The sequence below is a fragment of the Acidovorax sp. NCPPB 3576 genome (assembly GCF_028473605.1).
Taxonomy (GTDB): Bacteria; Pseudomonadota; Gammaproteobacteria; order Burkholderiales; family Burkholderiaceae_C; genus Paracidovorax.
Map to the genome: position 1 here is coordinate 847,460 of NZ_CP097267.1, position 57,671 is coordinate 905,130.

At 64.8% G+C, this 57,671-nt stretch carries 36 protein-coding genes and 2 pseudogenes (1 of these 38 cut by a window edge); 18 read left to right on the top strand and 20 right to left on the bottom strand.

The window, feature by feature from the left end:
* Positions 1-33 precede the first annotated feature (33 nt).
* Positions 34-1,182, top strand: coding sequence for a sensor histidine kinase (locus M5C98_RS04115; protein ID WP_272551149.1), 1,149 nt, complete (start codon positions 34-36; stop codon positions 1,180-1,182).
* 72 nt (positions 1,183-1,254) lie between these two features.
* On the opposite strand, the gene M5C98_RS04120 is transcribed toward M5C98_RS04115, so the two are convergent.
* Complete coding sequence (locus tag M5C98_RS04120; protein WP_272551150.1) at positions 1,255-2,211, bottom strand: LysR substrate-binding domain-containing protein; 957 nt, start codon at positions 2,209-2,211, stop codon at positions 1,255-1,257.
* Between the two features lie 130 nt (positions 2,212-2,341).
* Here M5C98_RS04120 and M5C98_RS04125 point away from each other — a divergent pair, with 130 nt between their 5' ends.
* The 4 genes from M5C98_RS04125 to M5C98_RS04140 all read left to right on the top strand — a co-directional run bounded on the left by M5C98_RS04125 (position 2,342) and on the right by M5C98_RS04140 (position 7,660).
* Entirely contained in the window at positions 2,342-3,724 is a 1,383-nt protein-coding gene (locus M5C98_RS04125) for a D-serine ammonia-lyase (protein ID WP_272551151.1), read from the top strand.
* A 56-nt stretch (positions 3,725-3,780) separates the two neighbouring features.
* Positions 3,781-4,764 (top strand): Bug family tripartite tricarboxylate transporter substrate binding protein, encoded by a 984-nt coding sequence (locus M5C98_RS04130; RefSeq protein ID WP_272551152.1) that lies wholly within the window; start codon positions 3,781-3,783, stop codon positions 4,762-4,764.
* Between the two features lie 147 nt (positions 4,765-4,911).
* On the top strand, positions 4,912-6,468 hold the full coding sequence (locus M5C98_RS04135; RefSeq protein ID WP_272551153.1) for an amidase: 1,557 nt from the start codon (positions 4,912-4,914) through the stop codon (positions 6,466-6,468).
* Positions 6,469-6,484: 16 nt separating this feature from the next.
* A complete protein-coding gene (locus M5C98_RS04140) occupies positions 6,485-7,660 on the top strand; it encodes an NAD(P)/FAD-dependent oxidoreductase (RefSeq protein WP_272551154.1) in 1,176 nt (391 codons plus the stop codon).
* Between the two features lie 34 nt (positions 7,661-7,694).
* Here the strand turns inward: M5C98_RS04140 and M5C98_RS04145 are convergent, their stop codons facing one another.
* The 3 genes from M5C98_RS04145 to M5C98_RS04155 all read right to left on the bottom strand — a co-directional run bounded on the left by M5C98_RS04145 (position 7,695) and on the right by M5C98_RS04155 (position 14,036).
* On the bottom strand, positions 7,695-8,159 hold the full coding sequence (locus M5C98_RS04145; protein WP_272551155.1) for a hypothetical protein: 465 nt from the start codon (positions 8,157-8,159) through the stop codon (positions 7,695-7,697).
* Positions 8,160-8,233: 74 nt separating this feature from the next.
* Positions 8,234-12,685, bottom strand: a complete 4,452-nt coding sequence (locus tag M5C98_RS04150; RefSeq protein WP_272551156.1) for a LysM peptidoglycan-binding domain-containing protein — start codon at positions 12,683-12,685, stop codon at positions 8,234-8,236.
* A 160-nt stretch (positions 12,686-12,845) separates the two neighbouring features.
* Positions 12,846-14,036, bottom strand: a complete 1,191-nt coding sequence (locus M5C98_RS04155; protein ID WP_272551157.1) for an amylo-alpha-1,6-glucosidase — start codon at positions 14,034-14,036, stop codon at positions 12,846-12,848.
* Positions 14,037-14,157: 121 nt separating this feature from the next.
* Between M5C98_RS04155 and M5C98_RS04160 the strand changes: the two genes are divergently transcribed.
* The 4 genes from M5C98_RS04160 (at position 14,158) to M5C98_RS04175 (ending at position 27,143) form a co-directional block, all read left to right on the top strand.
* Positions 14,158-16,854: an excinuclease ABC subunit UvrA gene (locus tag M5C98_RS04160; RefSeq protein WP_272551158.1), complete on the top strand. Its 2,697-nt coding sequence runs from the start codon at positions 14,158-14,160 to the stop codon at positions 16,852-16,854.
* Positions 16,855-18,064: 1,210 nt separating this feature from the next.
* A complete protein-coding gene (locus M5C98_RS04165; protein ID WP_272551159.1) occupies positions 18,065-25,576 on the top strand; it encodes a non-ribosomal peptide synthetase in 7,512 nt (2,503 codons plus the stop codon).
* A gap of 15 nt (positions 25,577-25,591) precedes the next feature.
* Positions 25,592-26,914, top strand: a complete 1,323-nt coding sequence (locus tag M5C98_RS04170) for a glycosyltransferase (RefSeq protein ID WP_272551160.1) — start codon at positions 25,592-25,594, stop codon at positions 26,912-26,914.
* A gap of 19 nt (positions 26,915-26,933) precedes the next feature.
* Positions 26,934-27,143, top strand: a complete 210-nt coding sequence (locus tag M5C98_RS04175; RefSeq protein WP_272551162.1) for an MbtH family protein — start codon at positions 26,934-26,936, stop codon at positions 27,141-27,143.
* A 150-nt stretch (positions 27,144-27,293) separates the two neighbouring features.
* Here the strand turns inward: M5C98_RS04175 and M5C98_RS04180 are convergent, their stop codons facing one another.
* Together M5C98_RS04180 and M5C98_RS24750 are read right to left on the bottom strand one after the other, a co-directional pair.
* On the bottom strand, positions 27,294-27,959 hold the full coding sequence (locus M5C98_RS04180) for an MOSC domain-containing protein (RefSeq protein WP_272551163.1): 666 nt from the start codon (positions 27,957-27,959) through the stop codon (positions 27,294-27,296).
* A gap of 190 nt (positions 27,960-28,149) precedes the next feature.
* Positions 28,150-29,040, bottom strand: a complete 891-nt coding sequence (locus M5C98_RS24750) for a GAF domain-containing protein (RefSeq protein WP_442867227.1) — start codon at positions 29,038-29,040, stop codon at positions 28,150-28,152.
* Positions 29,041-29,423: 383 nt separating this feature from the next.
* Between M5C98_RS24750 and M5C98_RS04190 the strand changes: the two genes are divergently transcribed.
* A complete protein-coding gene (locus M5C98_RS04190; protein ID WP_272551164.1) occupies positions 29,424-30,299 on the top strand; it encodes a restriction endonuclease in 876 nt (291 codons plus the stop codon).
* 35 nt (positions 30,300-30,334) lie between these two features.
* Here M5C98_RS04190 and M5C98_RS24685 read toward each other — a convergent pair whose 3' ends face one another.
* The 6 genes and pseudogenes from M5C98_RS24685 to M5C98_RS04210 all read right to left on the bottom strand — a co-directional run bounded on the left by M5C98_RS24685 (position 30,335) and on the right by M5C98_RS04210 (position 36,691).
* Positions 30,335-31,072, bottom strand: coding sequence for a RecQ family zinc-binding domain-containing protein (locus M5C98_RS24685; RefSeq protein WP_336298502.1), 738 nt, complete (start codon positions 31,070-31,072; stop codon positions 30,335-30,337).
* A 105-nt stretch (positions 31,073-31,177) separates the two neighbouring features.
* A pseudogene (locus tag M5C98_RS24690) lies at positions 31,178-31,363 on the bottom strand (helicase-related protein); the annotation flags it as partial.
* Positions 31,341-32,180 (bottom strand): annotated as a pseudogene (locus M5C98_RS24695) (RecQ family ATP-dependent DNA helicase); the annotation flags it as partial. The pseudogenes M5C98_RS24690 and M5C98_RS24695, both read right to left, overlap by 23 nt.
* Positions 32,181-32,283: 103 nt before the next feature.
* Positions 32,284-34,428 (bottom strand): TonB-dependent siderophore receptor, encoded by a 2,145-nt coding sequence (locus M5C98_RS04200; protein WP_442867228.1) that lies wholly within the window; start codon positions 34,426-34,428, stop codon positions 32,284-32,286.
* Positions 34,429-34,568: 140 nt separating this feature from the next.
* A complete protein-coding gene (locus tag M5C98_RS04205) occupies positions 34,569-34,934 on the bottom strand; it encodes a hypothetical protein (RefSeq protein ID WP_272551165.1) in 366 nt (121 codons plus the stop codon).
* A gap of 56 nt (positions 34,935-34,990) precedes the next feature.
* Positions 34,991-36,691, bottom strand: a complete 1,701-nt coding sequence (locus tag M5C98_RS04210) for a sensor domain-containing diguanylate cyclase (protein ID WP_272551167.1) — start codon at positions 36,689-36,691, stop codon at positions 34,991-34,993.
* Between the two features lie 72 nt (positions 36,692-36,763).
* Between M5C98_RS04210 and M5C98_RS04215 the strand changes: the two genes are divergently transcribed.
* From M5C98_RS04215 to M5C98_RS04235, 5 genes are all read left to right on the top strand, one after another.
* Positions 36,764-37,603 (top strand): plasmid replication/partition related protein, encoded by an 840-nt coding sequence (locus tag M5C98_RS04215; protein WP_272551168.1) that lies wholly within the window; start codon positions 36,764-36,766, stop codon positions 37,601-37,603.
* Between the two features lie 119 nt (positions 37,604-37,722).
* On the top strand, positions 37,723-41,214 hold the full coding sequence (locus M5C98_RS04220) for a response regulator (RefSeq protein WP_272551169.1): 3,492 nt from the start codon (positions 37,723-37,725) through the stop codon (positions 41,212-41,214).
* Complete coding sequence (locus tag M5C98_RS04225; protein ID WP_272551170.1) at positions 41,211-42,062, top strand: CheR family methyltransferase; 852 nt, start codon at positions 41,211-41,213, stop codon at positions 42,060-42,062. The genes M5C98_RS04220 and M5C98_RS04225 overlap by 4 nt, the downstream gene beginning before the upstream one ends.
* Positions 42,059-42,646 (top strand): chemotaxis protein CheB, encoded by a 588-nt coding sequence (locus M5C98_RS04230; RefSeq protein ID WP_272551171.1) that lies wholly within the window; start codon positions 42,059-42,061, stop codon positions 42,644-42,646. Before M5C98_RS04225 ends, M5C98_RS04230 begins: the two co-directional genes overlap by 4 nt.
* Before the next feature lie 26 nt (positions 42,647-42,672).
* Positions 42,673-43,797 carry a hybrid sensor histidine kinase/response regulator gene (locus tag M5C98_RS04235; protein ID WP_272551172.1) on the top strand — a complete coding sequence of 375 codons (1,125 nt, stop codon included), beginning with the start codon at positions 42,673-42,675 and terminating at the stop codon, positions 43,795-43,797.
* Between the two features lie 53 nt (positions 43,798-43,850).
* On the opposite strand, the gene M5C98_RS04240 is transcribed toward M5C98_RS04235, so the two are convergent.
* A complete protein-coding gene (locus M5C98_RS04240) occupies positions 43,851-44,225 on the bottom strand; it encodes a response regulator transcription factor (RefSeq protein ID WP_272553148.1) in 375 nt (124 codons plus the stop codon).
* Between the two features lie 98 nt (positions 44,226-44,323).
* The gene (locus tag M5C98_RS04245; protein WP_272551173.1) at positions 44,324-46,444 is read right to left on the bottom strand and encodes a catalase; all 2,121 of its coding nucleotides are present in this window, start codon (positions 46,442-46,444) and stop codon (positions 44,324-44,326) included.
* A 259-nt stretch (positions 46,445-46,703) separates the two neighbouring features.
* Between M5C98_RS04245 and M5C98_RS04250 the strand changes: the two genes are divergently transcribed.
* Both M5C98_RS04250 and M5C98_RS04255 read left to right on the top strand, forming a co-directional pair.
* Entirely contained in the window at positions 46,704-47,648 is a 945-nt protein-coding gene (locus M5C98_RS04250) for a transglutaminase-like domain-containing protein (RefSeq protein ID WP_272551174.1), read from the top strand.
* 647 nt (positions 47,649-48,295) lie between these two features.
* Entirely contained in the window at positions 48,296-48,967 is a 672-nt protein-coding gene (locus tag M5C98_RS04255; protein ID WP_272551175.1) for a hypothetical protein, read from the top strand.
* A gap of 16 nt (positions 48,968-48,983) precedes the next feature.
* Here the strand turns inward: M5C98_RS04255 and alkB are convergent, their stop codons facing one another.
* The 3 genes from alkB to ada are packed head-to-tail and all read right to left on the bottom strand — an operon-like array spanning position 48,984 to position 51,508.
* Complete coding sequence (gene alkB, locus M5C98_RS04260; RefSeq protein WP_272551176.1) at positions 48,984-49,637, bottom strand: DNA oxidative demethylase AlkB; 654 nt, start codon at positions 49,635-49,637, stop codon at positions 48,984-48,986.
* Positions 49,638-49,697: 60 nt separating this feature from the next.
* On the bottom strand, positions 49,698-50,402 hold the full coding sequence (locus M5C98_RS04265; protein WP_272551177.1) for a 2OG-Fe(II) oxygenase: 705 nt from the start codon (positions 50,400-50,402) through the stop codon (positions 49,698-49,700).
* A complete protein-coding gene (gene ada, locus M5C98_RS04270) occupies positions 50,399-51,508 on the bottom strand; it encodes a bifunctional DNA-binding transcriptional regulator/O6-methylguanine-DNA methyltransferase Ada (protein WP_272551178.1) in 1,110 nt (369 codons plus the stop codon). The genes M5C98_RS04265 and ada overlap by 4 nt, the downstream gene beginning before the upstream one ends.
* 176 nt (positions 51,509-51,684) lie before the next feature.
* Between ada and M5C98_RS04275 the strand changes: the two genes are divergently transcribed.
* Complete coding sequence (locus M5C98_RS04275; RefSeq protein WP_272551180.1) at positions 51,685-52,365, top strand: DsbA family oxidoreductase; 681 nt, start codon at positions 51,685-51,687, stop codon at positions 52,363-52,365.
* Positions 52,366-52,466: 101 nt separating this feature from the next.
* On the opposite strand, the gene M5C98_RS04280 is transcribed toward M5C98_RS04275, so the two are convergent.
* The 3 genes from M5C98_RS04280 to M5C98_RS04290 form a co-directional block, all read right to left on the bottom strand.
* Positions 52,467-52,970, bottom strand: coding sequence for a CreA family protein (locus tag M5C98_RS04280; RefSeq protein WP_272551181.1), 504 nt, complete (start codon positions 52,968-52,970; stop codon positions 52,467-52,469).
* The gene (gene cphA, locus M5C98_RS04285) at positions 52,967-55,540 is read right to left on the bottom strand and encodes a cyanophycin synthetase (protein ID WP_272551182.1); all 2,574 of its coding nucleotides are present in this window, start codon (positions 55,538-55,540) and stop codon (positions 52,967-52,969) included. Before cphA ends, M5C98_RS04280 begins: the two co-directional genes overlap by 4 nt.
* A gap of 70 nt (positions 55,541-55,610) precedes the next feature.
* Positions 55,611-57,671, bottom strand: partial view of a cyanophycin synthetase gene (locus tag M5C98_RS04290; protein ID WP_272551183.1) — the 3' portion only. 144 nt of this gene lie beyond the right edge of the window; 2,061 of the gene's 2,205 nt are visible here — the last part of the coding sequence; its start codon lies beyond the right edge, outside the window; it ends in the stop codon at positions 55,611-55,613.

Genomic DNA, 57,671 nt, shown 5'->3' on the forward strand with positions numbered 1-57,671 from the left:
CTCCCCGACACCCGATGGCGCCACAATGGCCGCATGCACCTTGCCCACTTCATTGCGTCCTATCTGGATGAGATCCTTGTTGATTGGGTCGCTTTTGCCAGGACCCAACTGCCAGCGGCCAGGAACTTGGACGAGACCGCGCTATTGGATCACGGCAAGAAAATCTTGCAGGACGTGGTGGAAAACATGAGCACGTTTCAGACCGAGCGTGAGCGGAAAACCAAGTCGGAAGGAAAAAGCGAATCAGCCTCGACGGATTCTGGCGTCTCATCGCGCAGCCACGCGCGCCAGCGAGAGCACCAGGGCTTCAACGTGGACCAGATGGTGGCTGAGTACCGTGCTTTAAGGGCATCCGTGTTGCGCCTTTGGCGCGCTTCGGCCCATGAGGCGACCACGCGCGACATCGATGACATCATTCGTTTCAACGAGGCGCTGGACCAGGCGCTCTCCGAGTCATTGGCGGAATTCAATCTGGTGGTGGACCGGGCCCGCGACCTCTTTCTCGGAATACTAGGACACGACCTTCGCGGGCCGATGAGCACGATCGCCGGCGCGGCGCAGCTTGAAATGCGCCGATGGCCTGACGATGTCCGCCACGCGCCAGTCATCTTGCGGAGCGTTGCCCAAATGAATGCGCTGCTGGACGACCTCATGGAATTCACCAGCTACCGTCTTGGCAAGGGGCTCATCGTCAAACCGAAGATCCTGCGCCTTGATCAATTGGTCCGAGACACGATCAACGAGATCGAGGTGGTTTCCAGCGGTCGTGTGTTGCTTCTTCAAAGCCGAGGGGACATGGAAGGCCGGTGGGATGCTGCGCGGCTTCATCAAGCGCTTTCCAATCTCATCTTCAATGCCTTGAAGTACGGAGTGACAAGCTCACCCGTTTGGGTGGAGATCGATGGGACAGACCACGATCAGGTGCTATTGACCGTGCGCAATGCGGGAAAGGCGATTTCCCCTGAATTGCTACCCCGTCTTTTCGATCCTCTGGTGCGGGAGCAGCGCGAAGACGACAGCAATGGCTCGCAGGTATCAGGCGCCAACCTGGGGCTTGGGTTGTTTGTGGTGCGAGAAATAGCGACAGCGCATGGAGGGTCCGTCGTGGTCACGTCCCGCGAGGAAGCGACCGAATTCCGACTGTGTTTGCCGCGCATGTGCTCTGCACTTGAAAGCAGTTGAGTACGTACAGTCCCGATGTTTTGGCGACGGGTTGCCTGAACCGCCGCCATGGCTTTTTCTGACAACGGGGCCTCACGCGATTGGCGCAGGCAGCGCCTGCCGCCTCTCATCGCTGAACTTACGCCCCTCTTCTACCAGCCACTCTCGTACCTGCTCCATGGCCGGGCTGGGGTGGGCCGTGGTCACGAATGAGTAGGCCGCTCGAGACACGACGCTGCGCCCGAGAACCGGGACCAGACGGCCTGCCTTGACGTCCTGCAGCACCAGGGCGGCGCGGCCCATGGCGATGCCCTGACCGGCCAGCGCTGCGCCCAAGGCCAACTGCGACAGGTTGAACTGCTGGCCCCCCGCCCACGGCGGTGGCGCGGCACCCGACTGGGCAAACCAATGCTGCCATTCCTCGTACGTATCGGCGCCTTCCCATGCGCTGCCATCGTGCAGCAGCCATTCGCTATGCAGGTCCTCAGGGGATGCGATGGGCGGATGGCGGGATAGAAATTCGGGGCTCGCCACAGGCATGAGCCACTCGTCCAGAAACACCGTTGCGTTCAGGTCGCGGTAGCCGCCCAGATCGAAACGCACCGCCGCCTCGACGCCGTCCCGCACCATGCGGGTGCGGTCCAGCCTGTGAAACTCGCCGAACACCCGCAGGCCCATGCTGGGGTACTGGCGAAAAAAATCGCCCAGCCGCGGCGTGAGCCAACTCATGGCGAACGATGGCGAGCAACTGAGGGTGGCAGTAGGGGTCTCCTGTGGTTGGCGCATCTGGGACAGCGTGTTTTCGATAGCGGTGAAGCCCTCGCGCAGCACCACGGCCAGCCACTGGCCCTCGGGCGTGGGCACGAGGGCGCGCGGGGTACGCAGGAATAAAGGGCGATGCAGCCAGTCTTCGAGGTGCTTCACCTGCTGGCTGACGGCGCCTTGGGTGATGCACAGCTCGGCAGCTGCCTTGGTAAAGCTGCCGTGGCGGGCCGCTGCATCAAAACAGCGCAGCCAGGCGAGCAGGGAGGCGGAAAGGCGGATTTCCATTACTTTGGCTAATGTATGAGCCACTATAAATGCGTTGTGCCAATCCGGTGGCGAACGAAGAATGCGTTTCAGGTGTGGGTGGATTGTGGCTCGAAGAGCGCACTCGCCCCCGTTGCTTGCTGAACCCAATATGCCCCATCAAACCGACGATAGCGCCCCGGATGCAGATGCCGTGTTGGCAACCCGCCTGCGCCAAGCCCAACCCTGCCTGTGGACCAATCCCGCGCGCCTGGCCTGTCCCGCTGCCACGTTGGAGGCGCTGGGGCGGCGCATTAGTCTGGATGATACGAACGTTGCCGCCGCTCGACTGAAGCGGTTTGAGGCGCTGCTGGCGCAGGTATTTACCGAACTGGCGCAGACCAATGGCGTGGTGGAGTCACCCCTGCTGCCAGCCGAAGCGTTGCAGCCCGCGCTCGGCCTGCAGCCTGGGCAGGGCCGCCTCTTCATCAAAGCCGACCACAGCCTGCCCGTGGCAGGCTCCATCAAGGCCCGGGGCGGCATGCATGAGGTGTTGGAGCTTGCCGAGCAACTGGCGCTGCGGCATGGGTTGGTGCCGCAGGGTGGCGACGATGGCGCCTATCTGGCATTGGCCAGCTCTGCAGCACGCGAGGTGCTGGGACGCTACCAGGTGGCGGTGGGTTCCACCGGCAACCTGGGGCTGAGCATCGGCGTGGTGGCCTCGGCACTGGGGTTCAAGGCAGCGGTGCACATGTCGGCCGACGCCAAGGAATGGAAGAAGGAGCGCCTGCGCCAGCGCGGCGTGTTGGTGGTGGAGCATGCGGGCGATTACGAGCGCGCAGTCGCCGCGGGCCGCGATCAGGCCCGGGCCGATCCCGAGTGCCATTTCGTGGACGACGAACAGTCGTTCTCGCTGTTGTTGGGCTACAGCACAGCGGCCTTGCACCTGCAAAAACAATTGGACGAGCAGGGCATCGTGGTGGATGCCGAACACCCGCTCATCGTCTACCTGCCCTGCGGGGTGGGCGGCGCGCCTGCGGGCATCACCTTTGGACTGCGGCAGTTGCTGGGACCCCACGTGCATTGCTTTTTTGTGGAGCCGGTGCAGTCGCCGTGCTTCCTGGTGCAGATGCTGGCTGGGCGCGCTGACGCCACTGGCGGGCAGGCGCACCCCTCGGTATATGACTGGGGCCTGACCAACCAGACAGAGGCCGATGGCCTGGCCGTGCCGCGTGCGTCGCTGCTGGCGGCCGAACTCATGGTACCGCTGCTGTCCGGTGTCTTCACGGTGGCGGACGACACCTTGTTCGTCCATCTGGTTCAGGTACTGGACGTGTTGGGCGAACGCATCGAGCCCTCGGCCGCTGCAGGCTTCAGCGGTCCCGGCATGCTGACTGGCACTGATGCGGGCCTGGCTTGGCTATGCCGTACCGGCGTGGGTGATGTGCTACCCCAGGTCACCCACCTGGTGTGGACCACAGGCGGGCTCTTGGTGCCCGAGGCGCAGTACCAGGGCTTTGTGCGACGCGGGCGGGCTTTGCTCGCGGCGCAGTGACGCTCCTCCATTCATTGGATTTCCTCTTCCCATTTTTTGATTTTTGAGAGAACGTCATGAACCGCAAGAAGCTGCTTTTGTCTGCCGTGATCTGTGCCTTGAGCGCAGCTTCGTGGGGTCCTGCCATGGCACAGGACGGGCCGTTCCCGACCAAGCCCATCACGCTGGTGATCCCGTTTCCGCCCGGTGGTGCCACCGATGTGCTGGGCCGGTTGATTGGCAAGAAGATGGGTGACCTGCTCGGGCAGAGCGTGGTTATCGACAACCGCGCCGGGGCGGGCACCACCATCGGGGCTTCGTATGTGGCCAAGTCAACGCCCGATGGCTACACGCTTCTCATGAGTTCTGGCACCACCTTTACCGTGAACCCTGCGGTGCGCCCCAAGCTGCCCTACGACCCGGTCAAGAGTTTCGAGCCCATCGGCATTGCCGGGCGCACCAGCCTCATCCTGCTGGCCAACAAGGACGTGCCGGCAGCTGATGTGAAGCAGTTCGTGGCTTTGGTGAAGGCCGCGCCCGACAAATACTCCTACGGCTCCTTTGGCGCTGGCACCACGTCGCAGTTTGCGGGCGAGATGTTCTTTCACGCTGCGGGCTTGAAGATCCAGCATGTGCCCTACAAGGGCAGTGCACCCGCCATGACGGACCTGATGGGCGGTCAGATTCCGTTCACGGTGGACACCGTGTCGGCTGCGCTGCCGCAACTCAAGGACGGCAAGATCAAGGCCATCGCCGTCACGGCGGGCAGGCGCTCGGCACTGCTGCCCAAGGTGCCGACACTGGTGGAAAGTGGATACCCCGGGCTGGAGATGGACACCTGGCTGGCCATGGTGGCACCGCGGGGGCTGCCCGCCGCCGTCAAGTCGCGGTTGGAGTTGACCCTGGCACAGGTGGTGTCGGACCCGGAAACCCGCGACAAGATGATCGCTGTGGGATTCGAGCCTGCCTATGCTTCGTCCAAGACGGTGGCCGAGCTGATCGACAAGGAACTGCCACTGATGCGCGCGATTGCCCAGCGAGCGAGCATCACGGCTGATTGAGCTGTCCTCTGGGATGTCTTCTGCCTTGGCAGACTCTGCGCTGGCGACCGCATGGGGCCATGCCGGTGCATGGGCTGAGCCTGTTTCGCATTGCCCCGCATCGCTGATGGACACGCATTTTCAAATCGACCAGGAGACAAGCACCTTATGACCACCCGCAGCACCCTGGTCGAGCTGACCGCCAACGAACTGCGCCATTGCATCGGCACCCGCGAGGTGTCGCCGGTGGAACTGCTGGAAGCCTGCATAGAACGCATCGAGGCCGTGAATCCGTCCGTCAATGCCATCACCGCGACCTGCTACGACCGCGCCCGCGACGAGGCCAAGTCGGCCGAGCAGGCGGTATTGCGTGGGCAACCGCTGGGCCTGCTGCACGGGCTGCCGCTGGGCGTGAAGGATCTGGAGGCGACGGCCGGGCTGCTGACCACATATGGCTCTGAAATCTACCGCGATCACATTCCTGCGCAAGACAACGTGCTGGTGGCACGCCTGAGAGCCGCTGGCGCCATCGTGGCTGGAAAAACCAACATTCCCGAAATGGGCGCCGGCGCCAACTCGCGCAACACCGTGTGGGGGGCCACGGGCAACCCGTTCAACCCCACGCTGAATGCCGGGGGCTCATCGGGCGGCTCGGCCGCGGCACTGGCCTGCGACATGCTGCCCGTGTGTACGGGCTCCGACACGGGCGGTTCGCTGCGCATTCCCGCCTCCATTTGCGGGGTGGTGGGTTTTCGGCCATCCCCCGGCGTGGTGCCGAGCTCACGCAAGCTGCTGGGCTGGACGCCCATCTCCGTCGTGGGTCCGATGGGCCGCACGGTGCAAGAGGCCTGCCTGCAACTGGCCGCCACAGCTGGAATGTCGGCCGGCGACCCGCTGAGCTACCCGCTGGACCCTGCAAGCTTCCTGCTGCCGGAGTCGGTGGACCTGAGCCGCCTTCGCGTGGCCACCACGGAGGATTTCGGTGCCTGCGCGGTGGACAACGGCATCCGCGCCACGTTTCGCACCAAGGTGCAAGCCATGCAGCACCTGTTCGGCACCTGCGATGCCATCGACATCGACCTGGGCGACGTGCATCGCTGTTTCGACGTGTTGCGCGCCGAGGCCTTTGTAGCGGGCATGCGAGAAGCTTACGAGCGTGACCCGAGCAGCCTGGGGCCCAACACCCGCGCCAACTACGAAATGGGCGCCGCCATGACGCTGCTGGACAGCGCCTGGGCGCAGGCCGAGCAAACGCGCATCCTGGCGCGGTTCCAGGCGCTGTTCGAGCAATACGACGTGATCTTGTCGCCCACCACACCCGTGTCGCCCTTCGCGTGGACACAGCTGTTCGCCAGCCACATCAACGGCGAGCCGCAAGCGAACTATTACCGATGGCTGGCGCTGACCTATGTGACCACGCTCACCACCCATCCCGCGCTGAGCCTGCCTTGTGGACTGGACAACGCGGGCATGCCCTTCGGCCTGCAAATCGTGGGGCGCTTTCGCGCGGACCGCCACACGCTGGGCGTGGGCCATGCGATGGAGCAGGCCTTCAAGGACATCACCGGGCTGGCCCGCCCACGGCCAGACCTGGCCAAACTGGTGGCGACGCAGGCCGAGCCCGCGCTGACCTCCATCGTGACGGGCGCACCTGATCCACGTGATGCGCGCACCCTGCCGCGCGATGACCGTGCGGCCTCGGCAGCGCAAGTGTCGGCGGTGTAAGGCAAGAGACTGACCCGTGCAATCAGCGGACTACATCATCATTGGCGCGGGCATTGCAGGTGCTTCACTGGCCTGGCAATTGGTCGGTGGCACGGACGAAGCCCATCGCGCCACCGTGCTGCTGCTGGAGCGCGAATCGCAACCCGGCTACCACACCACCGGACGCTCGGCTGCGCTGTACATGGCCACCTACGGCACGCCCAACATCCAGGCGCTCACCCGGGCGAGCCGCGCCTTCTACGACGCACCTCCGCCCGAGTTTGGCGCTGACCCCATCCTCTCGCCCCGTGGCGTGATCTATGTGGCGGGGCCTGATCAGCTTGATCTACTGAAACAGACGTACGACAAAGTCCGCGCCGCATCGCCGAACGTGGAATGGGTGGACAAGGCCGCGCTGCTGGCCCAGTTGCCGTGCCTGAAACCCGAAGCTGTGGCCGCTGGCATGCGCGAGCCCGACGCTGCCGACATCGATGTGCACACGCTGCATCAGGGCTACCTGCGAGGAATGCGACAGCGCGGGGGGCAGGTTTTGACCCGTGCCGAGGTGACGGCCTTGCAGCGCCAGGGTGATGGTTGGTGCGTCACGCTGGCAGATGGCCGGCAACTGTGGGCCAGAACCATCGTGAACGCGGCAGGCGCCTGGGCCGATGTGGTGGCAGGGATGGCAGGCGTGCCTCCCATTGGGCTCGAGCCGCGCAGGCGCACGGCCTTCACGTTCGCCGCTCCCGAAGGCATGGACGCCACCCACTGGCCAGCCGTGATCGGCATCGACGAAAGTTTTTACTTCAAGCCCGACGCAGGCCAACTGCTGGGCTCTCCCGCCAATGCCGACCCCACCCATCCGCACGACGTGGTGCCCGAAGAGCTGGACGTGGCCACCGGCATCTATCGCATCGAGGAGATGACCACCTTCCAGATCCGCCGTCCCTCCCATACCTGGGCGGGGTTGCGCTCTTTCGTGCCGGATGGCGATATGGTCATTGGCTGGGACAACCATGTGCAGGGCTTCTTTTGGATGGCCGGACAGGGCGGATACGGTATCCAGAGCGCTGCAGGCGCATCGCTGATGGCGCGGCAACTGCTGCGTGGCGAGCCGCTTTCCGAGGAGCTGGTGCGCCAAGGCGTGGTGCTGGAAGGCCTATCGCCTGCGCGGCTGCGCTTGCGGCAATCAACTTCGGATCAAGCGACGTGAGCCCGCTCCGGACGACACAGGTCCGCGCGCAGCGTCAGATTTCGCACTGCTTGAACACGACAGGTTCGATGGGCGATCCCGGCCAGATCTGTACCAGATAGTGGTCTTCGCCCTCCAGTCCATCTGGCGATAGCGAACCCAAGCCGGAGACCGATAGCCTGACTCTGAAAGTGCCCGGACGCAGGTCGAATCGAGGGGCGTCGGGAAAATAGTCGGTACAGCCTGCCACTACAAGTGGCCCCGTCTTCATCACCAGGGAACCTTCGACGACGTGGTCGAAGCTGCTGGGATCGCACAGGGGCTCTGAATCAAGCATTTCAAGGGTCACCGGCACATTCATGTTGCGTGCAGTCCCGATGCCAACCACCCCTGCAGATACGGCCAACATGCGATGCGTTGCGACTTCATCCCAAGCGTTCGACAGGCTTCCTTCGGATGCCTCATCTTGGAGATAGAACTGGAAATAATCAGCGAAAACTTCGAGGCGATGTGCCTTCATGATGCGAGTGCTTTCAGATCAGGTTCCAGATCATCGCGGTCGCGACCCTGGACTCAAGAGTTCAGTTCGATCATTCACGCAAGCGGAGAAATGATCCGCTGCAGTTCCACCACCGGCTGCCGGGGTGGCCCGTCAACACTGGAGAACAGGTGGATCGCAAAGCTCAAGAAAGCGCCGGCGGTCGTGGGCTGCGTGCCATCTGTCCAGGCTTCGATTGCGCTGATGATGCTCTGCACTGTGCTGGCCTCATTGAACTCTAAGGGCGCAAGGAGCATCACCGGAACATGGATATCGATGGCTGAAGGCGATGGCCCCAACGAATGGCCATAGTCGATGCCAACCATGATTTCGCGACCCACCGCATCGTTGTCCAACAAGGTGCTGAACAGCGGTGCGAGCGGATTGGTCGCCACATCATGGGTCCAGATGCCGATGGGGAATGGAGTGTCGATGCTGATCAGAGGCACCAACGGGGCGGGGAATTTCAGTTGCGGGGTGCGGTAGATGAATGCCGGGCAGGTCTGTGGTCCATTGGGTCCCAGCAGCTGCGCGTTGCGCACCATGGTCACTGCTGCATTCGCATTCTGGTATCGCGCGATGTGCAGGTTGGAGATGGACCATCGATATGACAGCGGTGTGGCCGCCGCTACTTGGGGCGCATCTTCACCAAAAGGAAAGCTGTATTCCCGCGTCTGGCCCACCGCTTCGGCCCCGGTCAACGGGATGTGCATGCCGTCTTCGAGGATGATGGTGATCTCGGGCCATGCTGCGGTTCCATCGGCATTCAGCCGCTGGAGCGTCAGGCTGCTATAGAGCGGTGGTTCGATGTTGTTCCAACTGGATGCGGTGGTTCTCAGTGTCGCCAGGTACTGGTAACGCTCCCGCGGCACGCCCTGGACGACAGGGGCCGCGGCCGCAGCAGAACGCGTGTCGCTTTCGGGTTCGGCTGACTGGTGCAGCGCCCGGTTTTCAGCCGTGCCGTGACTCGGTGCAGAGGCTTGCATGTCGCGGCGGGCCCACCCCTCAGCCCAAAGCGCGGCCACACGCTCAGCCAGGTCGGCATAGGTGCTCAGTGCGGTAACCAGGGCGGCATCTTGCGCCGAAACGCTGGGCGCTTGCAGCCGGTCCAGGATCTGCCAGAGGGTCTCATGCACGGCTGAGTACTGCGCCAAGGCCTTGAACAACGCGTCACTGTCTTCCCCGCCGCTGCGGGTGGAAACGGACGGGGGGGCGTTGAATTCAATCTCGACGAGGGCCTGGTCCTGAACGGCGCTGTCGTGGGCATAGGTGAACACGTAGGACCAGTGCAGAGCATCCGTCAGCGTGGCTGGATCGGCAGGCCATTGAGCTTGTTGCGCGATCAAGGTGGGCGGGCTGGGGTAGGTGCGCAGCGGCACCGGTATGACCGGCGTGCCGAGCTGTGCGCTGAAAGCGGCGGGCGGGAAGGGGTCGAAGCTCCGCAAGAAGCTCAGCCGCTTTGACGTGCAGGGGTCAGTCCTGGCCGGGGTGATATCGATCTCGATTTCATTGATCGCATAGGCCGGTTGCAGCGCCACTGCGGCATGGCAGGAGGGTCGGGCGACGTCGAGCGGAAACGAGACAGTCCCCGCGGAGGTGTTGCGCAGGGCCGCCATGGCACTTCCCAACTGCAAAAGGTTCCCCTCGTCCGTATCGTCGTTGAAGGCTTGGCGGGCATTTCCAGCCTGCGGTGCGCCCAGGCGTCCGGCGCCCCACAGCCGTGCCTCGGCTGCCGTGGCGGGTGAATCGACGGTGGCATTGAACTGCAGGATGGCAGCGGTGCCGTAGCCGCTCAGCAATGTGTCCAGCAGACGCAGGTGCATTGCTTCTCGCGCGGCTTCCCATGCATCCGTCCCGATGGCGCCACCGCTTTGTTCGTGGAGCATCAAGATGGGTGACAGCCCGCTGGTCACGGCGCGGGCCAGCGCCTTCTTTGCAGCCAGCAACCGTGCGAGCGCGCTGGGTGCCACCAGTTCAGCGGGCACGGCACAGCGGTCGGTGCACAGTCGATCCAGCCCCGCCAGCCAGGTTCGTGCCCAGACTTCCAGGTCGATGCCGTGGTAATCATTGAAAGTGGTGGCGCCCCAGCCGCCAGTGGCAGGGTCGATGGACCGGAGCTCGACGCCGCTCGCGCGTTCCAATGTGTTGGACAACGGCCGCAACGCGAAGGTCAGTGGCTGAAGCCCGTCCACACGGGGAACGCTGGTGTGGGGCGATATCTTCACTTGGGTGATGCCACTGGGGGCGTCGAAGGAGATACCCCATACATCGGTGTCTTCGGGGTCCTGTCCGCTCGCCACCTTCAGCCCCGTGATGGTGTTCTCGATGGCTGCCGCGAAGTGGCCCAGCGCGACAGTGTCCTGTTCCTGTCCCCAGGAAATTCCGCTTTCTACCGCAGCGACGAGACTGATGTCCTGCACGGCGGCACCGGGCGCCTGTGCGTTGCCGCGCCGTTCTGGGGCCACCAGCTCTGCGTTGCGTTTCAGCGTGACCCAGGCGCGCAATGGAAAAATGGCTTCCGGTAGTTGCCAGCCGCCATTGCCGAAGGCGGCGCTGAGAACCGTGTCGGCTGGAGGCAACAACAGTGGCGCGCCGGCTGCCAGAAAAGCGATGCCGCGGTTGGCATGCACCAAGTCCTCGACGGTGACGTCGATCTTTGCCAGTGCGAAGCGGCGGAGGATGGCATTGATGCTGTCGGCTGGCGCGGTCACAACGGTGGGCTCGTCAGCCTGTTGCGAGGCCTTGAGCACGAGGCCCGGCACGATCAATTTCGGCGTGGCCGCGTTGGCGCTGAGCAGTGCGGCGGCGGCCAGGCCGTAGGTGGACGTCAGGCCCTCCGGCGTGGTGGCGCTTGCCAACAAGGCAGGGGGACACAGCAGCAGGGCGCCAGTGGCCAGCGCTTCGGTGTCGGTGGCGATGGCCGTTGCAAGATCGACCAGAGTGACAGAGGGGGCGGCGCGCGCCATCAGAGCGTCGAAGCTGTCGCCCGCCCGTGTGGTCAGCGGCTGGCCTGCGACGGTGATCACTTGGCCCGGCGCGAGGGTGGCCGGCATGGAGCGGTTGGCTTCGCACAGCGCCTGTTCGGCCGTTTGCTCCGTGCCGGGCGCCGCGGCTGAAACACACCGTGCAGCAATGGAGGACAGTGTTTGGCCGGCTCGGATACGGTAAGGAAGGCGCAGTGAAAAGAGCTGCTCGGGCAAGGCCGACAATCCCGGCACAGGCAAGTCGCGTATGGCCAGTTCCGGGTTATGGCGCAGCAGATCACCCGGCTCGATGGCCAGTGCGCGTGCCAGTGCGCCCAGCGGCTCGTTGTCCAGATCAGGGGTGAGCGTGGTTTTCAGCAAGACCGCCGAGCCCGCAGGGAGTAGGTCGATCGTGTCGGTGTTGAGGTCGGCCAGAAGGTCCGCAGGGATGCCGGAGGCGTTGTCCGCCAAGGTCCAGCCCGCTTCGATGACGCGTCGGTCTGCCACCAGCGTGATACCGGGGCGGAACATGCCCGGCTCGTCCGCGCTGGACAAGGCGACCGCGACGGCATCGAATGGCGTGCCGGTGTCTGAGAACGCCTGTGCGACGTCGTTCAGACTGGCGTCGGCGCCGGGCTGGCCTTCGGCGGGCACTTCCCACTGCGCACCGCCGGCCTGAAACACGAACCCTGGCGCCAACAACGCGGCTCGAGCGCAGTTGGCCACCACCAGGCTGGTTGGCGTCAGGTGCAGCGCCTCGGCAAGGGCGCTCAGCGGCAGGCCGTCCGTGGGCTGGGGTCGGCTGGCGGGCGGAATGACCAACTCGATGCCAGCATTCAGCGGCAGCGTGATGTTCTCCGGATGGGCAAGCACCGCAGCCCGGTCAACGCCCTCGGCCAACAGCTCTCCCAGGGTGCCGCCAGCCAAAAAAGCGGCATAACGGGGCACCAGCAGCCCCTCAGATGGCAGGTGCACCAGCGTGCCAAGCGGCCGTTCGCGAGCGGCCAGGCCCAATGCCTGCCAGTCCACTCCGTAATGCGGGGACACAGCGGCCAGCGTGGCGGCTACGGCTGGATCGGCCATGGCTGCACCGAGCACCGCTACCGATCGGCTGAAGGCGTGGCAAGCCCAGGCATGAGCGCGCAGGGGCGGCATGGACACCGGCATGTCTATCGGTGTGGCGCTGACCGGCTGGTTCAGCGACGTAGCGATGAACAATTGCATGTCTGGCTGTGCCAACTGCCGCCCGATGGCGTCGAAGCGATTCGCGAATTCGCCGGCCGTGGCTGCGGCTACATCGCCGGCTGCTGTGGCAGCGGGTAGCAGCCCTGCGGGCTGCATGGCGATGCGCACTGCCAGCGTGGCGCCATCCGTTCCAGCACTGGCTGGCAAAAAACGCCAGGCTGTCGTAGTGCCTGGCCAGGAAGCGATGCCGAGCACGGCGTCACTGTAGCCAACTGGCGTTTTTTCATCCTCTGCGGGTGCTTCGCCCGATGGGGCGCTGGCGTAGGGGGGCGGGGCGGAAGAGTTCACTGCAGCGCTCATGGTCGCGCGACCCCTGGCGCTGGCAGGCTGGCCGAGGTGGCCGGTGCAACTGCATGGGGCGCAGTGCTGCTGCGGAATATATCTTGGAAGCCCGGCATCGCCGTGGCCAACAGCATCGTGCGTTGCGGCTCGGCTCCGAGATGCCCGTCCGCATACCCGATCACCAAGCCGTGTCTTGACCCTGCAGCGCGCGCCGCGCCATCAAAAAGGTGGCGGCATTCCAGCTCTGCCCCGCCATGCCGAGAGGCGCCAGTGTTCGGCCATGAAACCACTCGGTAAAGCGCCAATCGTCGAGTTCGTTCGTGCGTGCCAGCTTGACCAGCTCGGCCCAGGCTTCTTCTCTGAGCCCCACTTTTGCAAGCGCCATCACCCAGAACGCGCCGATGAAAGGCCAGATGCCTCCGTTGTGGTACTGGTGAACGAGGTTCTGCCGATGCCGTCCCATGTAGGCGCGCCAAAGGTCGTGCTGCTCCGACAGCGGGTGCAGTACCACGCGCACCGGATACGGGTCGCTGGCCCGCGCAGACCCGATCGCGTTGGTGATGCTGTGCGCCATCGCTTCGTCGGCCAAACCGCATTGGATGGCCAGCAAGTTGCCGAATACATCGCCCTCATCGCCAACGACCGCAAGATTCACGAAGCTCAGGTAGAGGCCCCGATCCCTTCGGCCACGGCGTGCGTAGTGCTGCAGCAGGCGTGCGCGGTGATATTGATGCAGATCGCGCTGGAAGGGGTTGAACAGATGATTGAAGTGGTGGTGCGTCTCGTCTGAATGGCACAGTGCGAAGCGGCGCTTGACGTCAAACCATAGCGCGTTGGTGTAGAGCACATAGCCCGAGCGCGGCATGATGTCTGCCCAGTCGCTGGCCTCGTTCTGCTGCAATAGGCGAAAGTGTTGGTGCTCTTGCGCCAGGAGCCACTCGAGTGCGCGTTCGACGCCATTGTCCCAATGGTCCGCGCCGACCTTGCCGTGCCGCCGCACATGGTCCACCGCGATCAACCACCACAGGGTGGCATCGATGCAGCCCAGATACCAGAAGTCCGCATCATGCCCTTCAGGGTCCACATACTTGGGGATCTGTCCATTGGCGGCCTGCTTCGCGGCCAGCGCGTCCAGGCTGGCTACGGCGCCTTCTTCGAGCGCGGCAACGCCGCTGCCACACATGGCCATCACGCAGATGGCCGCGTCGCGCCCAAATATGCGCGTGTAGCGCCGGGCCTCTGCGGCCGCTGTGCGGCTCGCGGCCAAAATGCCATGCCGCGTGAGGTTGCATTCGAGCAGCGCGAGCGAGGCTTCGGAGCAAGCATCGATCAGCGCGCGCGAAGAGGGATCAAGGGAAGGGTCGGACATGGGCAGCTCAGATGCCAAAGTGAACGAGGTTCGGATTTTTGCCGATCGCAGTGCGTCTTGGGCCATTCCCACTTTTGCAAGGCAGACACCTGGTGAACCGGGCACAACGACAATCCACCCCATGCCAAACACACCGAAGCGGGCGATATGCCACGATGGATTCATTCAAGTGCGCGGAGCACGTGAACACAATCTGAAGAATGTGGATGTCGAGATTCCTCGCAATGCCATCGTGGTGTTCACCGGTGTCTCGGGCTCCGGCAAGTCGTCGCTGGCTTTCGGCACGATCTATGCTGAGGCGCAGCGCCGGTATTTTGAATCGGTCGCGCCCTATGCGCGTCGTTTGATCGACCAAGTGGGCGTGCCTCAGGTCGACTCCATCGAGGGCTTGCCTCCCGCCGTGGCCCTGCAACAGCAGCGAGGAACGCCCACGGCTCGCTCCTCGGTGGGCAGCGTGACCACCATTTCCAGCCTGGTACGCATGCTGTATTCCCGCGCTGGGACCTACCCCTTGCAGCAGACCATGCTCTACGCGGAAGACTTTTCGCCCAACACGCCGCAGGGCGCATGCCGGCACTGCCACGGCTTGGGGCGCATCTATGAGGTAACAGAAGCCTCGATGGTGCCCGACGATTCACTCACCCTTCGCGAGCGCGCGGTGGCGGCTTGGCCGAGTGCATGGCAGGGGCAGAACCTGCGCGACATCCTGACCACCTTGGGGCATGACATCGACGTGCCTTGGCGCGAACTGCCCCGCAAGACGCGGGACTGGATTCTTTTCACCGATGAGCAGCCGACCGTGCCCGTGTATGCGGGCTTTACGATGCAAGAGGTGCGTCGGGCCCGCCGCGCAAAGCAGCAGCCCAGCTACATGGGCACCTTTACCGGTGCTCGCCGCTATGTGATGCAGACCTTCGCCACCAGCCAGAGCGCCATGATGAAGCGCAAGGTAGCCCAATTCATGGTGGGCACTTCCTGCCCCGTCTGTCACGGAAAGCGCCTCAAGCCGGAAGCCCTGTCCGTCACGTTCTGCGGGTTGGACATCGGTGACCTCAACCACCTGCCGCTGGCCGCACTGGCCGATGTGCTTGCCCCGGTAGCCGATGGACTTGCCGCATCCTTTGAGACCCCGGGCCGTTCAGGCGTTGCCTTATCGAAAGCGGCGCGCGTGCGTGCGACTGCGCAGCGCAAGGCGTCTGGAGACTCGGGCCATGCGGGCGCACCCGACATCCGCCGTACGCCCAACCTGTCTGCGGAGAAGCAGCTGGCCGCGCAGCGCATCGCGCAGGAGTTGCTGGCCCGCGTTACGGCGCTGACGGACCTGGGGCTGGGCTATCTTTCTCTCGACCGTGCCACGCCCACTTTGTCGCCCGGCGAATTGCAGCGATTGCGCTTGGCCACGCAACTCGCATCGCAGCTTTTCGGTGTCGTCTATGTGCTCGACGAACCCTCTGCCGGGTTGCATCCCGCCGACAGCGCATCGCTGCTGACCGCGCTGGATCGCCTGAAGGATGCGGGCAACTCCATCTTTGTGGTGGAACACGACATTGCCACCATGCGCCGTGCAGACTGGTTGGTGGATGTGGGGCCTGAAGCCGGCGAGCAGGGTGGGCGCGTGCTCTACAGCGGCCCGCCGCAAGGCTTGGCCGACGTGGTCGAGTCTCAGACTCGCCGCTACCTTTTCGGCGACTTGGCACGCGCACGGCGCCTCCAGCGCACTCCTCAGGCTTGGCTGAGGATGGATGATGTGCACCGGCACAATTTGCGAGGAGTCAATGTTGCCTTCCCCATTGGCCGGCTGACGGCCGTGACGGGTGTTTCAGGCTCGGGCAAGTCGAGCTTGGTCAGCCAGGCATTACTTGAACTGGTCAGTGCCCAGCTTGGGCAATCCATACCTGCGCTGGAGGAAGACCTTATCGCGCAGGGACCGCCCGATGTCACCGCTGTCGATGATGATCCGGGCGCCACGGCCGATCCCGATCAGGCGGCTGCCACGGCCGGCCGGCTAGGCGGTGCCATGGATCAGGTGCGCCGGCTGGTACTGGTGGATCAAAAGCCCATTGGCCGCACACCCCGTTCCAATCTTGCCACTTACACGGGTCTGTTCGATGCGGTACGCAAGCTGTTCGCCGCCACGCCTGCGGCACGCCAAAGGCGTTACGACGCAGGCCGGTTTTCGTTCAATGTGGCGAAAGGTCGCTGCTCGACCTGCGAGGGGGAGGGTTTCGTGAGCGTGGAACTACTCTTTCTGCCGAGTGTTTACGCTCCTTGCCCCACGTGTCATGGAGCGCGTTACAACCCTCAGACACTGGCTGTCACCTGGAACGGACTGACTATCGCCGAAGTGCTTGGGCTCACGGTGGATGCTGCGTGCGAGGCCTTTGCGGCGGAGCCCAGCGTGCTTCGACCTTTGCAGGTATTGCGGGACATTGGCTTGGGTTACTTGCGCCTTGGACAGCCCGCCACGGAACTGTCGGGCGGCGAGGCGCAGCGCATCAAGCTGGCTACCGAATTGCAACGCACGCAGCGCGGCCAAACGCTTTACGTACTGGACGAGTCCACCACCGGATTGCATCCGGCCGATGTGGACCGCCTTTTACGCCAACTGGATGCACTGGTGCAATCCGGCAACACCGTCGTCGTGGTTGAGCACGACATGCATTTCGTAGCTTCCAGCGATTGGGTGATCGACATGGGCCCCGGGGCAGGTGCTCAAGGGGGGCGCGTCGTGGTCAGCGGCACGCCGCAGGAGGTTGCGCGCTGTACGCAATCGCGCACAGCGGCATATCTTTCGACGGTGTTGAATCCAGCGCGGTGAGTCAATGACTAGCGGCGTGACGAGGCGATCGTGCTGCCGGTCGTCTTGCGCGATTGGTACTTTTTCCAAAGATACCCAGCCACCGCCATAAGAATCATTTTTCGCATTGGAGTACTCCGATTGATGAAGGCTGTAGCTTCTGCGGCGCATCGGCCACTTCTTGTAGGAGCCACCGACGAGGCGATGTCATCCTCTGCGAAAGCGGTTACTTGTTCGCGACATGGATGGTGGAGATTCCTCATCCAATGGATCGAATCGCCATGGGCTTCATCGGTTGAGATTCTTGAACATAGGCATATCAACGCTGATGCGCGTATCCAGTAGCCTGTTTCGCTTATCTCTTTGCAAGAGATAGTGTGGATCAAACAATTCCCGCATAACGTTATAAGTGCAGTAGTAAAAGTTTTACTCTTGCTTTTTATAAAAATATTTTCGTATTGCTGTAAATAAAAATTAGCAAATATTTTTCAATGGGTGAAGTAAAAAATACTTCGCAGTGAAGCCTTGGGTGCTCAAAAATAGCATCGTCGTTGCTGCAACAAGAGGTATGCAGAATGAAAAAGAGTCTCCAAAGAGCAAATGAATAGCTGGAGGCAATAATTTTTTCCTATTGGTAATTATATTTTGTGGGTTTGCATGGTGTTGGCTGATTCATTGTTTGAATAATAAGGGTAAACCCTGGTATCGATTTAGTTCTTGCAAACTAAACTTTTTTGAAAATAAATGTTTCGGCTCAAAAAAACAGCCGTAATCGAGAGGGAAGGGAGAGATTCATGACATTGAATCGATGGAGGGCGCACGAGCAAGGTGCGCCGGGTGTTTTGAAAGCACTGCCTATCGCCGCCTTAATGCGCGCAAACACGGTGGCGACTTTATCGGCGCGGTGTTGGTCAGCCAAACATCCTTGTCATTTCACGGCAAGGTTCGGCCGCACGTGCCGTGGGCGGGTGCCTGACCGGATGCCTGTTGCATGTCTTCGGTTTCCGCCGTGACGGTAACGGATCTTTATCCGCAATCTTGACCGTTGACTGAGTGCAGCACCGTGGCGACCAAGCCGCTGTGCCAGCACTTTCCACGCCCAGCGATTCCACGCAGGCCAGACCGTTTCTGGGCTCCTTGGAGCCAGACAGTCTCGACACCAAGAGCTAGATATCTCCGTGCCCGTTCCGGTGCGGATGCTGACTTTCGTCCATACGACAGGGAGAAGTGCATGAATACGGTCGATCAATCCGATGGCACCACGCAACTCATGGCAGGGCAGATGGCCATGTGGCTGGGGGCTCAATTCGCTTCAGCAGACACCAATTTCAATTTGGCCGAGGCCATTGACATCGATGGGGACATCGATCCCGCGCTGTTCGCCGAGGCCGTGCGCCAAGTCACCGACGAAGCGCAGGCCACGCGGCTTAATTTCGTCGATGCCGGGCGAGGCCCGCGGCAGGTGCTCGCGCCAACATTCTCAGGCGCCTTGCCTTTCCTCGATTTCAGCGGCCAGCAGGACCCAATGGCCGCAGCGCAGGCGTGGATGCAGGCAGATTTCAGTCAGCAGGCAGAATTGGCGACGGGCCAGTTGTGGCTTTGCGCGTTGATCCGCCTTTCACCTAGACACCATGTCTGCTATCAGCGCAGTCACCATATCTTGCTGGATGGCTTCGGTGGTGGTTTGGTCGCGAGGCGCATTGCGGATGTGTATACAGCAATGGCGCAAGGGAGCTCGTATCCATCCGCCTCCTCGCGGCTGGCGCCGTTGGCACAGTTGGCTGAAGAAGAGCGTGCTTACCGTGAGTCCGGCCGGTTTCCAAGAGACCGCCAATACTGGATGGAACGCTTTTCGGATGTGCCGGAGCCCTTGACCCTGGCTTCGCGTCAGTCGGTGAACATCGGCGGCCTGCTACGCCAGACCGTGCACCTGCCAGCCGCCAGCGTGCAAGCGCTGCAAGCCATCGGCCAGGACTGGGGAAGTACGCTGCCCCAGATACTGATCGCCAGCACAGCCGCCTATCTCTATCGTTCGACAGGCGTCGAGGACATGGTGATCGGCATTCCGGTCACTGCACGGCATAACGAACGCATGCGGCAGGTTCCCGCCATGGTGGCAAATGCACTGCCGCTGCGCCTGTCGATGCGCGCTGACCTGCCTTTCCCCGAACTCGTTCGCGAGGTGGGCCGCCAGATGCGCCAGATCCTGCGCCACCAGTGCTACCGCTACGAGACCCTGCGCAGCGATCTGAATCTTCTGCTGAACCATCGGCAGCTTTTCACCACGGTCGTGAACGTTGAACCTTTCGATTACGACTTCCGCTTTGCGGGGCACACGGCCAAGCCACGCAATCTGTCCAACGGGACGGCCGAGGACTTGGGCATCTTTTTGTACGAGCGCGGCAATGGCCAGGACCTGCAGATCGATTTCGACGCGAATCCCGCGCTGTACACCGCGCAGACGCTGGCAGATCATCAGCGTCGGCTGTTGACGTTGATTGCCGCCGTGATTCAGCAGCCGGACCAGGCCATTGGCCGCATCGAGTTGCTGGCTGCGCAGGAGCGGCAACAGGTGCTGGTAGGTTGGAACGATACGGCGCGCGAGGTGCCCGACATTCATCTCTCGACCTGCATTGAATCCGGTCTGCTGGCCGACCCCCAAGGCACCGCATTGCGATTCGAGCACCAAACATTGAGCCGTGGTGAGCTTGACCGAAGGGCGAATCGTCTGGCGCACTTGCTTCGGGCGCACGGTGCAGGGCCGGAGCGCGTCGTGGCCATTGCAGCGCCGCGATCGCTGGATCTCATGGTGGCCCTGTTGGCCATTCTGAAAACCGGGGCTGCGTACCTGCCGGTCGATCCGGATTTTCCAGCGGACCGCATTGCCTACATGCTGGGAGATGCGCACCCGGTGTGCCTCGTGACGACCCAGGCGTTAGCGCAGACGTTGTCTGCGCCGGTGTCGTTCGTGTTGCTCGACAGCCCCGAGACCGCTGCCGAACTGAGCCGCTACCCTGATGCCCGCCCCGAGCCGCTCGTTGCGCTAGATACGGCACAGCCGGCTTATGTGATCTACACCTCCGGATCCACGGGAAATCCCAAGGGTGTAGCTGTATCGCACCGCGCCATCGTCAACCGCCTGCAGTGGATGCAAAACCAGTATGGTTTGCGGGCCGATGACCGGGTGCTGCAGAAGACACCTTCCAGCTTCGATGTTTCGGTGTGGGAGTTCTTCTGGCCACTGATTGACGGCGCCACGCTGGTGCTTGCCAAGCCGGGGGGGCACAAGGACGCGGCGTACTTGGCGGACCTGATCGTTCGCGAGGGCATCACCACCCTGCACTTCGTGCCTTCGATGCTGGAGATCTTTCTGCTCGAGCCTGCGGCGTCCACCTGTGTCAGCTTGCGGCGCGTGATTTGCAGCGGAGAGGCTTTGTCGTCTGCGCTGGAGCGCTCGTTTCACCGGCAACTGGGATGCGAACTGCACAACCTGTACGGCCCCACGGAGGCGGCTGTCGATGTGACCGCATGGGCCTGCGTGAACACGCCAGCGGCGCCGGTTTTGGAAGGCGTGCCGATCGGCCGCCCCATCTGGAACACGCAAATGGTGGTGCTGGACAGCGGCCTGCAGCCGGTGCCTGTTGGTGTGACGGGCGAGTTGTACATCGCGGGCATGGGTTTGGCGCGGGGCTACCTGGGGCGTTCGGTGCTGAGCGCAGAGCGCTTCGTGGCCAATCCGCATGGTGAGCCGGGCAGCCGGATGTACCGCACGGGTGATTTGGCGCGCTGGCGAGCCGATGGCAGCCTGGACTTCTTGGGGCGGGCTGACCAGCAGGTGAAGATCCGCGGCCTGCGCATCGAGCCAGGGGAGATCGAGTCGGCATTGCTGCAGCATCCTCAGGTGGCCCAGGTAGCGGTCATCGCCCGTGAGGATGTGGCGAGCGAAAAGCGGCTGGTGGCGTATGTGGTGGTGGCAGGTGAGGGTGAGCTTGCCGCCGGCGAACTGCGCAGCCATCTGGCACTGTCCCTGCCCGAGTACATGGTGCCATCGGCCTTCGTTCAACTGCCGGCATTGCCGCTCAACCCGAGCGGAAAACTGGACCGCAAGGCGCTGCCTGCGCCAGAAGTCCAGAGCACTACCGCCTATGCGGCACCGCGCACACCGACGGAAAAGGCGCTCGCGGACCTGTGGGCCGAAACATTGCATTTGCCCCGCGTCGGCATTCACGACAACTTCTTCGAGTTGGGTGGACATTCATTGATGATCGTGCAATTGATCTCGATGATCCGGCAGCAGTTCATGATCGATCTTCCGCTGGACACCCTGTTCCAGGTTTCCACGATTGCGGGTTTGGCCGAGCGGCTGGACCAAGAGGCGGTGGAGCGGCCACGCTTGGCGCCGATGCCTCGCCCGGCGCGGATTCCGCTATCGCCCGCGCAGCTTCGCCTGTGGCTCATGAACCAGTTGGATGCGACTAACCCGGCCTACAACATGCCGCTGGCGCTGCGGCTTTCCGGCCTGCTAGATAGCGCGGCGTTGCACGCCGCCCTGGGAGATCTGGTGCAGCGCCATGAGAGTTTGCGCACCGTTTACCCACAAGAGGCCGGACTGCCGTACCAGCAGATCCTGGATGGGGCCGGCTTGTATCCGCCGGTGATCGAAACCGAAGCCAGCGAAGACGATCTTGCTGCGCAACTGCATGCGGCGGCCAGCCATGTCTTCGACCTTTGCCACGCGATGCCCTTGCGGGTTTCTCTGCTCCGGCTCGCCGAGGATGAACACGTCTTGCTGCTGCTCACCCACCACATCGCAGGTGACGGCGCTTCGTTGCTGCCGCTGGCCCGTGATCTGAGCGTGGCCTATGCTGCCCGTTGCGGTGCCCAGCCACCAGACTGGGAGCCGTTGCCACTCCAATATGCCGATTACACGCTTTGGCAGCAGGCCCTGCTGGGCAGCGAAGACGATCCCGACAGCCTTGCCGGTCGCCAGCGCAGGTTCTGGCATGACACGCTGCGTGATCTGCCCGAGCAACTGGCGTTGCCGATGGACCGTGCCCGCCCCCTGGTCCCCAGCCACTGCGGCGACGTGGTTCCGCTGCAGATATCGGCCGCGGTGCATGAGCGCATGCTTCAACTGGCCCGAGATGGGCAAGCCAGCGTGTTCATGGTGCTGCAGGCCGCTCTGGCGGCCTTGCTGAGCCGCCTGGGTGCGGGCGACGACATCGTGATAGGCAGCCCGGTCGCTGGGCGAAGTGATCACGCGCTGGATGGGCTGATCGGCTGCTTCGTGAACACGCTGGTGTTGCGCACCGATACCTCCGGCCAGCCAGGGCTGCGCGAGCTGATTGCGCGCGTGCGCACCACCAATCTGGCGGCCTACGCGAACCAGGATTTTCCTTATGACCGACTGGTGGAAATGCTACGGCCGGGGCGCTCTCGGTCCCATTTGCCGCTGTTTCAAGTCATGCTGGGTTTTCAGAACAGCAGCCGGCTGGCCTTCAGCCTTCCGGGCTTGTCGATCACGCCGCAGCCCGTTGCTGTCGATACTGCCAAATTCGATCTGTCGTTCATCCTGACCGAGCAACGTCTCCATGACGGCCTGCCGGGCGGGATCACCGGGGGCATTCAATACAGCACCGATCTGTTCGACCGGGCCACCGTAGAGTCGCTGGCGGCCCGGCTGGTACGCTGGCTGGAGCAGGCGTGCGACGCCCCGGACGAGGCGCTGGGCCGCATCGAGATACTGCATCCCCAGGAGCGCCAGCGGTTGCTGCAGGAGTGGATGGGCTCGGAGCGGCCCTTGGCCACCAAAAGCATTGCCTCGATGGTGGAAGGCCATGCCAGCCAACGTCCACAGGCCCCGGCGGTGGTACTGGACGACACCACGGTCAGCTATGCAGAACTCGATGCGCAGGCCAACCGCTTGGCACATCTTCTGCAGGGGCGGGGTGTGGCCCCCGGAGCCATCGTCGCAACGGTGCTGCCGCGCTCGCTCGATCTGATCGTGGCGCACTTGGCCATCGTCAAGGCGGGGGCAGCGTACTTGCCCCTCGACCCGAACCATCTGGCAGGACGCAGTGCACTGGTGTTCCAAGAGGCTGCGCCCGCCGCTGTCCTCACGCATGAAGCGCTTGTGCCAAGGCTGAGTGGCGTTGCTCACTGCCTCGCGCTTGACAGCGACCTGGCGGTAGCGGCTCTGGCGATCCAGTCGGACAGCCGTCCAGGCAGGCCGGGCGCGGTAAGGCCCCATGTCCCCCACGCTCAGGACGCGGCGTATCTCATCTACACATCGGGCTCTACCGGCACACCGAAAGGGGTCGTGGTTCCACATGCAGGTCTTCATAGCCTGGCTGCCTCCATGGCCGAGCGGATGGGCATTGCCCCTGATTCCCGCGTTCTGCAGTTTTCTTCAAGCGGTTTCGACGCCTCGGTGATGGACCAGTTGATGGCCTTTTACGTCGGGGCAGCGCTGGTGGTGCCCGGGCCTGCGCCATGGCTGGGGGACGATTTGGCGCAAGGGCTGATTCGCCAGTCCATCAGCCATGCGCTGATTCCCCCGGCCGCATTGGCTTCGGTACCACCCGGCGAGTTCCCGGCGCTGCGAACGCTTGTGGTCGGCGGCGACGTGTGCCCGCCCGCGCTCGCAGCACAGTGGGCAACGGGGCGCCGCATGATCAACGCCTACGGCCCGACAGAGATAACGATCTGCGCGAGCCTGAGCGAAGCCATGCAGGCCGATGCCGTGCCATCGATCGGGCGCCCGGTCCATAACACCCAGATGTATGTGCTGGACAGCGGCCTGCAGCCGGTGCCTGTTGGTGTGACGGGCGAGTTGTACATCGCGGGCATGGGTTTGGCGCGGGGCTACCTGGGGCGTTCGGTGCTGAGCGCAGAGCGCTTCGTGGCCAATCCGCATGGTGAGCCGGGCAGCCGGATGTACCGCACGGGTGATTTGGCGCGCTGGCGAGCCGATGGCAGCCTGGACTTCTTGGGGCGGGCTGACCAGCAGGTGAAGATCCGCGGCCTGCGCATCGAGCCAGGGGAGATCGAGTCGGCATTGCTGCAGCATCCTCAGGTGGCCCAGGTAGCGGTCATTGCCCGTGAGGATGTGGCGGGCGAAAAGCGGCTGGTGGCGTATGTGGTGGTGGCAGGTGAGGGTGAGCTTGCCACCGGCGAACTGCGCAGCCATCTGGCACTGTCCCTGCCCGAGTACATGGTGCCATCGGCCTTCATTCAACTGCCGGCATTGCCACTCAACGCGAGTGGCAAGCTGGATCGGAAGGCACTGCCAGTGCCCCAAGTGCAAGGCGACCAACCCTACGCCGCCCCACGCACCGGCACTGAAATAGCCTTGGCTGCGCTGTGGGCAGACATCCTGCGTTTGCCGCAGGTGGGCATTCACGACAACTTTTTCGAAATCGGCGGGCACTCGCTGATGGCGATCCAGCTTGGCATGCGGATTCGGGACCAAATTCACCCCGAATTTCCCCACGCCGAGGTCTACAACCGCCCCTCGATCGCTCAGTTGGCTGAGTGGATCGACCGGGCGGGCGACGATGCCGAGTCCCTGGACCTGTCGCTCGAGCTTCATTTGCCGGAACACATCAAGGGCCTCACCGTAACGCCCAGCCTGACGCCGGAGCGTGTCTTCCTTACCGGGGCCAGCGGGTTCGTGGGAAGCCACTTGCTGGCGGCATTGCTGCGCGACACCTCGTCCTGCGTGGTTTGCCATGTGCGGGCTGCCGACGAGTCGCAGGGACGGCAGCGCCTGCGGCGCACCATGGCCGAACGACAACTCGAAACGATCTGGGACGATGCGCGGATCCAGGTGGTGACGGGTGATCTGGGTGCGCCGCGGCTGGGACTTGATGAAGCTGCAGTGCAACTGGTTCGCGATGGCTGCGATGCCATCTACCACTGCGCCGCGCAGGTGGATTTCTTGCACCCTTACGCGAGCCTGAAGGGCCCCAACGTGGACAGCGTTGTCACGTTGCTCGAATGGACCTCACAGGGGCGGCCCAAGGCCCTGCATTACGTTTCGACGCTGGCCGTGATCGGCCAGAACGAGGAAGATGGCACTGTCACAGAGCGTTCGGCGCTGGCGTCCTGGAGCGGTCTTGTGGATGGCTACAGCCAGAGCAAATGGGTGGCCGACGGACTGGCACGGAAAGCGCAGGAGCGTGGAATGCCCGTGGCCATCTACCGGCTCGGGGCCGTGACAGGAGACCACGATCACGCCATTTGCAATGCGGCTGACCTGATCTGGCGCGTAGCCCACCTGTACGCCGACTTGCAGGCCATCCCCGATATGGACCTGCCGTTGAACATGACCCCTGTGGACGACGTGGCGCGGGCCATTCTCGGACTGGCCGGCCAAGCCTCTTCGCGAGGGCAGGTTTACCACCTGATGAGTCCGGAGCCGTTGCGGGTGAGGGATATTCCGCCCGTGTTCGAGCGGCTGGGGTTGCACTTGGAGCCGGTGAATCTGGAACACTGGCTTCGACGCGCACATGAGCGCTTGGTCGAGGGCCAGGACCGCGATTTGGCCGCAGTGCTGGCCATTCTGGACCGCTATGACGCTTCGGCCACGCCGCCAAAGGTTTCCGGCGCAGCCACCCAAGCCCAGCTCGAATCCATCGGCGCGGCAATTCGCCCGGTGGACCGAGACCTGCTGCACCGCTATTTCGTCGATCTGGGCATCGACGCCAAGGCACACCGTGCCCTGGAATCCAGCATTTCATGAACGAAGGAGGAAACCATGGCACGTTATCTCATCGCCGCGACCGCCCTGCCGGGGCATGTGTTGCCCATGCTGGCCATCGCCCAGTATCTGGTGCGTCAAGGACACGAAGTACGGGTGCACACGGCCAGCCACTTTCGAGCGCAGGCCTTGGCCACGGGCGCTTCCTTCACCGCGTTCGACCGGTCCATTGATTTCGAACACCATGAGCTGGATCGGCGATTTCCGCAGCGGCTGCAACTGCCGTCCGTCCATGCGCAGCTGTGTTTCGGACTGAAGCATTTCTTTGCGGACGCCATGGCGCCACAGTTGGCTGGCTTGCGCGGCATCCTGGCGCACTTCGATGCCGATGCCATCTTGGTGGACACGATGTTTTGCGGTACGTTTCCGCTGCTGCTGGGTCCACGGGAGGAGCGACCTGCCATCGTCTCCATTGGTATTTCGGCGCTGGCGCTGTCCAGCCGCGACACCGCCTTTTTCGGCACTGCGCTGCCGCCTTCATCCACGCCCGAGGGGCGTGTTCGCAATCAGGCCATGCATCGCAACCTCCAGCAGGCCATGTTCGGTGACGTGCAACGCCATTTCAACAGCGCGTTGTCAGCCTTGGGTGCGCCTGGTCTGCCGGGCTTTTTCATCGACGCGATGGTGACGCTGCCCGATCTTTACCTTCAACTGACGTCGGCTTCTTTCGAGTACCCGCGCAGCGACCTTCCCGGCTCCGTCCGGTTTGTCGGGCCGCTCCTGGCTCCTGCACGCTCCGACTTCATCCCCCCCGACTGGTGGTCTGAACTGGACGATGGGCGCTCTGTCGTGCTGGTCACACAAGGCACGCTGGCCAATCAGAACCCCTCGCAATTGATCGGTCCTACTGTGCAAGCATTGGCCAAGTTCGAGGACATCCAGGTGATCGCAACCACGGGCGGTCCGGTTCCGCCGGGCCTGGGAGCGGCGATGCTTCCAGCCAATGCCCGGGTGGTGCCATTTTTGCCCTACGACCGGCTGCTGCCCAAAGTGCATGCCATGGTCACCAACGGTGGATATGGATCTGTCAACCACGCGCTCAGTTTGGGAGTGCCGCTGGTTGTGGCTGGTGCGACCGAAGAGAAGCCGGAAATTGCCGCGCGGGTGGCCTGGGCAGGTGCCGGCATCAACCTTGCCACCGGGCAGCCGAGCGCGCGCCAGATCGGCGATGCGGTGCGCAAGTTGCTGGACGTGCCGTCCTACCGGCAGCGAGCCCAAGCACTGCGCCAGGATTTTGCGCGCCATGACGCGCTGGCCGAAATCGCATCGGCTCTGGCGTCGCTGCGTGAAGCGGCCCCCACCATTGCAGAATTCGCATGACCTTCAAGGAGATTCAAACATGAGCAACCCATTCGACGACGAAAGCGCCAGCTTCCTGGTGCTCACCAATCCGGAAGGCCAGCACTCACTGTGGCCCGCGTCTATCGACGTGCCCGAGGGCTGGGAAGTGGCCTTGCCAGCAAGTGATAGACCGGCATGCCGTGCATACATCGAGGCGCACTGGACGGACCTGCGGCCACGATCGCTGATTGCCGCCATGGGGGGCTGACCGCGCACCTTCCAGGAAAGGACCGCTCAGTGGCCGATGGGCGCGCAGAACCGCGGTGTGGGGCGACTCGATCGGCCCACGTTCTGCTTGTATGCCCGTGGCGCCGCACCTTGATAAGGGCTTGCAGTTGGTTATTGCCGGATTCCCTTTCTACTCACCTGAAAGCGGCTCATACACGGCGTATCCATGCCTCGCGTGGACGGTGGCATGTGCTGAAAGGTGTGCGTGCACATCGAAGAGTTCAGCGCCTGCCCAATGCTGCTCTGCTCGCATCACCACGCTGCTCGCTTGCGCACGCCTCGCCACGTCGGGGCACAGTTGGTTGAGCACTCGAGGGAAAGCCCGGCAGTAACCCTTGGCAACCCCGGCGAGATCGGCCAACTGCCGATACTCGACGCGTTTTCCTGCCGGTATCTGCCGCACGACGTGAGCGACGCGTGCCTTCCAATCGTCGCTCATGGGAGGAATCGGCGCAGGCCCCTGGCAGATGGCATCGCCCACGCGCATCGATCCGCCTTGCAACACACGCGCCAATACGCCGCGACGGCCCTTCAGCGCTTTGACAACGCCTGGCTGGCGTCGCTCCAACCGGGCGCAGGGCTCGCACTGAAAGGTGATCCACAGGACAACCTCGGGGCCGATCTTCAATAAGGAGCCGGAGCAAAGGCCTGCTGTTGGCAAATCGATAAGCAGGTTTTCGCTCAGCGTGAGCGGCGGCAGTTGAAGATCGCGATAGGCATCGGTTCCTGCCAGCAGCACTTGGCGCGGCGAAAGCCGGTTGGCGTGCCGGTCGCCAAGAATGCCCTGCTCCGCCACGGCGATGGCCTCGGGAGCGGGTTGAGGTGCTTCAGCGCCTGGAATGCGCAGGCAAAGGCTTTGCAATGTTCCCGCGGGGCGCCAACATGAGAATGGGTAAGGCAGTGCGTTGAAGGCACTATCGGGTGCGCGGTCTGGCATTTGGATGATTGGCAGTTGCGGTCGGATCGGCGCAGGCTGAGAACAATGGTCAGGGATGGTGACGCAATGCTGCGTCTCTTTCGTGGCGGCCTGCCAGCAACCCTGTCAGTCGCTCCAGCAACCGGCCCATGTCCACAGGCTTGGAAAAATGGTCGTCGAAGCCGGCCTCCAGCGCGAGCCTCCGATCTGAGTCGCTTCCGTAGCCCGTCAATGCGACCAAAGGAAGGCTCTGTGTGTCGGGCTGCAAGCGGACCTGGCGTGCGAGTTCGTACCCGCTGATCTCGCGCTCCCTGGGAAATGCGGACGCATCCCGGCGGGCGATCAACTTCAGTGCGAGCACGATGGGCGTCGGAGGGTTGCGAAGTTCATGACCCAGCATGGCCAGAAATTCATCCTTCGCATGGTTGGCGGCCTCGGCTTCGCGCTGCGCCTTTCGTGCCTCCGACAAGAGCAATGCGTTATCCAACGCCAGTGCTGCGCGCTGTGCCAGCTCCCCGATCAGCGAACCATCCTCCGCTTGAAATGCGCGGCTTGATCCGGCTTGCAGCACCGCCATCGTGCCGATCGTGCGGCCCCTCGCGATCAGCGGGACGATGCATGCTGCAACCACATCGATTGTCGGAGCCAGTGCCGAGATATCGATATTTTGGCCTCCCTCTTCATGGGGCTCGCCCAGCGGATGCAGGCTGGGCTTGCCTGTTTTCAGGGCGATGGCGAGTACCCGTGGAGTGCCCTCGGACCCGGCCGGGAGGTCGCTTTGCTCCACGATCCTGGCGTTGTGATCTGCCAATTCGTAATGGCTCAGCCTTGGCTGCAGTTCCCCCTGGCCATCGAGCAGATCGATACGGCATGCATCGCCAATGGCTGGCCACGGCGTCGATGTCCGTGATGCGCGACATGCCGGATGGCCGAAGTTCCCCTCTGCCCAAGGCATCTGCATCGTCTTGCAGGCTGCGCATGGACACCGTGATGGACTTCGACATCCACCAGGCGCCCATACCCCCGAGCACCAGCGATGCCAGCAGACCCAGCACATAGGCGCCCACAGTGCGCCACCAAGAGGTCTCCGCCTGGGACAGCGGCGTACCCGGAACGAGCGTCCACCCACCCTCTTCAAGCCGGGCGATTACGGTCTTTGCACGCACGCCATCGTCATTGGTGCTGGTGCCCAGCAGTTCAAGTTTGTCGGGGCTCAGTTCTGTTGAGGCGCGAGAGTTTCCTTCTTCACCGTCTTGCGCGAATTTTCAGATTGCTTGATCCCCGACCTGTGATTTGTTGCAAAATGTTCGATTGATCCGCTTGGCGGAATGCAGGAGGGGAGCGATGGCAAAACGTCAAAAACAAAGTGCCGTAGAAGATGTCATGAACTGGATTTCGCGTCTTCCATGGTGGGTCGGGTTTGGAATGGCAGCAGTGATTTATGGAGCACTGCACACCGTCTCCTCCCTGCCCATGCCGGCTGCAAAAACGCCAGAGGACATTGCGCAACTGGCTACCGGCGCCATCTTGCGCGGTTTGGCCTATGCAGGACAGTTCGTACTCCCGTTTCTGTGCGTGATGGGGGCCTTGCTTTCTGCCGTGAGGCGCCGGGAGCGCAGCCATCTGCCGAACGACGTTGGGACAGCGAACTCCAGCGCCCAGGCCTTGCAGGGAATGTCCTGGCAGGCCTTCGAGAAACTGGTCGGCGAGGGATTTCGGCGTCGCGGTTACATGGTGCAGGAGCAGGGGGGAAACGGTCCCGACGGGGGGGTGGACCTGACCCTTACCAAAGCGAGCGAGACGTCCTTCGTCCAATGCAAGCATTGGAAGGCCCTTCAGGTCGGCGTGCCAGTGATCCGGGAACTGTACGGCGTGATGGCCGCACACGGGGCTTCCGCAGGTTTCGTGGTGACTTCCGGGCGTTTCACTCAAGAAGCCACGGCGTTCGCCAGTGGCCGCAACATCCGGCTCATCGACGGCGCCGCATTGCTGCAACTCATCCGGGAGACGGCAATCGATCGCAGTCCGCCTCCGTCGATAGCCTCTGGCACGCTGGCCGCTTGTTCAACGCAAGCCATCCTGCCAGCACTGTCCGATCCTCCCTGCCCAAAATGCGGACACGCGATGATCCGGCGAACGGCCAAGCGCGGCGTGTTGGCCGGTCAGTCATTCTGGGGGTGCTCTGTCTATCCGTCCTGCCGAGGAACGCGCCACGATTGATGACAAGCCGCTCAGAGCGCTTTGTGGGTCAAGGTTCAAGACAACGGCTTTGCGCGTATGCCTCGGGGAGTGAATCGCTGCACGAAGTCTGGTTGAAAACAGCGCTGGCTGCCGTCGGCAAAATTCACCGTGATGGAAATGGCATCGATGGCTGCCACGATGCCCTGTCCGTACCGTTTGACGCGGACGGAGGCGCCCAACTCGAGCGCCTTGGCACTGGGCGGGACCGGGCCCTCAAGAATTTCTGCTTTGGCAGCCGGATGTTTGTCAGCCGCATTACCCGTTCCGCCTGTGCCCAGTTTTCGAACCGTGTCGGCAGCCCGTTCAGTCAATGCCTGTTGGGCGAGTGCGCCCATGCGTACACAGTTGTCGCAGGTGCCGCACCGCTGAGGTGCCTCCGATGGCTCGAAGTATTCGAGCAGCACTTGCCAACGGCAGCGCCCCGTCTGCGCGTAAAACACCATGCGCTCCAATGCCTGCTGATCTTGTTCGCGCTTGTCTGCATAGGCCTGCAACAGCGCGTGCACAGAAGCGGGCTTCAGTTCCGCCTTGCGCAGGGAGAGTGCGCCAGCGCGTGTTTTCGACACGATCTTGTGGCGCTGCAGCAGGCCCAAGCCCACCTGAATTTTGCTGCGTGGCCGGTCCAGACGGGCCTGCAAACTATCGAGCGTCCAGGCGGTTTGCTCCTGTGGCGCGGGATCGTGCAAGGCTCGGTAGAGTGCATCGATGTCATCCGGGCTGGGATAGCGGCCTGCCAAGAAAAATTGCTGCACCGCCTTGTCCTTGCGAAGAAACAGCAATGTGCAATCTGCTGGGTTGCCATCGCGCCCTGCTCGGCCTGACTCCTGGTAATACGCATCCAGTCCTCCGGGCATCTGGTAATGCACTACGAAACGAACGTCCTGCTTGTCGATGCCCAGTCCGAACGCGTTCGTAGCGACCATGACGCGCAGATCCCCCCGCATGAAAGCGTCCTGCGCCTCGCTGCGCCTCGCTGCGCTCCGCGGCCGGCATGCGACCGTGATAAAGGCCTGCCGACACGTTCGCTGCGCGCAACGCCGCATGAACTTCCTGCGCCGCTTTCACCGTGGCGGTGTAAACCAGGCCCGCACCTTCGGTGGTTCGCACGATCGTGATAAGGCGCGCTTGTTTGTCTGATTCGTTGGCCAAGGCTTCCGCGCGGTATCGGAGGTTGGGCCGATAGGTTCCTGTATCCACCACGCCTGCTGCAGGAATGCCCAGTTGCTTGCGGATGTCTGCGGCCACCGGCCCCGTAGCCGTGGCGGTCAGGGCCAGCACGGTCGGCCCGCCCAGCTGAGCCATGGCGCCCGAAATCTCGAGAAATGCCGGGCGGAAGTCATGACCCCATTGCGAGATGCAATGGGCTTCATCCACCGCGAGCAGGCCGACGGAGCCGCTGGAGGACAAGAGGGCAAGAAAATCAGCGTCTGCGAGCCGCTCTGGAGTGGTCAGCACGATGCGCGCGCTACCGTCGGCGACGGCCTGCTCTGCCTCGCGCGTCTCCTGCGGCGTGAGCCCACTGTGCAACTGCACGGCGGATATCCCTCGTTCACGCAGCGAATCGCATTGGTCCCGCATGAGCGCGATGAGCGGCGACACCACCACGGTCCTGCCTTCGATCAGCAGGGCAGGCAACTGATAGCAAAGCGATTTGCCAGCCCCTGTCGGCATCACGGCCAAGGTGTTTTCGCCTTGCAGCACACGGTCGATTACCTCCCTTTGTCCGGCCCGCAGTTTGCGTAGCCCAAAGGTTCTTTTCAAAACAGAAAGCACGCGGGCCGTTGAAGGCACGCCGGGCGAGGGCGGCTGGCTGACATGGTGGGCCCCGGCAGGCACGTGCAAAGGGGCGGTGGCAGGCATAGGGTTCCTATGCTGGCCGGTGCCCTTCGCCAGCGGCGTCAGACGTTGCTCACGCCGGATGTCATCCGCTGTCTCAGCCGCCTCCAGACCCCTGTCAGATAAGTTAGAAACGTGCCTGCACGCCCAGCGTCACCGCGCGCGCCGTCCCTGGTGCGACCCAGAGCCGGCTGTAGGAACTGGTGTAGTACGTCGTGTCGAAAATGTTGTCCACGTCCAAGGTCAGCCGCACGGATGGAGTGATGCGCCAATAGGCAACCAGCTTGGCCGTCCGGTAGCTGGGCAGGTCGAACGCGGCTGATCCCGCATTGGCTTCGGCCTGCGTGCGTGCCTGGCCCAGGCGGCGGCCGACGTGTGTGATGCCTCCGCCAATACCGTAACGCTGGCCATTGTCGAACGCGTTCTCGTACACCGCCAGCACGCTGCCATTGACTTTGGGCACATTGAGCAGCCGGCCCCCCACCTCCAGGGTGTTATCCCGGGTGATTTCCACGTCGTTCAAAACCAGGCTGGCATTGACCCGCCAGCGGGCTGTCACCTGGCCTGCCAAATCAAGCTCCAGGCCCCGGCTGCGCACCTCGCCTGCAGCAACGGAGTAGCCTGAATTCAGAGGGTCGGAGGTCAGTACATTGCGTTTGCGAATGTCGAAAAGCGCGGCCGTGGCGCCCATGCGTTGATCGGCGCTTTCCCATTTCGCGCCGACTTCCATGGAACGCCCGGTTTCCGGATCGAAGGCTTGAGAAGCGCTGTCCGACCCCACATTGGGGCGGAAAGAACGCCCGGCGTTTGCATACACCGTCCATTGCGTCGATGGCAGCCAACTCAGGCCGATGCGGGGAGACGTGGATGACGGCTCCTGGCTGGCGGTGGTGCCATTGCGCCGGTTTTCCAGCGACTGCCGGTATTGGTCCACACGCACCCCTCCCACCAGGCGCCACGTCGGTGACAGCTTGATGGCGTCCTGGAAATAAAACGCGGTGTTGCGCTGGCGTTCCAGCGTGTCCGTGTTGGGCAATGGTGTGGGCTGGGGCTGACCATATGCAGGTGCCTGAATGTCGATCGCATAAGGCGAGGTGGCAGTGGGATTGGCCCGCAGCATCAGCGTGTCCAGATGGAACTTGAAACTCTCCATGCCGAAAAGCAGTTCGTGGGCAACGTCACCCGTCATGACATTGCCTTGTAACTCAGCTTGCAGGGCAATGTCGTCCGATGCGAAGTCCCGAAAGCGGCGTTGGCGCGTGAGCAGGCCATTGGCCTGCAGTGCGCTGGCTTCGGTGGAAAAGCCCTGGATCGAGGTCTCGCGGTAAGACAAGCCCACACGGCTGCGCCACTGCGGGCTCCACTCGTGCGACAGGATGAACTGATGGGTCTGGTTTTCCACGGTCACATCGCCATCGCCGGGCTCCCCCAGGAACCGGCTGCGTGGGATGGTGCCCAGCCGATTGCCCACGGCCACCACGCCCCGGTCCAACGGAGTCGCGTGTCGCAGAAACTCTCCTGCGTATTCCAGCACCGTGTCGCGGCCGAGCTTCCAGGTGAATGCCGGGGCAACCACTCGCCGCTCGGAACTCACATGGTCGCGAAAGCTGTCGCGGTCCTCCACGGCAACGTTGAGTCGGTAGGCGAAGTTTTCACCGATGGGGCCGGTGCTGTCGAATGCGCCTCGCTTGAGGCCTTGGCTGCCTACGGAGCCCTCGATCGCATTGGCCGCCTTCCACAAAGGCCGCTTGCTCACGATGTTCAAGGTTCCGCCGGGCTCGCTGCTGCCATAGAGGGCCGCGGCCGGGCCTTTGAGGAACTCGATGCGCTCCACACCCGCCAGATCTCGCGGCGCGTTGAAGCCCCGGTTGGAGGAGAAGCCGTTCATCAAGGTGGCCATGCCGGTGTTTTCGTTGCCTGGGAGGCCACGGATGGCAACGTTGTCCCATAGCCCACCGAAATTGTTCTGGCGGGACACGCCGCCCACGTAGTCGAGCACATCATCGAGCCGCGTGGCTCCGAGGTCGTCGATGGCCTGGCGGGTGACGACACGCACCGATTGCGGCAGTTCCCGCAGTGGCAGGTCGGTCTTGGCGCCAGCGGCTTCTTCCGCATGGTATGCGCCGGATTCGGTGCGTCCGACGATCTCGACGGTAGACAGTTGGGGCGCACTGTCGGCGGTTTGCGCCATGGCGGAACTGCAGGAAAGGGCCGCCATGGCGAGCGTGAGGGGAAAGGGCGCGCGGGCGCCCTGGAAGGAACTGGAAAACATGGACAGTATTGGAGAGAGGCCATCGAACGCAGGTCGACGGCTGGATGGCGTGCACGAATCCGGCTGCGGCGGCATAGCACCACGACGCGGAAGAAAAGGAAGGAGAGGGGAGATGCCGCCGCGCTCAATGGCGGCATGCATCAGGCAGGGAGAAAGGGGGGATCGCGCGATGCAAAGGGCCAACGATCAGGCGACGGCACCAAAGCGAGTGCGGCCGCAGGCGGCAGGCAGTTGCCGCCAGAGCCTGTTTCCGGCAGGGGCAATGCCATGCCACCCGGCAGGGCGGCAGGCTGCGCGAATGCCACGCATCCGGCGCAAGGGCCGTGTTCCTGCGCGTGCATCGGCTTCGAATGGCGCGAAGTATCTTCTTGCGCCATGCCGACGGTTGCCAGTCCGGCGCCTCCCATGGCTCGCAAATGCTCTGCTTCGTGCCGGGGTAACCCGATGCACGCGTGCAACAGCACGGCGATCAGGAGCAGGCGAAGGAAGATGCGGCGATGGTTCATGGCGAGGGCGCCGAATCATAGCGGCGTCCCTGCCGCTTCCCGCCGGACAAGAGATTTCAGTCGCCTTCGGTTGCCACGACCACTTGGTTGCGCCCTTGCTGCTTGGCCTGGTAGAGCGCCTGGTCGGCACGCTGGACGACGTCGATTTCGCTGGAGTCCTTCGGGCTGCAAAAGCTCATGCCCAGGCTCACCGTCAATTGCCCGACTGCCGGAAAGCGGCTTTGGCTCACGGCCACGCGAATCTTTTCGGCCACCACGCGGCCCTCCTGCCGGTCTTGTGGCTCCGGCAGCAGCACGACGAATTCCTCGCCACCGTAGCGCGCCACAAAATCGGTGATGCGCACGCTGCCCGAGATCACCTGGGCCAGTTGCTGGAGCACCGCGTCGCCGGTCTGGTGGCCATGGTGGTCGTTGACATGCTTGAAATGGTCGGCGTCGATGACCAGCAGCGCGAAGGTCCGGCCCGTGCGCTGAAAGAGCTGAACGTATTCGCGCAGCTTCTCGTCGAACCTGCGTCGGTTGTAGATGCCAGTGAGCGCATCGTGAATGGCCAGGTTCTCCAGCTCCTGGTTGGCCCGGTGCAGCGCTTGCGTGCGCTCTGTCACCTGGGCTTCCAACGAAGTGTTCAGTTGAGACAGCTCGCGTTCGCGCTCGAGCAGGGACGCCGTCATCGACTGGAAGGAGTGGTTGAGCTGCGTGATCTCCGATGCGTGGTCGTCGCCTGGATACACCGGCGTTCCTGCGCGGTTTTCGATCATTCGGGCGGCGAGGGCCAGTTGCTCGATGGGCCGGCTGATGCGAGCCGCCAGCCGATAGGCCACGAGAGCGCAGGCCAGGGCAGTGAGCAGACCGAGAAGAATCAATTGCTGGCGCAGCGCCTTCACCGGCGCCAGCGCCTTGTCCAGCGGCTGGCGCAGCACGATGCGCCAGCCCAGGTCGGTGTGCGCCACGGTCGGTATCTCCACCATGCTGGTGAGGTACTCCGCGCCATCGCTCCACTGGAGGCGCTCCGACTGCGCCTGCGGCGAGGCGCCGGCGGGAAGATTCAGCAGCCCGGCATGCTGGAAGGGGTAAAGAATGTGCCCTGCCTTGTCCGCGATCAGTACCTCCGCGCCGTGCTGGCCGACCCGGTTCACCACGATGGATTCCACCGTCTCGGTCACCCAGGACCAGTGGGCATGGGCACCCAGCACCCCCCGCAACTGGCCTTGTTCGTCCAGGATGGGGGCCGCAAAGTCGATGAAGCGCAGCGGCTGGTCCGGGTTGCGGTTGGGCAACTGCTTGGCCAGCAGCACGGCTTCATGAACGTCCCCCACGAACAGCCCGGAACGGGCGGACTGGAACCATGGCCGATGCTCGACCTGGGCACCGACCAGCACGCCATCGGTGGCTTGCGTGACCCGTCCGTTCGCGTCGGTGACACCGATCCAGGCGTATTCGTTGTGGGTGGTCTTGCGCAGGTCCAACGCTTGCCTCATCTCCTTGGCAGAAAGATCGCCGCGGGTGAACAGTGCCAGCTGGCGCAACAGGTCGATTTCCTGAGCCCGCTCGCGCAGATTGGTCGCCAGCAGGTCGGCGGCCGATCGGGCGCTGGTGTGCAGCAGTTCACCGCCGAAGCGGGCCAATTCCCCCGTCGCGATGTGGCCCACATAAAGCCCCACCCCCAGCAGGCTGGCAAGCGACAGCCCGCCAAACAGCAGGGTGAGCTGTCCCCTGAAGCTCTGGCGGGAGCCCTTGGCCTTGTCGGTGGTTTGCATACGTCTTCGATTCTCGCCGCATCAGAGCGGGCTCTCTACAATGCCGGCCCTTTGGTCCTGGAAACCCCGCCCATGCATATCGTCGTCAACGAAGAACTCAAGGCCTACATCGATCCCCTGAGCCCCGAAGAGCACGCGGCCCTGGAACGCAGTCTGCTGGCAGAGGGGTGTCGCGATGCGCTGGTGCTGTGGGGCGAGATTCTGGTCGATGGCCATAACCGTTACGGTATCTGCCAAAAACACGGGTTGCCGTTTCAGACGGTACAAAATCAGAATTTCCGCTCCATGGAAGATGTCCATTTGTGGATGATCGACCAGCACCTGGGCCGGCGTAGCGTATCGGACTTCCAGCGGGGCGTGCTGGCCTTGCGAAAACGGGAGATTCTGGCCGATCGCAATGTCCGCGCCGCCAATGGCGAGGCAGTGAAAGAAGCACCCCCCGCCAGCGCGACCGATGCTTCCGGCCACAGCACCGCGCTCGCAGACGATGCACCAGCGCAGGTGCCACCCCTGGAAGCCCCGCCACTGTCCAGCCGGGAGTCCATTGCCAAGGCGGCAAGGCTCAGCAGCAGTCAGGTGGTCATGATCGAGAAAATAAGAAAGCAGGCTGCGCCAGAGGTCGTGGCGGCGGTGAAGTCAGGCGCACTCTCGCTCAATGCGGCGGCTGCCGTGGCTACGCTGCCGCAAGAAGAGCAGCGCGCCGCTGCCGTGGCTGGAGGCGATGAGCTCAAGCAGGCCGCCAAGCGGGTGCGTGAGGCCAGGCGCAAGCCGCGCGACGAAGCGGACGCCCCGTCCCTCGATACGATGCAATCGTTGCGCGCCCGCGTGGCTGAACTCACAGCCGAGAACGAGGAGCTGCGCCGCCAATTGGCCGCCTGGCAGGCTCAGCCGGCCACACAGGGTGAGCGCTGAAGACGTAGCAACGTTTTCGCCATTGCACACGGGGGTTTCGACGGGTATCCGCATCTTGTGTGCGGGTGTTACGGCCATGCCATTGGGCTCTATGATTTGGGCCCACTTCGATCCGTGCCATGACACCTAACGCCCCTTCCTCCCAGATCCAGCGAGGCATGCCCATTCGGCTGTTCGCTGGCTTCATGTTGGCCGCGTTGGCCACCACCATCATCGCCCTGTTCACATACCAGTCCCAGCAGGAGCGGGCCGACGCCGTGGCACGCATCAACGCGGCCGTGGAATCCCTCTCGCAGATGCAGACGGTCCTGTCGGTCACGAAGGATGCAGAGACGGGACAACGCGGCTACCTGCTCACCGGTGAGACCCGGTACCTGCAGCCCTACACGGCCGCGCAGGCCGCGCTCAAGCCCGAAATGGGGCGGCTGCGCACATTGGTTCAGGCCTCGCCCGAGCAATTGCAGCGATTCGATCATCTGCAGGCACTGGTGGCCCAGAAGATGGCGGAACTCGACGAAACGGTGAACATGCGGCGTGCAGGCAATGTGGAGGGCGCAGCGGATGTGGTGCGCACGGACAAGGGCCGCGCCACCATGGATGCCATCCGCAACATCCTGCGGGACATGCTCAATGCCGAGCGCCAGGAATTGGATAGCCGCCGCGGCGAGTGGGACACCGCAGCCCGCTTCGGGGCCTATTTCACCTGGATCAGTTCGTTCGTCCTGCTGCTGCTGATCCTGGCATCCGCAGCGCTGGCCCGAAGCGATCACCGCGCCAAGGCCCAGGAGGACTGGATCAAGGGGGGCCTGGTGGGACTGGGCCACCGGCTGCAAGGCGATCACCGATTGAGCGACCTGGGCCCGATCGTGATGGATTACCTTGCCGATTGGCTGGGCGCGCGGGTCGGCGCGGCCTATGTGGCCGAAGGCGGCGGCGTGTTCCAGCGGTTCGGCAGCTATGCGCTCGCGAACCCGCAGGCTGGTGCCCGTGTGCTGAGCGGCCAGGGCCTGCTGGGGCAGGCGGCCGATTCCCGCCAGTTGATGCATGTGAAGGAAGTGCCAACGAATTACCTGCCGATTTCCTCGGGAGTGGGCCATGGAACGCCGGCCGAGATCGTGCTGGTGCCGGCCGTGCACAACGGGGTCGTGCATGCGGTGATCGAGTTCGGCTTCTTCCGTACCTTGCGTGACGCCGATCTGGAACTGCTCACCCGTGCGTCGGAGTTGCTCGCCACGTCCATCCGCTCGGCCATCGACCGCACCAGACTCGAAGCCCTGCTGGAGGAAACCCAGCGCCAGGCCGAAGAGTTGCAGGCACAGCAGGAAGAACTGCGTGTGAGCAACGAAGAACTGGAGCAGCAAAGCCGGGTGCTGCAGGAGTCGCAAGCCCAGATGGAGGCGCAGCAGACCGAGCTGGAGCAAAGCAACGCCCAGTTGGAAGAGCAGACACAGCAACTCGAATACCAGAAACAGCAACTGCTGCGCGCGCAGGATGCGCTGTCGCAAAAGGCCAATGATCTGGAGCAGGCCAGCCAGTACAAGAGCGAGTTTCTGGCCAACATGAGCCATGAGTTGCGCACGCCGCTGAACTCCAGTCTCATCCTGGCCAAGCTGCTGGCGGACAACAAGGCCGGCAACCTGACGGGGGAGCAGGTCAAATACGCCCAGACCATCCATGGCGCCGGCAACGACCTGCTGGCCCTCATCAACGACATCCTCGACCTGTCCAAGATCGAAGCGGGGCAGGCAACGATTTCCATCGAGCCGATGGATGTAGCCCGCGCGGTGAACGCGTTGGCGGACCCGTTGCGCCCCATCGCGCACGACAAGGGCCTGGCCCTGCACTGCACGGTGGAGCCGGGCGCCCCCGCCACCTTGCAGACGGATGTGCAGCGCTTCGGCCAGGTGCTGAAGAACCTGTTGTCCAACGCCCTGAAGTTCACCGAGCAAGGCGAGGTCTCATTGCGCGTCTTCGGCAATGCCGACGGTACGGTGTCGTTCGCGGTCAGCGACACGGGCATCGGCATTCCCGAGCACCAGCAGGAACTGATCTTCGAGGCGTTCCGGCAGGCCGACGGTAGCACCCACCGCCGGTACGGCGGAACGGGGCTGGGGCTGTCGATTTCCCGCGACCTCGCGCAATTGCTCGGCGGCAGCATCACCGTGCGAAGCACCCCAGGACAAGGCAGCGTCTTCACCCTGGTGCTGCCCCTGGTCGCGCCATTGAATGCGCCGCAGGATGCGGCCCGGCCAACGGCGCAGGCATCGTCTGCCTCTGCGATTCCAACTCCTGCCCCGGCCAGCCGAGCCGTGGTTCCGCCCGCTACGCCCACAGAAGGCGTGCCCCTCATCCCGCCGTCCGCCGCTGCGGTGAGGCGCCCAGCGAACGCCGTGGCGGATGACCGGGACCAGCTGGCGCCCGGGCGCCGCACCATCTTGGTGGTCGAGGACGACGTGCGTTTCGCCCGCATCCTGCTGGACCTCTCCCGGGAAATGGGCTTTCAGTGCGTGATCACCCACACCGGTGGCGAAGGCCTGGCGGCTGCGCTCGACTACATGCCCAATGCGGTCGTGCTGGACATGAATTTGCCGGATATTTCCGGCCTTGCGGTGCTCGATCAACTCAAGCGCAATCCGGTGACACGGCATATTCCGGTCCATGTCGTCTCCGTCGCCGACTATGCCCAGGAAGCCATGGGCCGGGGCGCCATCGGCTATGCGCTCAAGCCTGTCAAGCGGGATGAACTCGTGCAGGCATTGCAGCTCATGGAAGCCAAGTTCACCCAGGCCATGCGCCGCGTGCTGGTGGTGGAAGACGATGAAAGGCAGCGCGAAAGCATGCACCACCTGCTGGCCAATGGCGATGTGGAGATCGTCGGTGCCGAGACGGCGCAGCGCGCGCTCGAACTGCTGCGCACCAGCACGTTCGACTGCATGGTGATGGACCTGAACCTACCCGACCTGAGCGGCTACGAACTGCTGGAAAAGATGGCGGGCCAGGAGGAAGTGGCGTTTCCGCCTGTCATCGTCTACACCGGCCGTTCGTTGTCGCGCGATGAAGAGCAGCGGCTGCGGCGCTACTCCAAGTCCATCATCATCAAGGACGCACGCTCGCCCGAGCGGCTGCTGGACGAGGTCACGCTGTTCCTGCACCAGGTGGAGTCCAAGCTGCCCGCAGACCGCCAGCAGATGCTGCAGATGGCCCGTGACCGCGAATCCACTTTGGAAGGGCGGAACATTCTGGTGGTGGAGGACGACGTGCGCAACATCTTCGCGCTGTCCAGCGTGCTCGAACCCACCGGTGCCAAGGTGCAGATCGCACGCAACGGGCGCGAGGCACTGGAAGCCCTGGAGCGCGCGCAGTCTGGCGATGCGGCAGTGGTTGATTTGGTGCTGATGGACATCATGATGCCGGAGATGGATGGCTTCACGGCCATGAGCGAGATCCGAAAGCGCCCCGAATGGCGGCGCCTGCCCATCATTGCGCTCACCGCCAAGGCCATGAAGGACGACCAGGAGAAGTGCCTGGCCGCCGGCGCCAACGACTACATCGCCAAGCCACTGGATGTCGAAAAGCTGCTCTCGCTCGTTCGCGTGTGGATGCCCAAATGAGCGAAGACCCGGCTGCTCAGCAGCGAAAGAAGACGTTCGACATCGAGCAGCACCTGCTGGTCGAGGCGATCTACCGCCGCTACCACTACGACTTTCGCGGGTATGCGCAAGCCTCGCTCAAGCGCCGCTTGCAAACTGCGCTCACCCGCTTCCATTGCCGGTCGGTCTCGCAGCTGCAGCATCTGGTTTTGCACGATCCTGAGGTGTTTCCCGCCATGCTGGAGTACCTCACGGTGCAGGTGAGCGAGATGTTCCGCGACCCGACTTATTTTCGCGCGCTGCGCGAAACGGTGGTGCCGGTGCTTCGAACCTACCCCTCGCTCAAGATCTGGGTAGCGGGCTGCAGCACGGGCGAGGAGGTGTATTCGCTGGCTATTTTGCTGCGGGAGGAGGGCCTGCTGGACCGCACCCTGATCTATGCCACCGATATCAACGCCAACGCCCTGCAAAAGGCCGAAGCCGGCATCTACGCCATCGAGCGCGTGCCGACCTTCACCGAGAACCATGCCAAGTCGGGGGGGCGCACCTCGCTGTCGGAGCATTACACCGCGGCGTACGGGCGCGTGGTACTCGATAAGAGCCTGCGCAAGCACATCGTGTTCTCGGACCACAGCCTGGCCACCGACAGCGTGTTCGCCGAAGTGCAACTGGTGTCCTGCCGCAACGTGCTGATCTATTTCGACCGCGACCTGCAGGACCGCGCGTTGGGCCTGTTCCGCGACGCACTGTGCCGCAAGGGCTTTCTAGGGTTGGGGTCGAAGGAGTCGCTGCGCTTTTCGTCGCACGCGGGCGAGTTCGACGAACTCGTGCCGCAGGACCGCCTGTTCCAGAAGAAGGGTGGGGCATGAGCGGCCGCATCCGCCCACAGGCGGTGGTGATCGGCGGCTCCGCGGGGAGCATCGAAGCGCTCTCGGTCGTTCTGCCGTCGCTGCCGCCCGACCTGCGGGCCGCTGTCTTCGTGGTGCTGCATCTGCCGCGCGAGCGGCCCAGCCTGCTGTGCGACATCTTTCAGCCAAGCTGCGCAGTGCCCTTGCGCGAGGCGCAGGACAAAGAGCCTGTCGAGCCTGGGACCGTGTACTTCGCACCTCCGGACTACCATCTGCTGATCGATGGCGGGCCGTCGCTGGCGTTGTCCGTCGATGACCCTGTGCATTTTTCGCGCCCTTCCATCGATGTGCTGTTCGAATCCGCGGCAGATGCCTATGGGGCGGACTTGCTAGGCATCGTGCTGTCGGGTGCCAACAGCGACGGAGCGCAAGGGTTGGCGGCCGTGCAGGCCGGAGGGGGCATCACGGTCGTTCAGGAGCCGGACAGCGCGCCCATGCCCTTCATGCCGGAAGCCGCCATGAGCGCCTGCACACCAGACCATGTCCTTTCCCCGCAACGCATCGCGGCGCTGCTGGCGACCCTGTTTCATCGGAGAGTTTCTTGATACCCGCCCCCATCCCGCCGTCCCCCATGCGCACTGCCCCGGTCAAGTGCCTGATCGTTGACGACGTGGAGGAAAACCTGATCGCGCTGGAGGCCTTGCTGCAACGCGAAGACGTGCAAATTCTCAAGGCCGCTTCGGGCTCCGAGGCGTTGGAGCTGCTGCTCGTTCATACCGACGTCGCTCTGGCGCTGCTGGACGTGCAAATGCCCGAGATGAACGGTTTCGAACTGGCCGAGCTCATCCGCGGCAGCGAACGCACCCGGCATGTGCCGCTCATCTTCATGACGGCGGGCTCGCGCGACCAGAACTGGCAGTTCAAAGGCTACGAGACCGGCGCCGTCGACTTTCTCTACAAGCCCATCGATGCGCACGTGCTGGTGAACAAAGCCAACGTATTCTTCGACTTGCAAAAGCAGAAGGTGGCCCTCGCGCGCGAATTGCAGGAGCGCACCGAAGCCCTGCGCGTGAACGAGATGTTCATGGCCGTGCTGAGCCATGATCTGCGGGGGCCGTTGAGTGCCATCCTCGCCAGCGCTCTGGTGTTGCAGCGGCCGTTGGAGCCCGACAAAGTGCAGTCCATCGCCGGCAAGATGCAGTCGAGCGCACAGCGCATGGGCCGCATGATCGAAGACCTGCTGGACGTGACGCGGGCCCGCCAGTCCGGCGGATTGCCCGTGAAGACCGGGCCGGCCGACCTGGGTGAACTGGTGCAGCGCCCGGTGCACGAATTGCACGTCAGCCACCCCGAACGGATCATCGAGGTCACGCAGAAGGGCAATCTGTCGGGTCAGTGGGATGCCGAACGCCTGTGCCAAGTGGCCGCCAACCTCCTGGGCAACGCCATCCACCATGGCGATGCGGCCGAGCCGGTGCAGGTGATCCTGGACGGTACGGCGGCCGACCGGGTGCAGCTCACCGTCTGCAATGCCGGGACGATTCCCCCGGCGCTGATCCCGCACCTGTTCGATCCGTTCCGGGGGCGGGAGCGCGAACCAGGGCAGCACCAGGGGCTGGGTTTGGGGCTATACATCGTGCACCAGATCGTGCAGCGCCACGGTGGCCGCATCGACGTCTGCTCACGCGAAGGCCACACCGCTTTCCATGTGCAGTTGCCCCGCCACCCTGCTGCTGCCGGGCCGGCAGCACGTTGATGCACCAGCCACCCGGCGTGGCAGGGGTCAAGGCTGCACGGTGGTGCGGCCGTTCAGGCGGATTGGTTGGAGCCGCGCAATTGGTCGCGGATCGATTCCATGAGGTCTTCCAGCTCTTCCAGCTCGAACGGCTTGAGCAACGCACGCACGTTCGGCCCCAGTGTCTTCAGTCCATGGCTGAACTGGTAGCCCGAGCACAGCACGATCCAGCGCTGAGGGTTTTCCGACACCAGTTGTCGGCACAGATCGGTGCCTGACATGCCGGGCAGGCTGACGTCCGTAACCACGAGGTCGTAGGGGCTTTGCGCATCCAGCTTCAAAGCTTCCTCCGCCGTGGCACACAGCGACACCTCACGGTCTTCCCCCTCCAGCAGCATGCCGATGGTTTCGCGGAGCTCCGCGTTGTCCTCTACGTAAAGGATGCGCAAGGGAGAGGTCATGCTGTGGTTGGTCTGTCTGTAGGGGCCCCGGGCTGGCGGTGGCACGTCAGCGGAAAACGGGACAAAGGGGTGGGCCAAGGCTTCGATCATGCCAGCGTCCGCACGGAAGGCTCGCGCACCCATTGTCGCGTGCTGGCCGCTTGAATGAAAGCACCTGTTTCCGATGGGTCCACCACGCCGGCGTCCGGTTGGATGCCTGCGGCCTTCAGGATCGGCTGCGAGCCTTTGCAAGCAGCGATGGCCTTGAGGTGGCCGAAAGCGTCGCGGAACCAGTCCACGGCAGCGGCTTCGCGCGACAGTTGCTCGCCTGCCTCCGGCGACAGGACCGATGCCACCGCGTCGAACACGGTAGAGGGTGTACCGGCCAACTGCCCATCGGCCGGCAGCCGCGAACCATCTGCCAGCACGGCGCCGCCCACCTTCGGGGCCACGATCTTCACCGTGGCGCCGGCCTTCTCGGCCGCCTTGCGCAGCGCGGCGATCGGTGCGGCGGCGGAGCCGTCCGCCACGAGGATGCCGACGCAGCGGCCTTCCAGCGTGGGCTTCATCCGGTCGATGATGCGCAGCGCAGGCGATAGCGGCAAGTCTTGCACGGCGGCTGCAGCGGGAAACGGCTCGGGCAGCTCTGGCATGCCCAGCCCATCGGCCACGCGGGCGGCCAGGCTGTCATCCACGTTGCGCAACTGCGCCACCACGGCCGTCCGCACGGCAGGCGTTTCGACCTTGGACAGCTCGAACACCAGGGCCGATGCCATGTGGGCCTGTTCGAGCGGGCTCTGGCTGCGAAAGAACATGCGCGCCTGGCTGTAGTGGTCGGCAAAGCTCTCGGGCCGCACGCGGCCCTTGGAGCCGCCATCGGCCACTTCGGCGAAATGCCGCGTGCCCTGCGCCAGCGAGGCGCGCGGGGTGTCGCCGAGCAAGCTGCTCGGCTCATAGGCCACGCGGCCTTTGGGCACCTGCATCTGCATGTGGCCATCGCGCTGCATGTTGTGGAAGGGGCACTTGGGCGCGTTGATCGGGATCTGCACGAAGTTCGGGCTGCCCAGGCGCGACAGCTGCGTATCCAGGTACGAGAACAGACGGCCCTGCAGCAGCGGGTCGTTGGAGAAGTCGATGCCCGGCGGCACGTTGGCAGGGCAGAACGCCACCTGCTCGGTTTCGGCGAAGAAGTTGTCGGGCCAGCGGTTGAGCACCATGCGGCCGATCATCCTGAGAGGCACCAGTTCTTCAGGAATGAGCTTGGTCGGGTCCAGGTGGTCGAAGGGGAACGTGTCCGCTTCTTCTTCGGTGAACAGTTGCACGCCCAGTTCCCACTCCGGGAAGCTGCCTGCCTGGATGGCCTCGAACAGGTCGCGGCGATGAAAATCGTTGTCCGCCGCTTGCAGTTTCAGCGCCTCGTCCCAGACCGTGGACTGGATGCCCAGCTTGGGACGCCAGTGGAACTTCACGAACGTGCTCTGGCCTTCTGCGTCGAGCAGTCGGAAGGAATGAACGCCGAAGCCTTCCATGGTGCGCAGGCTGCGCGGAATGGTGCGGTCGCTCATGGCCCACATGATCATGTGCATGGCCTCGGGCATCAGCGAGATGAAGTCCCAGAACGTGTCGTGTGCGCTGGCCGCCTGTGGAAATCCGCGGTCGGGCTCCATCTTCACTGCGTGCACCAGGTCGGGAAACTTCATCGCGTCCTGGATGAAGAACACTGGAATGTTGTTGCCCACCAGATCCCAGTTGCCTTCTTCGGTATAGAACTTGACGGCGAAGCCGCGCACGTCGCGCGGGGTGTCCACCGAGCCGGCACCGCCGGCCACCGTCGAGAAGCGGCAAAACAGCGGCGTTTGCTTGCCCACTTCCGTCAGGATGCGGGCGGTCGTGTACTGCGAGAGCGATTCGGTCAGTTCGAAGAAGCCGTGCGCGGCCGTGCCGCGGGCGTGCACGATGCGTTCGGGAATGCGTTCGTGGTCGAAGTGGGTGATTTTCTCGCGGAGGATGAAGTCCTCCAGCAACGTGGGTCCGCTGGGCGTGGACCGCAGCGAATTCTGGTTGTCGCCAACCGGAATGCCCTGTTGGGTCGTCAGCACCGGATGAGATCCTCCGGCTTGCTGCTGCAACTCGCCTGCGTTGCCACGCAGTTCTTCGCCTTCGTGGGCCTTGGAAGAGGGGGCGGAGGCCTTTTTCACGGAACGTTGAACTGCCGGTGCTTTTGCCATGGGAGCCTTGATGGTTGAGATTGCCGTGGGAGGGCCGATCTTTTTCCCTGTACGTCCACCCCGGTGTAGGACAAGTCCGCGTCGGCCGCGCTGTCCGCGGTGCGGACCGATCGGCTAGCCCAGGATTGCACCCTCATGCGATCTCCACTGACAACCCTGGCTGGCATCGCGGCACATACTCAAGCAGCGTCTGATGCGGCATGATCGAGTTCCTGGCAGACGCAGGCTCTTTCCCATCTACCCCACTACGGCAGGCCCCATGATCCGAATGAAACTCCAATTGGAGTTGGAGTACGCGGTAGGCGATCCCGGCGCAGACTTCGTCTTCAACTTCCACGTGGCGCAGACGCGCTGCCAGACCGTTCAGGACGAGAGTCTGGTCATCAGCCAGGACATTCCCACCCATTTGCACACCGATCCCGCCACGGCCACCCGTTGCCTGCGGCTGCATGCCGATCCTGGCCCGCTCACGCTGTCCTATGCGGCCACCGTGGACATCCATCACCACACTGCCGACCCGGCGCTGGTACCCGAGATAGGCGTTCGCCATCTGCCGGACGATGTCGTCGCGTATATCTTTCCCAGCCGCTACTGCCAGTCGGACCGTCTGGCAACGCTGGCCATGCGCGAGTTCGGCCACCTGTGGCAAGGCTACAGCCGCGTGCAGGCGATCTGCGACTGGGTGCGCAATCATGTGACCTTCCGCTCCAATACCTCCAACTCGACCACATCGGCGGTGGACACGTTCATCGAACGCGTGGGTGTCTGCCGGGACTTCGCCCATCTGATGATTGCGCTGTGCAGGGCCGCGAACATCCCCGCGCGCATCGCCACCGGAACGGACTATGGCGCCGACCCTGCACTCGGCCCGCCGGACTTTCACGCGTATGTCGAGGCTTATCTTGGCGACCGCTGGTATTTGTTCGACCCTTCGGGTACGGCCATTCCCATGGGCATGCTGCGCATGGCCACGGGCCGGGATGCGGCGGATGTGGCCTTCGCCACCATCTTCGGCAGCGTGCAGTCGCAACCTCCGAAGATCCGTGCATGGGCCGTGCAGGACCCATCGCGCGGCTTCCAGTTGCCCCAGCATTCTTCCCTGGCGCTTTCCACCGACGCGCCTCAGAGTTCCGGTGTCGTACCGGGAATGTCCGGCCGCGCCGCCGGGTCGGCATCCGACGGCCACTCGATGGCGGCGGGCTGAGTTCCCCGGGGCGCCAGAGCGTCCCGGCGTTTTCCATGGCCCAGGTGCGCCATGGGCCGAAGGCATGAGTCGCCTGCGCGAGTGGCCATGGCTGCTTCGCAAGGCTGCATGCAGCTTCGGATGAATCTCTTCTTTCCATTCGCCGCAGCGTTCGAATGCAGCCTCACGGAGAGGTAACCAGGACATCCTGCAAAAGGGGCCTGCTGCAGGCACAGGACGGACGGGAGGAGTCAGATCCACCTCAGGCCGAGTGAGTGCGAAACCTCTCTTTCGCCACCCTGCAACGCCGAGCGTCCTCCATGCCATCCGTCGCCCTTTCTCCATCGATCCCTTCCCGCCACACGGCCGCGGACTGCGGGTTGCACGATGGGGCCGTGGCCGGCAGCCCCCTGCCTGGTCCAGAGGCCTGTGCGTCCGGTTCACCCCATACTGCGGCGCAGCGATCGGAATCCAGCCCGATCCAGCCGCTGCCATCCACCCGCCGCAGTGATTCCGATGCCACGTGCGCGGCCAGCTTGCCGCCCCGCACTTCGGCTTCGCCACCGAGGCGCTCGGGCGAACGGCCTTCTGCTGCCAAGGAGGGCGCTGGCGGCGACAGCGATGCGTCGCCATCCGGCCCTGCCTGGGGCGTGTTGGCCTCGCGTGGCATGCATTTGCTCCAGCCCAATGCGGCCTTGGTGCGGTTCGGGGCACGGCACATCGCGCGTCCTGCCCTGTGGCTGGGCGAGCAGATGCGAACCCACCCCGAGCTGACCCTTTTGGCTGTGCATGCGCTGCAGGATGCGCCGTCTGCCGCCGGATTGACGCAGCGCGTGGAAGTGGCTGCCGGGCTGTTCGCCACCGGGACGGCTGCGCTGGCGCGGCAATTGCAGGAGCGCGACGACCCGCAGGCCGTGGCGCGCATCGCGCAAGCGCTGGTGGATCTGGATGCCGCGCGGCTCGGCGGAGAACTGCTGGGTGAGGCCATCCAGGGTTTGCTCAAGAGCCTTCCGGACCGCTACATCGTAGGGATTCAGTTGTTTCTGGGGATCGGAGCGGTCATGGCCCATCAGCATCTGAAGCACCGCGCCCAGGCCCATCCGCCGAGCCAGCCGTTGGCGGTGCAGGACGCCGCCACGGCGGGACGCCTGAACACTGCTCCCCGCCCTCAAGGCAGGGGGCTGGATCGCGTGGTCCTGGCCAACGCGGTGGTGGCGCTCAACCACGCGGGCAAAGGCGTGTTGGGAGAGGGTTACGCCCAAGGTGTGGCGGAGTCGCTGTCCGAAGGCGTTCGCGAGGCCGTCGGGCAGTGGCTCACGCGTGCTCGGGACCGGCGGTAGCGCGCGCGTCCGCCGGTCACCCCGCCTTGCGGAAGGTCAGATTCACGCGTGCCGCTCCCCACTCGGCGTGTTCGCCCTGAGGCACCGGCAGCACACCGTGAAAACGCAGCCGGTCCTCCCCGCCCCACACCACCACATCGGCATGGTGCAGCGGCACGCGCAGCGCACGGTCCCCACGTGACATGCCGCCCCAAAGGAATGTGGCTGAAAGCCCGAGCGAGACCGAAACGATGGGGGCATGCAGGTCACGCTCATCGCGGTCCTGGTGCAGGGACAGCCGCGTGCCCGGGGCGTATCGATTGATCAGGCAGGCGTCTGGCACAAAGCCTGCAAATCCCGCCTCGGCCGCTGCATCGCCCGCCAGGGCGGACAGCACCGCAGGCAGGGTGGGCCATGGCTCGCCGCTGCTCGGGTCCACCGGCACATAGCGGTAGCCGCGGGCATCGCTCACCCAGCCCAAGGCACCGCAGTTCGTGTTCGCCACCGACATGCGGCGCCCGCCCGGCGTGGCCATGTGACGCCACGGGGCCTGCCGGACGATGGCGGCGACTTGTTCGTGCAATGCCGCAGCCACTGGGCGGGCAAAGCCGCGCAGCAGCACCGCACCGGTCCCCAGGACGAGCCTGGATTCGCCGGGCGATTCATCGGTGTCGAACAGGTCGGCCGTCATGGCAAAAGCAATTCAGGCCCGATGAAAGGGCAACCACCGTGGTACATCCCGGTCATCCCGTCAGGCCGCGTCATGAAAAATGATGCCCATCGTATGCCGCTGCCCTGAGCGCACCCGCGACACGCCGTGCCGCATCTGCACGCGGTAGGTCCCGCGCGTTCCCTGCACCGGCCGGTGGTGCACCGCGAACACCACCGCATCGCCCTGGCGCAGCGGCACAACTTCAGGCCTCGACTGCATGCGCGGGCGCTGTTCGGTCAGCACGAACTCCCCACCCGTGAAATCCACCCCCGGCGCGGAGAGCAGCACGGCCACCTGCAGCGGAAACACGTGCGCGCCATACAGGTCCTGGTGCAGGCAGTTGTAGTCGCCGGGGCCGTACTGCAGCAGCAGCGGGGTGGGGCGCGTCTGGCCGGCCTCCTGGCACCGCGCGATGAACGCCGCGTGCTGCGCGGGAAAGCGGTCTTCCAGTCCCAGGGCCGCCTGCCAACGGTTGGCCACCGGCACGAGGTGCGGATAGAGCCCCGCGCGCAGCGCCGCGATGGCCTCGGGCAGCGGGTACTGGAAGTATTGGTACTCGCCGCGCCCGAAGCCGTGGCGCTCCATCACCACGCGGCTGCGAAAGCACGCAGGCTGCGCATAGAGGCCGGCGAGGGCGCGGCAGTCGGCCGCGGGCAGCAGGGCGTCGATCACGGCGCAGCCCTGGCTGTCCAGCGCGTGGGCCACGGCGTCCCAGTCGATGGCGCCCAGGTCGCGCGCGCTCACGCCTGGGCCTCCTTGTCGAGCAGCGCCCGCTTGCGCTCCACGCCCCAGCGGTAGCCGGAGAGCGCGCCGTCGGTGCGCACCACGCGGTGGCACGGAATGGCCACGGCCAGGGCATTGGCCCCGCAGGCCTGGGCCACGGCCCGCACCGCGCGCGGCGCGCCGATGCGCTCGGCGATCTGCGCGTAGCTGGCCGTCTCGCCGGGTGCGATGGCCTGCAACGCGGTCCATACCCGCTGCTGGAACACCGTGCCCTGCACGTCCAGCGGCAAGGCCAGCCCGCGCCGGGGCGCATCGACGAAGCCGATCACCTGCGCCATCCACTGCTCGAACGCGGCATCGGCCCCGAGCAGTTCCGCGCGCGGAAAGCGGTCCTGCAGATCGCGCACCAGCGCGTCGGGGTCGTCGCCCAGCAGCAGGGCGCACAGGCCCCGCTCGCTGGCCGCTGCCAGCACCGCGCCCAGGCTGCACTGGCCCACCGCGAAGCGGATGCGCACCTGTGCGCCCCCCGTGCGGTAGCGGCTGGGCGCCATGCCGAGCACGCGGCCGGCCTCTTCGTAAAAGCGCCCCTGCGAGCCGTAGCCCGCGGCATAGAGGGCCTCGGTCACCGTGCCGGCGTGGGGCAGGCCGTCGCGCAGCTTTCCCGCACGGTGCGCCGCGGCGTAGGCGCGCGGCGTGAGGCCGGTGGCCGCCTTGAACACGCGGTGCAGGTGGTGCGGACTGAGCCCGGCGGCTTGCGCCAGCGCGTCCAGCGAGGGCGGAGGCTCGCTGGCTTCGATCAGGCGGCACAGCCGCGCCACCGTTTCGGCATGCGGATCGAATCCGATGGGCTGGTCCGGATGGCAGCGCCGGCAGGGCCGGAAGCCGGCGCGCTCCGCCGCCTCGGCCGTGGCGTGGAGGTCCACGTTTTCCGGCCGCGCGGGCCGTGCGGCGCACGAGGGCCGGCAATACACGCCGGTGGTGCGGACCGAATAGACGAAGCGGCCATCGGCCTGGGCGTCCCGTGCCGCGACGGCGGCCCACCTGGGATCGGCCTGTGTGGCGGCGGCGCGCTGCGCCGCTGGGGAAATGGTGCGGGGGGTGGGGCAGGAGTGGGGGCGGGAAGCCATGGCGTCGATTCCTCGTTCAATGGTAAGGGCCTGCCCTGGAATCTACGTACGGCGCGGCGAGCCCGCACCCTGGTTCTTGCGATCGCATTCGCAGTCCGGCGGGTAGTGCCCACAGGCGTGCACGGTCATGCGGGGCGGCCTAGCATCACGCGTTCGCCCTTTGCAATGGAGTTGCCATGACCACCACCCCGGCCCCTGCCACCCCCGTCCCCCTCAAGATCGATTTCGTCTCCGACGTGTCCTGCCCCTGGTGCGCCATCGGGCTGCATGCGCTGGAGCGGGCCCTGGGCCGGCTGGACGGAACGGTGGCGGCGCAGTTGCACTTCCAGCCGTTCGAGCTGAACCCCCAGATGGCGCCGCAAGGCCAGGACATTGCCGAGCACCTGGCCGAAAAGTACGGTGCCACGCCCGAGCAGTCGCAGCGCAACCGCGAAGCCATCGCCGAACGCGGCGCCGCGCTGGGCTTCACGTTCGACATGGGGCAGCGCAGCCGCATCTACAACACGTTCGATGCGCACCGCCTGCTGCACTGGGCGGGCGAGGAGGGCGGCGAGGGCGCGCAGACGGCCCTGAAGCACGCGCTGTTCAAGGCCTACTTCACCGACGGGCAGAGCCCGGGCGACCATGGCGTGCTGGTGCGTGCGGCGGCCGGCGCCGGCCTGGATGCGGCCCGGGCGCAGGCCGTGCTGGACTCGGGCGAATACGCCGACGCGGTGCGCGAACGCGAGGCGTTCTACCAGCAGCACGGCATCCATTCGGTGCCGGCGGTCATCGTCAACGACCGCCACCTCATCCAGGGCGGCCAGCCGCCGGAGGTGTTCGAGCAGGCGCTGCGCCAGATCGCTGGCGGCCAGTGAGCAGGATCAGTCGTTTGCTATATAAATAATAGCAACAGAGGCAATGAGTACTAGGGCATGGGGGCGATTCGGCCACGAATCGCTTGCCCGGGCCCCGTGCCTCACTTCTTGAGCGGAATCGGCGTGGCGCGGTCCACCGGCACGGCGGTCACCGCGTTCTGCGGCGAGCCTTCGATGAGCCGGTCGGAGTACGTCAGGTACACCAGCGTGTTGCGGGCCGGGTCCACCATCCGCACGATGCGCAGGCGCTTGAACAAAATGGAGATTCGCTCGCTGAACACCTCGTCCTGCTGCTTGAGCGGCGGCTTCGGGAAGGCGATGGGCCCGGTCTGCCGGCAGGCGATGGAGGCCTCGGCCTTGTCCTCGGCCAGCCCGAGCGAGCCCTTGATGCCGCCCGTGCGGGCGCGAGACACGTAGCAGGTCACGCCCTGCACGGCCGGGTCGTCGTACGCCTCCACGATGATGTCGTGGTCGCGGCCCAGGAGCTTGAACGCGGTGTCCACGGTGCCGATGGTCTCGGCCTGGGCGCACAGCGTGGCGGCGGCCAGCCCGAGCGCCAGCGCGGTGCGGGGCAGGGCGTTGGAGAGGCGGCGGGCGGCGGTCATGCGGCCACCTCCGCGCAACGCTTGGCCAGGTGCGCCAGGGCTTCTTCCACCTGGTCCACCAGCACGAGGCACAGATCGCCCGGCTGCAGCCGGTCCAGCGCCGAATCGATGGCGATGAACTCGCCGCGGATCTCCTCGATGTGCTTCGTGCGCGAGGCGCCCGCCAGGCCCTCGCGCAGCAGCGCCATCACCTCGCCGTCGGCACGGCCGCGCTGGGCCGCGTCCTGGTAGAGGATCACGTCGTCGAACGCCGCGCCCAGGATCACCGTCTGGTCGCGGATGTCCTCGTCGCGCCGGTCGCCCGCGCCGCTGATGACCACGCTGCGGCGGTTGCCCGGCAGCGCATCGACGGCGGCCACCAGGGCGCGCATGGCGTCCGGGTTGTGGCCGTAGTCGGCGATCACCGTGGCGCCCTTGAAATCCATCACGTTGAAGCGGCCGGGGGCGTTGTCGCTGTCGTTCACGAAGCCCGACAGCCCGCGGCGGATGGTCTGCCATGGCAGGCCCGCGCCCCAGGCGGCGGCCACCGATGCCATGACGTTCTCGACCTGGAAGCCGATTTTGCCGTTGCGCGTGATGGGCACGTCGCGCAGGTGGATGGTCTCGCGCCACGAGCCTTCGGCCGCGACGATGGACTCGCCATCCATGTACACCGACCGATGGCCCTGCGCGCGGTGCGTGGCCATCACGGGGTGGTGGCGGTCGCTGGCGAAGTAGATCACCTTGCCGGGCGTGGACGAGGCCATGGCCGCGACGATGGGGTCGGCCGCGTTGAGCACGGCATAGCCGTCCGGTGCCACGTTCTGCACGATCACGCGCTTGAGCACGGCCAGGTCGTCCACCGTGGTGATGTAGTTCAGGCCCAGGTGGTCGCCTGCGCCGATGTTGGTCACCACGGCCACCTGGCAGCGGTCGAAGCCCAGGCCCTCGCGCAGGATGCCGCCGCGCGCGGTCTCGAACACGGCCGCATCCACCTCGGGGTGCAGCAGCACGTTGCGGGCGCTCTTGGGACCGGAGCAGTCGCCGCTGTCGATCTGGCGGCCGTTCACGTACACGCCGTCGGTGTTGGTCATGCCCACGCGCAGGCCCTGGGCCGAGAACAGGTGCGCGATCAGGCGCGCGGTGGTGGTCTTGCCGTTGGTGCCGGTCACGGCCACCACCGGAATGCGGCCGTCCTGGCCGTTGGCGAAGAGCTTGTCCACCATGGCCTGGCCCACATTGCGGGGCTTGCCGTAGCTGGGCGCCAGGTGCATGCGCAGGCCGGGCGCGGCGTTCACCTCGACGAAGCCGCCGCCCTGCACTTCCAGCGGCTGCAGCACGTTCTCGGCCACCATGTCCACGCCGCAGATGTGCAGGCCCACCATCTGGGCCGCGGCGATGGCGCGGGCCGCCACGTCGGGATGCACGTCGTCGGTCACGTCGGTGGCGGTGCCGCCGGTGGACAGGTTGGCGTTGTTGCGCAGGATCACGCGCTGGCCCTTGGCCGGCACGGCGTCGGGCGTGAGGCCCTGCATGGCCAGCCGCGCCACGGCGATGTCGTCCAGGCGGATCTTGGTGAGCGAGGTGGCGTGGCCCTCGCCGCGGCGCGGATCGAGGTTGACCAGGTGCACCAGCTCGCGCACGGTGCGCTCGCCGTCGCCCAGCACCTGCGGCGGCTCGCGGCGCGCGGCGGCCACCAGCTGGTCGCCCACCACCAGCAGGCGGAAATCATGGCCCGGCAGGAAGCGCTCGACCATCACCGTGCCGTATTCGGCGGCGGTGCGGAAGGCCTCGTCCAATTGCGCGCGTTCGGTGATGTTCACCGTCACGCCCTTGCCCTGGTTGCCGTCCTGGGGCTTGACCACCACGGGAAGGCCGACTTCCTGTGCGGCCTTCCAGGCATCGTCCACCGACTCGACCGGGCGGCCCAGCGGCACGGGCACGCCGGCGGCGTGCAGCAGGCGCTTGGTGAGGTCCTTGTCCTGCGCGATGGATTCGGCCACGGCGCTGGTCGAATCGACCTCGGCGGCCTGGATGCGGCGCTGCTTGGAGCCCCAGCCGAACTGCACCAGGCTGCCCGACGTGAGCCGGCGCCACGGAATGCCGCGCGCTGCAGCGGCCTCGACAATGGAGCCCGTGCTGGGCCCCAGGCGTTCGTCCTCGTCCAGCTCGCGCAGGCGGGACACGGCGGCTTCGGCGTCGAAGTGGCCGCCTTCTTGCGCGGCCTTGATCAGGGCCTGGGCATCCTCGAAGGCCTGGCGGCCCACGGCCTCCTCGCTGTATTCGACGACGACCTGGAACACGCCCCGGTCCGTGGTGGCCGAGGTGCGGCTGAAGCTCACCGGGCAGCCTGCCTGCGCCTGCAGAGCCAGGGCCGCGCCCTGCAGCACGTGGGCCAGGGACACATCGGCATCGCTGCCTTCGGGGTGCAGCACGCCGACGGCGGGAAACAGCGCGCGCAGCCGGGATTCGAAGCCGTCGATCTGGCGCATGGCCAGCTCGGATTCGGCGCAGGTCACCACGGCCTCGATGGCGGTGTGGCGGCTCCAGAGATTGGGGCCGCGCAGGGCCCGGGTGCGGGATACGTCCATGGAAAAGCGTCTCTTTCTTGGGGTTGCCGGCACGGGCGCCGGCTCGAGTCCATGCGGTCGTTGAAAGGGGTCAGCGGGCCGTGGCGGCGCAGGGCAGCTCGGGCTCGAAGGTCTTGATGCCCGCGCCGATCAGGTCGGGCGCGATGTCCAGCGCCCAGGCCGTCGCCACGATGGCCAGCAGGGTGTCGGGGTCGGGCTGCACGGCGTTGCGGCCGAAGGTGAGGTCGGCCAGCGCACCCAGCCCATGCTCGGCCGAGCCCGTCGCCAGCACCACGCGGCCCGCCTTCACGAAGACGGCACGGCCACTGTCCTTGGCGCGGTGTTCCGCAATCGCGGGCAGCGTTCCGTCCTGGGCATACAGCACCACGGCGCCGTCCGACAGCGGGGCCAGCTCCAGCACCTGTGGCTCGGCGGCGTTCAGCACGGCGGCGCCGCCGGGCAGCACCACGTCGATCTGCGTGCGCAGCACCTTGAACATCTGGTCCTGCTCGAACACGTCGAACTCGGCCAGCGCGTCCTTGCCGTCCATGTCGGTCACCACGCCCACCTGGCAGCGGTCGTAGGCCAGGCCGTCGCGCAGGATGGTGCGGGCGTCGTTCTCGATCACGGCGGCCTGCACCATCTGGTTCATCAGCAGGCGGTGCGCGGCTTCCCAGTGGGCGCTGTCGGCGGTGTCCACGCAGCGGCGGTCCAGGAACAGGCCCTCGCGGCAGGCCAGGCCCGTGTGGCGCCCGCCCAGGTGCATGAGCCAGCCCACCACGCGGGCGATGGTGCTGGTGCCGCGCGTGCCGGCCACGCCGACCAGCGGAATGCGGCCGATGGTGCCATCGGCGTTTTCCTCGGCCGGGAACAGGTGCTCGGCAATCGCCTGGCCCACGGGGCGCGGCGCGCCGATGGCGGGCTTCAGGTGCATGAGCAGGCCGGGGCCGGCGTTCACCTCGACGATGGCGCCGCTCTGCTCCTGCAGCGGTCGGCTGATGTCGCGCGCCACCAGGTCGATGCCGGCGATGTCCAGGCCCACGACCTTGGCCGCCAGCGCAGCGATGTAGGCCACCTCGGGGTGCACTTCGTCGGTGCAGTCCACGGCCACGTTGCCATTGCGCTGCACCACGACTTCGCGGCCGGCCTCGGGCACGGCCGTGGCGCTGAGGTCCTGGCGCTTGAGTTCGAGCTGCACGGCCACGTTGGTGTCCACGTGGATCAGTTCGAGCGGGTATTCCTCTTCGTAGCCGCGGCGCGGATCGGAGTTGAGCTGCGTGTCGATCAGCTCCTGCACGGTGGAGCGGCCGTTGCCGGTGATGCTCACCACCTCGCCGCGCGCGGCGGCCACGACCTTGCCGCCCACCACGAGTACGCGGTGTTCGTCGCCGGGGATGAAGCGCTCGACCATCACGTCGCTGCCCTCGGGGTAGGCCACGTGGTAGGCCGCCTCGATGTCGGCCTGCTTGCGCAGGTCCAGCGTCACGCCGCGGCCATGGTTGCCGTCCGAGGGCTTGACGACGACCGGCAGGCCGATGTCCTGCGCGGCTTCCCAGGCTTCTTCGGGGCTGTTGACGACACGGCCCTCGGGCACGGGCACGCCGCAGGATTTGAGCAGGCTCTTTGTGAGGTCCTTGTCGCTGGCGATGCCTTCGGCGATGGCGCTGGTGAACTCGCTCTCGGCGGTCCAGATGCGGCGCTGCGATGCGCCGTAGCCCAGCTGCACCAGGTTGCCGTCGTTCAGCCGGATGTGCGGAATGCCGCGGTCGGTCGCGGCGGTGACGATGCACGCGGTGCTGGGGCCGAGGTACTGGTCATCCACCTCGGTGCGCACGCGCGCCACGGCGGCCTGCACGTCGAACGGGGTGTCGTTGATGGCCGCCATGATGAGCTGGTGGCCCTGCTCGAGCGCCACGCGCGCCACGCGCTCGTCGCGCGCCCGGAACACCATGCGGTACACGCCGCGCTTGGAGGTGCTGCGCGTCTGCCCGAAACCCGTGGGCATGCCCGACAGGTTGAGCAGCTCGATCACGATGTGTTCCAGCACGTGGCCGCACCAGGTGCCGCCCTCCAGCCGCTGCAGGAAGCCGCCGCGCTCGCCCACGCCGCAGTGGTGCTCGATGAGCGCCGGCAGCCAGGTGGTCAGGCGCTG

Bases quoted from the DNA above. Each gene is read 5' to 3' on its own strand.
- M5C98_RS04115 (WP_272551149.1), top strand. From the start codon at position 34: ATGCACCTTGCCCACTTCATTGCGTCCTATCTGGATGAGATCCTTGTT.
- M5C98_RS04120 (WP_272551150.1), bottom strand. From the start codon at position 2,211: ATGGAAATCCGCCTTTCCGCCTCCCTGCTCGCCTGGCTGCGCTGTTTT.
- M5C98_RS04125 (WP_272551151.1), top strand. From the start codon at position 2,342: ATGCCCCATCAAACCGACGATAGCGCCCCGGATGCAGATGCCGTGTTG.
- M5C98_RS04130 (WP_272551152.1), top strand. From the start codon at position 3,781: ATGAACCGCAAGAAGCTGCTTTTGTCTGCCGTGATCTGTGCCTTGAGC.
- M5C98_RS04135 (WP_272551153.1), top strand. From the start codon at position 4,912: ATGACCACCCGCAGCACCCTGGTCGAGCTGACCGCCAACGAACTGCGC.
- M5C98_RS04145 (WP_272551155.1), bottom strand. From the start codon at position 8,159: ATGAAGGCACATCGCCTCGAAGTTTTCGCTGATTATTTCCAGTTCTAT.
- M5C98_RS04150 (WP_272551156.1), bottom strand. From the start codon at position 12,685: ATGAGCGCTGCAGTGAACTCTTCCGCCCCGCCCCCCTACGCCAGCGCC.
- M5C98_RS04155 (WP_272551157.1), bottom strand. From the start codon at position 14,036: ATGTCCGACCCTTCCCTTGATCCCTCTTCGCGCGCGCTGATCGATGCT.
- M5C98_RS04160 (WP_272551158.1), top strand. From the start codon at position 14,158: ATGCCAAACACACCGAAGCGGGCGATATGCCACGATGGATTCATTCAA.
- M5C98_RS04165 (WP_272551159.1), top strand. From the start codon at position 18,065: ATGAATACGGTCGATCAATCCGATGGCACCACGCAACTCATGGCAGGG.
- M5C98_RS04170 (WP_272551160.1), top strand. From the start codon at position 25,592: ATGGCACGTTATCTCATCGCCGCGACCGCCCTGCCGGGGCATGTGTTG.
- M5C98_RS04175 (WP_272551162.1), top strand. From the start codon at position 26,934: ATGAGCAACCCATTCGACGACGAAAGCGCCAGCTTCCTGGTGCTCACC.
- M5C98_RS24750 (WP_442867227.1), bottom strand. From the start codon at position 29,040: ATGCAGATGCCTTGGGCAGAGGGGAACTTCGGCCATCCGGCATGTCGC.
- M5C98_RS04190 (WP_272551164.1), top strand. From the start codon at position 29,424: ATGGCAAAACGTCAAAAACAAAGTGCCGTAGAAGATGTCATGAACTGG.
- M5C98_RS04200 (WP_442867228.1), bottom strand. From the start codon at position 34,428: ATGTTTTCCAGTTCCTTCCAGGGCGCCCGCGCGCCCTTTCCCCTCACG.
- M5C98_RS04205 (WP_272551165.1), bottom strand. From the start codon at position 34,934: ATGAACCATCGCCGCATCTTCCTTCGCCTGCTCCTGATCGCCGTGCTG.
- M5C98_RS04210 (WP_272551167.1), bottom strand. From the start codon at position 36,691: ATGCAAACCACCGACAAGGCCAAGGGCTCCCGCCAGAGCTTCAGGGGA.
- M5C98_RS04215 (WP_272551168.1), top strand. From the start codon at position 36,764: ATGCATATCGTCGTCAACGAAGAACTCAAGGCCTACATCGATCCCCTG.
- M5C98_RS04220 (WP_272551169.1), top strand. From the start codon at position 37,723: ATGACACCTAACGCCCCTTCCTCCCAGATCCAGCGAGGCATGCCCATT.
- M5C98_RS04225 (WP_272551170.1), top strand. From the start codon at position 41,211: ATGAGCGAAGACCCGGCTGCTCAGCAGCGAAAGAAGACGTTCGACATC.
- M5C98_RS04230 (WP_272551171.1), top strand. From the start codon at position 42,059: ATGAGCGGCCGCATCCGCCCACAGGCGGTGGTGATCGGCGGCTCCGCG.
- M5C98_RS04235 (WP_272551172.1), top strand. From the start codon at position 42,673: ATGCGCACTGCCCCGGTCAAGTGCCTGATCGTTGACGACGTGGAGGAA.
- M5C98_RS04245 (WP_272551173.1), bottom strand. From the start codon at position 46,444: ATGGCAAAAGCACCGGCAGTTCAACGTTCCGTGAAAAAGGCCTCCGCC.
- M5C98_RS04250 (WP_272551174.1), top strand. From the start codon at position 46,704: ATGATCCGAATGAAACTCCAATTGGAGTTGGAGTACGCGGTAGGCGAT.
- M5C98_RS04255 (WP_272551175.1), top strand. From the start codon at position 48,296: ATGCATTTGCTCCAGCCCAATGCGGCCTTGGTGCGGTTCGGGGCACGG.
- alkB (WP_272551176.1), bottom strand. From the start codon at position 49,637: ATGACGGCCGACCTGTTCGACACCGATGAATCGCCCGGCGAATCCAGG.
- ada (WP_272551178.1), bottom strand. From the start codon at position 51,508: ATGGCTTCCCGCCCCCACTCCTGCCCCACCCCCCGCACCATTTCCCCA.
- M5C98_RS04275 (WP_272551180.1), top strand. From the start codon at position 51,685: ATGACCACCACCCCGGCCCCTGCCACCCCCGTCCCCCTCAAGATCGAT.
- M5C98_RS04280 (WP_272551181.1), bottom strand. From the start codon at position 52,970: ATGACCGCCGCCCGCCGCCTCTCCAACGCCCTGCCCCGCACCGCGCTG.
- cphA (WP_272551182.1), bottom strand. From the start codon at position 55,540: ATGGACGTATCCCGCACCCGGGCCCTGCGCGGCCCCAATCTCTGGAGC.